The sequence below is a fragment of the Kosakonia sp. YIM B13571 genome (assembly GCF_042788095.1).
Taxonomy (GTDB): Bacteria; Pseudomonadota; Gammaproteobacteria; order Enterobacterales; family Enterobacteriaceae; genus Kosakonia; species Kosakonia quasisacchari.
Genome location: NZ_JBHZPL010000016.1, coordinates 1 through 57,671, shown reverse-complemented (window position 1 = coordinate 57,671; position 57,671 = coordinate 1). Strand labels below are relative to the sequence as shown.

The window sequence follows — 57,671 nt, the reverse complement described above, 5'->3', positions numbered from 1 at the left end:
TAGCTTCGGGATCAGCAAATTGGCGATCACCGCGCCCGCATACACCAGCGCACAAACGCCAAGCGCCGCCAGCACGTGCCAGTCGGCCAGTACACCGCCAGCAACGGAGCCGAGTAAAATGGCGGCAATGGTCGACGACTCCATCAAACCATTCGCTTTCACCAGCTTATCGCCGGTGGTGATTTCACCAAGAATGCCGTACTTCGCCGGGGAATAGGCTGCCGCACCAATGCCGACTAACAGATAACCGACAAACGGATTGATGCCGATGCAAATACTCGCCGCGCCAACCAGTTTCAGGCCGTTGGCGAACATCATCACCCGGCCTTTGGCGAAGCTGTCGGCGATCTGTCCAACAAAGGGTGCGAAAAGAATGTAAGCGCCCACAAACACCATCTGCAAAATCGGCTGGCTCCAGTCGGGATAAAACTCCGCTTTCAGCAACGCCAGCGTGGCGAAGAGCAGCGCGTTATCGCCAAACGCCGAGAGAAACTGCGCGGCAATCACCGCCATCATCCCGCGCGACCACAGCGAGGAGTTAGTGCTTACTGACTCATGCATGTGTCGACTCCGCCTCTTCAATCATGCTTTTCAGGGTCACAAAATCAGGTTTGCCGCTGCCCAGCACGGGCAACTGTTTCAGGAAGCGAATATCGCGCGGCACGGCAAGTTCCGGCACCCCCTGCGACCGCGCCTGCTGTTGCAGCTTATCGCGCGTCAACTCGCTGTCGGTGGTGAACATCACCAGCGCCTCGCCTTTGCTGGCATCGCTCTTGACCACCGTGGCATGCAGTTTCTCCGGCGAAACCGCCAGCGCCAGTTGTTCGACAATCTCCAGCGAGATCATCTCCCCGGCGATTTTGGCAAAACGCTTCGCCCGCCCCTGAATCTGCACAAAGCCTTGCTCATCAAAACGGACAATATCACCGGTGTCATACCAGCCCGCTTCCATTTCGCCGTTGATATTTTCCGCCGTGGGCGCTTCCAGCACGCCGGGATTTTCCACCCGCAGATAACCGGTCATCACGTTGGGCCCTTTCAATTGCAGGCGACCACCGTCTTCAATGCCCGGCACCGCCATTAACCGCGCATCCATGCCAGGTAAAATCCGCCCGACGGTACCCGGTTTTGCTGCCATCGGTACGTTGATAGAAACCACTGGCGCACACTCGGTCACGCCGTAACCTTCAAGGATGCGCAGGCCGAATTTGTCCTGCCACAGCTGGCGGGTGCTGTCCTGCAATTTTTCAGCACCGGCAACCACATAGCGCAAGCGGAAGAAGTCATACGGGTTGGCAAAACGCGCATAATTGCCAAGGAATGTCGAGGTGCCAAACAGCACGGTGCAGTTACGGTCATACACCAGTTCAGGAACAATGCGGTAGTGCAACGGGCTCGGATAAAGGAACACCTCCGCGCCGGTGAATAACGGCGTGAATAACCCCACCGTTAAGCCAAACGAGTGGAATAGCGGCAGCGCCGACATGAAGCGGTCATTGGCGGTGAAATCGGCGATGGTTTTAATCTGCTCAACGTTGGCCAGTAGGCTTTTATGGCTATGCACCACGCCCTTCGGATTGCCCTCTGAACCTGAGGTGAAGAGGATCAGTGCCGGGTCTTCCGGTTTTTGCGGCAGTTGCGCTTTTAATGGCGTCAGCAGATGGCGGAAAATCCACACCTTGTCTTCCCAGGTGACATCGCCTTTTAAATCTTCCAGATAAACCCAGCGTACCTGTGTGAGCTGCTCCGGCAGATGCCACAGCTTGCCTTTATCCATAAAAGTACGGGATGTGAAGATGGTTTTAATCTGCGCTGCGGTAATCGCACTACTCAACCCTTTCACGCCGGCGGTGTAGTTCATCATCGCCGGGATGCGCGCACGCGCAATCGCGCCGAAAATCACCGCCGCGCTGATGCCGGCGTTTGGCAACATCAGGCCGATTTTCTCACCCGGCGCGCTATATTTATCCAGGATACGGGCAACAAACAGCGATTTGGTCAGCAGCTTGCGGTAACTATCCGGCGTGAAATTGATGTCTTCAACACAGTGCTTATTAGAGCCATAGCGATGCTTTGCAGAAAGCAATGCTTCAAACAGGGTTTCGCGTGGGCGCACGGCCATACGCGCTTCCATCATAATTTGATGCAGCATCTCGCCCGCCAGCTTGCGACGGTCACGCGCACGCGGCGCATCCGGCATCGGTAGATGCGTAGGCGGCAGAATATGCAACGTAATACGTGGGAACAGGCGCTGTTTTACCAGCCCTTTGAGGCGGCTGAAGTAAGTTAGCTCCGCACCATCAATACGCAGTGGGATCACCGTCGCGCCTGATTTTGCCGCCACGAAACCTGCACCGTCGTAAATTTTCATTAATGAGCCGGAAACAGAAATACGGCCTTCCGGGAAAATCACCACCGGGCGGCCCTGTTCCACTAACCGCACCAGATGTTTAATCGACATCGGCTTGGTCGGGTCCAACGGCACAAAATCAATAATCGAGCTTATCCAGCGCATGTACCACTGGCTGCTGATGGAGGTGTAGACCGCAAAAACCGGGCGCACTGGCAGAAATAACGCCAGCAAAATGCCATCAATAAAAGAGACATGATTAGGGGTAATAAGCACGCGTTCGCCGTGCAGCGCCTGCATGTTGCCGGTCAGTTGTACGCGAAACAACACACGGAACAGACCGCGGAAAAAACCCAGTAGCATTTCAACTCCTTTTGCCAGTCAATTAAGCACGTTATCAAATTGTGGCAGATTACATGAGAAGTGCGGCGGGTTAAAACGCGGGCGAAAAAAAACCTGCGCGTCCGCGCAGGTTGGTGCAAGAAATGAGTACGAAAAGCGTACCGAATAAATCACCAATCAATACCTCTGGGACCTTGATTGTCGCGTGCGGCACCGCGCCTCACCAGTGGGAAAAAGCAAGAGAGTGAGCCGAAGTGAAACGAGGTGTGTCCATTCGCGATTACTGTTACAGACTAAAGGTAAAAAAAAACCTGCGCATCTGCGCAGGTTGGTGTAATTCGAGTGTGCAACCCTGGGGGTTGCGCTCACCTATCAATACCTCTGGGAGTTCTACTCTGTCACGGGGGGATACACGCCACCAGCGGACAATCGAAACAGCCCTTCGCAAAGTGTAACTAAAGATTGTGCCTGAATTACTTTGCAATTTCCCACGTGTAACGTTTTCACTGATTTCCTTCGCGTCAGCTCACGTTTGCAGATACCTGCCGGGTAGCTTCCTTGATTACACGTCGCTTTTCCGTAACACTATGCAGCGTGTAAACGCTTACCCAAAGGAAGGTGCGTGATGGCGACTATCAAAGATGTCGCGCGGCTGGCAGGAGTTTCGGTCGCAACGGTTTCCCGCGTGATTAACGACTCGCCAAAAGCGAGCGAAACCTCGCGCCAGGCGGTGCAAAGCGCAATGGATGCGCTCAATTACCACCCGAACGCTAATGCCCGCGCGCTGGCGCAACAGTCCACCGAAACAGTGGGTCTGGTGGTGGGCGACGTGTCGGATCCCTTTTTCGGCGCCATGGTGAAGGCTGTTGAACAGGTCGCCTCCGCTACCGGGAATTTCTTGCTGATTGGCAACGGCTACCATAACGAAGAGAAAGAGCGTAAAGCCATTGAGCAACTTATTCGCCACCGCTGCGCGGCGCTGGTCGTTCACGCCAAAACCCTTCCTGACGATGAACTCGCCTCGCTGATGAAACAGATGCCGGGCATGGTGTTAATCAACCGCATTTTGCCGGGTTTTGAACAACGCTGTGTGGCTCTGGATGACCGTTACGGTGCCTGGCTGGCAACGCGCCATCTGATCCAGCAAGGCCATACGCGCATTGGCTATCTTTGCTCCAACCACGCGATTTCTGATGCGGAAGACCGCTTGCAAGGCTATTACGATGCGCTGAAAGAGAATGGTTTGCCCTGTAACGATCGGCTGGTGACGTTTGCCGAGCCGGATGAGAGCGGCGGCGAACAGGCGATGACCGAGTTGCTCGGTCGGGGGCGTAACTTTACCGCCGTCGCTTGTTATAACGATTCCATGGCCGCGGGTGCCATGGGTGTGCTGAATGACAATGGCATTGATGTGCCACGTGAGATTTCACTAATTGGCTTCGATGATGTGTTGGTATCGCGCTATGTTCGCCCGCGCTTAACTACCGTGCGCTACCCGATTGTCACCATGGCAACACAAGCCGCCGAGCTGGCGCTGGCGCTGGCGGAAAACCGCCCGCTGCCGGAAATCACTTACCTTTTCAATCCAACGCTGGTACGCCGTCATTCGGTGATTGCGCTGCAAGAGTAGCGGTACAGGTGCACGGTCTTGTCCGGATACTCAAGACCGTCGCCGATGTAGCGCCAGCCAAAACGCTCGTAAAAATCACGACACGCCGAGTAAAGATGCAGCTCCTGAAAACCCATCGCCTTCGCCTGCTCAATCACATGGCGCTGTAACCGTCCGGCAAGCCCCTGCCCGCGAGTGCTCTCTTTCACATATAACGCCGCCAGCCACGGAAACAGATCCTGGCGGCTTATCAAATCGCAGCGCCACAGCCCGACGGTTCCCAGCAGTTGATCATCGTCAACCAGGACATAAGTCAGCGGCAACTGCCCCGGCCGCTGGCTGTGGGCGATGATACTGGCGAAGAAATCACGCGGCAGCGAATCGCCAAACTCATGCCATAACCAGTCCACCACCTGCTCTTCGAAGTGTGGCGCTTCGTAAAGGGGAATAATCTTCATACGATCTTTCCTTGGAAAATCGGTACCGACTCAAACAGGTAGCCATCAAAGTCTGGCGCATCTTCATCGGAAAGCTCCAACAGGCTCTTTTTGACATTTTCGAGGTGCTGCCACATGGCTTGCCATGCGCCCATCACATCGCGACGGCGCAGCGCTGCCAGCAGAGTCTGCCGGTCGCCCAGCCATTTCAGGCGATACGGGCGGCTGGCAATATGCACGTTGAATTGTTGCCACAGCGGGCTGCTGTCCATGTGGTGCCAGATACTCTCCACCGTCGCCAACAGCATTTGGTTTTGCGATGCGCCAGCCAGCACCAGGTGGAACATTTTGCTGTTGTCCTGCGAGGTGTCATTCATCGCAATGGCGCGCTGCTCTTGCTCAAGAATGCGCCGAAGATTATCGATATCCGCGCGCGTCGCCATTTTGGCGGCAAAAGCGGCGATATTACTCTCCAGCAGTTGTCGCGCCTGTAAGATCTCAAACGGGCCAACATCGCTACTTAAAAAGCGCTCCTCTTCGTTTTCATGCTCCTGCGGAATACGCATCACATAAACACCGGAACCCTGGCGAATATCCACCGTGCCTTGCAACTCCAGCATCAGCAATGCTTCACGCACGATGGTACGGCTAACGCCATATTTTTCGGCGATATTGCGCTCCGGCGGCAGACGGGAACCCACGGGGTAATGCCCCTGGATTATCTGCTCGCGTAAATCTTCGCCAATCTCCTGGTACTGTTTTTTTTCCGGCGGGACGACGGCCTTCTCCACAATATCACCTGCAAGTCTGAGTTATCGCTCAGGCCGGGCGCGCCCCGGCCTGTCGGCGCTATCTTACCAAAGCCAGCGCTTGATCGAGAACTTTCGCGCCGTTTAAGGTGCCGTAAGCCACCGAATCGATCACATCAATCGGAATGCCGTATTCGTCGGTCAGTTTTTTATTTTCCGCTAGCTTAAAGCGCACCTGCGGCCCCAGCAGCACAGCGGTTATCTCGGCGGCGTAGCTTTGCAGTTCGTCGCGCAGGGATTGCTCAGCAATGGCGTAGATCTTCAGCTCAAGGCCGCGCTCCGCCGCCACTTTTTCCATTTTGGTCACCACCAGCGATGTGGACATCCCGGCGGAGCAGCACAACACAATACGTTTCATGGTGGCTCCTTATTTCCATTCGTCATCAATAGTCAGAGTAAGCTGGCGTTCATCGCCCAGCTTACGAAACCAGGCGGCAGACTTTTTCAGCCGGCGGTCGCGGTTGTTTTGCAGGTCGATCTCAATCAGGCCATAGCGGTTTTTAAACGCGTTCATTGGCGAGACGTTATCGGTAAACGCCCACAACATGTAACCCTGGCAGTTCGCGCCCGCTTCTCTGGCGCGCAGCGTTTGGTATAAATGTGCGGCAATAAAATCAATGCGGTAATCGTCCTCAATGGTGCCCGCCGCGTTGCGAAACTGCCCTTCGTTCTCAATACCCATGCCGCTTTCTGCAACAAACCACGGAATGTTGCCGTAGTCGTTTTTGATGCGCATCGCCATGTCATAAATGATCTCCGGCAGGATCTCCCAGCCGCGCGATTTGTTCATTTTTCTGCCCGGCAACTCAAAAGGCTCGTAGTAGTAGGCCGGGTGGAAAGGCGTTTCCGGGTGCCAGGCGCGCGACGGCGCTTTTACACGATGCGGGTAATAGAGGTTAATACCGAGTTCATCAACGGTGTTGTCACGAATGATCGCCAGCTCTTCCTCGCTGTAATCCCACTGCACCTGGTGTTTTTCCAGCAACTGGAACAACTCCGGTGGATAGTGGCCTTTCACCATTGGGTCAAGAAAGATGCGGTTATAGAACAGATCGTAGCGCTCGGCGGCCAGCACATCGTGCGCCGCGCGTGAACGCGGGTAAGTAACTTCCGGGTTGAGAATGCAGCCCACGGTGCCTTGATAACCCTTCTCGCGAAACAGCTTCACCACTTTCGCGGTAGCAAGGTTTTTATGGTGATTCCACTGCATCCAGGTGCCGGTGTTCTGCTCATAAGGCCAGCGCAGCGCATCCAGGTAAACGCGGGTTTGCACCACAATCGGCTCGTTGAAGGTGAACCAGCGGGTAACTTTATGGTGAAAACGCTCAAACACCTTTTCGGCATACAGCAGATACAACTCAACCACTTTTTTTGACGCCCAGCCGCCGTAGGTTTCCAGCAAATAACCCGGCAGTTCATAATGTTCCAGGCAGATCATCGGCACAATGCCGTGGCGCTGCATCTCGTCAAACAGTTCGTCGTAATACGCGGCATAGCGTTCATCGACCACGCCGTTTTCATAATCAGTAAGAAAGCGCGACCAGTTGATTGACGTGCGATAGTGAGTCAGCCCCGCCTGTTTCATCAGTTGCACATCTTCACGAAAACGCTGGTAGAAATTGGTCGCCACTGCCGGGCCGTAACCGTCGTGCCAGACGTGACGATCGTTTTTGTACCAGAGATCGGGCCAGGAATCCTGGCCCTCCCGTTTGTCGACCCAGCCTTCGGTTTGCCAGGCTGAGGCCGCCGCGCCCAGAATAAACGACGGCGGTATGGCAATAGTTTTCTTGCTCATTACATCCTCAGGCGTTGTTAGAGGCTTCGGCTTGTAGTTGCGCTTGTTCGGCGCGGCGAGAGGCAATTTTCACAAACGGCAGATAGATAATGACGGAAGTAATAATGCAGATAAGCTGCGTCACCACCGCACCCATTGAACCGGCGGTCGACAGCCAGGCGTTGATCAATGGCGGCGTCGTCCACGGCACCATCACCACCGCTTTGCCGGCAAAGCCAGTCACCGTGGCGAAATAACCGATCGAGCCGGTTACCAGCGGGGTGATGATAAACGGGATCGCGAGGATCGGGTTAAGCATGATCGGCATGCCGAAAATAACCGGCTCGTTAATATTAAATACTCCTGGCCCGATGGAGAGTTTGGCGATCTCTTTCATCTCTTTACGCTTGGTGGCGATCATCACCGCAATCAGCAAGCCGATGGTTAAACCCGAGCCACCGATACTCATATACACATCCCAGAACGGCATGGTGATGATGTTCGGCACCTCTTTGCCCTGCTCAAAGGCGCTCATATTAACGGTGATCGCACCCAGCAGCAGCGGTTCGCGGATAGGCTTAATCATCTGGTTACCGTGGATACCGATAACCCAGAACAGTTGCGCCACAAACATCAGCAGCAAAATACCGGGCAGGCTTTGCACCACGCGCTCCAGCGGCTGTTGCACCACCTGGTAAACGGCGTCATACAGGTACATGCCGGTCACCTGGTGGAAAACAAAACCGAAGGTGGCAATTACCGTAGTGGTGATGATCGCCGGGATCAGGGCCGAAAACGAAGCAGAAACGTTGGGCGGCACGGTGTCCGGCATTTTGATCTTCAGCCCATCGCGGTTTTCCAGCCAGCAGTAAATTTCCACCGACAAAATAGCGATAAACATGCCGAGGAACAGGCTACGGGTATCGGAGAACTGGCGCAGCAGCACGTCTTTCACCACGTGCATCTGCCCGTCTACCAGCATTTCTACGGTGGTTGGCGTGACGCAGATAAAACAGATCACCGCCAGTAAACCGGGAAACAGCGTCTTAATGCCGTTGATACGCCCGAGTTCAATACCGATTAAGAACACCGCGCCAATGTTGAGAAAGTTCAGCGTGGCGTAGTTAATCGCACTGGTGATCGGCTTTAACGCCGCGAGAAAGGAGAGTGACTGGAAGCTGGCGAGGCCGTTTTTCGGATCCAGCACCATATTGGAGATCAGGACGGAAAATGCGCCGACGATGATCACCGGCATCAGGGTAATAAACGAAGCTTTGATCGCCATGATATAGCGATAGCTGTTGAACTTTGTCGCAAAACTACCCAGAGAATCGATGAGTTTTTCTTGTAGGGCCATGAGTTAACACCTCAGTAAAGGGGCTTTTTTATCGATGCAGGGATACAGCACAGTCCCATTTGGCATACCAAAAATAGCCATACATAGGAGAAAGTTCTGTGACGAGGCTCGCAACCCGCATTCTGGTATTCCAAAACGAGACGAAAGCCAACATTGGCATACCACCTTACCGTTAGCAGGGATTTTCGACACTTAGCGCAAACCGTAACGGCTGGCCTTAACCCGTGAAATGAGTGTGGTAAACTGCGTTTCATTACGCGAAACGAGAACTCGTCATGGTCACAATGCTGGATGTCTCATTGCGCGCGGGCGTTTCAAAAGCAACGGTTTCCCGCGTGCTGAACGGTACGGGTCAGGTAAAAGAGAGCACCCGCATTCAGGTTTTTAAGGCGATGGAAGAGCTGGACTATCGGCCCAACTTTCTTGCCCGCTCGCTGGCAAACCGCACCAGCAACAGCATTGGCCTGGTGGTATCCAGTTTTGACGGTTTTTATTTTGGCCGCTTATTGCAGCAGGCGTCACGCCAGGCGGAATTGCACGGCAAACAGTTAATTGTCACCGACGGTCACGATACGCCAGAGCGGGAAGAGCTGGCGGTGCAGATGCTGGCAGACAGGCGCTGCGACGCCATTATCCTTTACACCCGGTTTATGAGTGAAAAGGCGATCTTAACGCTTATTGATGCCACACCAATGCCGCTGATCGTTATCAACCGCGAGCTATTCCAGGCGCACGACAAATGCGTGTTCTTCGAGCAGCAGGACGCGGCCTTCCAGGCGGTGGATTACCTGATCACACAGCATCACCGGGATATTGCCTGCATCACCGCACCCATCCACACGCCGACCGGTAAAGCGCGGTTGATGGGTTATCGCAAGGCGCTGGAAAAGCACGGCATTCGCTGGGATCCGGCCAAAGTGAAATACGGTGACTCCACCATGACGCGCGGGTATGAGCTGTGCCAGCAGATGTTGCAGGAAGGGGTAACGTTCAGCGCGCTGTTTGCGTGTAACGACGATATGGCGCTGGGCGCCTCAAAGGCTATATGGCAGGCGGGTTTGCGTATTCCACAGGATATTTCGCTGTTCGGCTTTGATGACGCGCCGAGCGCCCGCTGGCTGGAGCCGGGGCTATCGACGGTCTATTTGCCGATCGATAACATGATCACCACCGCGATTGATCAGGCGATCAAACTGGTGAACAACGAACAGATCGCGGCGATCCCACCGTTTACCGGCACGCTGGTATTGCGTGAATCAGTGGCAGCGGGACCGACCAGCAAGGCTTAGAGCAGCTCCAGACCGATCAGTTCTTCGATGGTCTGGCGGCGGCGAATCAACCGCGCGACACCGTTATCAAATAAGACTTCCGGCAGCAGCGGGCGGCTGTTGTAGTTCGATGACATCGAGGCACCATACGCGCCGGTATCATGCAGCACCAGATAATCCCCGGCTTTCACTTCCGGCAGCGCGCGGGTTTCCACTTTCCCGCCCTCTTGCTGAGTAAAGACATCGCCGGATTCACACAGCGGTCCGGCAACCACGGTATCAATCAGTGGCGCATGGCGAAGATCGCGGCCATCGGCGGCCAGCGCGGTAATGTGGTGGTAACTGCCGTACATTGCCGGGCGCATCAGATCGTTAAAACCGGCGTCGATCAGCACAAAGTGACGGCTGCCCATGTTTTTCACACTGCGCACTTGCGAAACCAGCACGCCAGATTCCGCCACCAGGAAGCGCCCTGGTTCGATCTCCAGCTTCACCGCGTGTCCCAGATGTTTGGCGATTTGCTCGCGCGCCGCGTTCCAGAGCCCGTAATAATGCGCGGTGTCCACCGGCTCTTCCCCTTCGTGGTAGGGAATCGACAGACCGCCGCCTGCGGAAATCGCATGCAGATCCTGGCCGAAATCGACCACCTGGCGCACCATCGCACCACACACTTGCTCCAGATGGCCATAATCCACGCCGGAACCGATATGCATATGAATGCCCGCCAGTTTCAGCTGGTAACGCTGCATCACTGCCAGTGCATCTGCCAGATCGCTGTACCAGATACCATGTTTGCTGTTTTCGCCGCCAGTATTGGTTTTTTGGCTGTGGCCGTGACCAAAACCAGGGTTAACGCGTAACCACACGCGATGACCCGGCGAGACCGCGCCAAGCTGCTCCAGCATATCCACCGAACCGGCGTTCACCGCAATTCCCAGTTCACTCACGCGTGCAATAGTCGCGTCGTCCAGCACATCGGCGGTAAAAACGATATCGTCCGGGTGCGTTTGCGGATCGTAACCCGCTGCTAGCGCACGTTCGATCTCCCCCAGCGAAACGGAATCGACTTTCACGCCCTGCTCCCGCATCAGACGCAGAATATGAATATTCGAACAGGCTTTTTGCGCAAAACGCACCACGTCAAACGCGCGCAGTTTGGCGATTTGTGCGCGAATGATTTGCGCGTCATAAACCCATACCGGGCAGCCAAATTCAGCAGGTAAGCGCAGCAGATTTGCGGCGTTAAGGTCGGTTTCAGTCTGGTGTAATGAGCGTGGCATGATGACTCCGGGCAACAAAATTTTTACTGATTACGCCACAGCGCGAAGAGAATAAAAAATATCGTTTTATCGCAACTCTATGCAAAAATGATATGGATAACGTTCTGAAACCGGATCCCGCCCATGCCCGCTGTCAATCTGCGCCATATCGAAATCTTTCACGCCGTGATGACCGCCGGCAATCTGACGGAAGCCGCCGCGCTGCTGCATACCTCGCAACCGACGGTGAGCCGTGAGCTGGCACGCTTTGAAAAAGTGCTGGGGCTGAAACTGTTCGAGCGCACGCGTGGGCGTTTACAACCGACGGTGCAAGGCTTGCGGTTATTTGAAGAGGTGCAGCGTTCCTGGTACGGGCTGGACCGAATTGTCAGCGCCGCCGAAAGCCTGCGAGAGTTCCGCCAGGGGGAGCTTTCCATCGCGTGTCTGCCGGTGTTCTCACAATCATTTTTACCACTGCTGCTGCAGCCGTTTCTGGCGCGCTACCCGGATGTCAGCCTGAATATCGTGCCGCAGGAGTCGCCGTTGCTGGAGGAGTGGCTGTCAGCGCAGCGCCACGATCTGGGCTTAACCGAAACACTCAGCACCCCGGCAGGCACCGAACGCACGCCGCTGCTCACCTGCAATGAAGTCTGCGTCATGCCGCAGGATCATCCGCTGGCACGCAAAGCGGTGTTAACACCGGCAGATTTTCAGGGTGAGAATTACATTAGTTTGTCACGCTCCGACAGCTACCGGCAGTTGCTGGACACGCTGTTTAATGAGCATCAGGTGAAGCGACGCATGGTGCTGGAAACGCACAGCGCCGCCTCGGTGTGCGCGATGGTGCGCGCCGGGGTGGGAATTTCGGTGGTTAACCCGCTCACCGCAATGGATTACGCGGCCAGCGGCGTCGCGGTGCGTCGCTTCAGTATTGATGTGCCGTTTACGGTGAGCCTGATCCGCCCACTGCATCGCCCCGCTTCCGCGCTGGTCGAGGCGTTTACCGCCCATTTACAGGCAGCCATGCCGCTAGTCAGCGGGCCGCTGGCTGCCATGCTGGACGAATCTTAAGAGAGCATAAAATCCACCGCATCGGCGGCATGCAGCGCCGCCGTATCAAACACCTTAATCGGGCAGTGGGTTTCTGGCAGCAGCAGGCCGATTTCGGTACAACCAAAAATGACCCCTTCTGCGCCTTCGCCAGCCAATTTTTTGATTAAATTGACAAAATAGTAGCGAGACTCATCGGTGAACGTCCCCAGACAGAGCTCACTAAAGATGATGTCGTTAATGCGCTCGCGATCTTCCGGACCCGGCACGGAGGTTTCGATGCCAAACTGTTTTTCCAGGCGGCCACGATAAAAATCCTGTTCCATGGTGTAGCGAGTGCCCAGCAACGCGACATTGCGCATGCCTGCGTTTTCAATCGCCCGCCCGGTCGCGTCTGCAATGTGCAGGAACGGAATATGGCAACGCTCTTCAATTTGTCCGGCGACTTTGTGCATGGTGTTGGTACACAGCACAATCGCCTGTGCGCCTGCCTGCTCCAGACCCGCCGCCGCCTGGGCTAAGATCTCGCCGGCTTTGTGCCACTGTGCTGTTGCCTGGCAGGTTTCAATTTCATGGAAATCCAGGCTGTGCAGAAGCAAGCTGGCGGAGTGCAAGCCGCCGAGGCGGGCTTTCACGCCCTCATTAATCAGGCGGTAATAAGGAACGGTTGATTCCCAGCTCATACCGCCCAGCAGTCCTATCGTTTTCATCGCTTGTCTCCGTCTGGTTTAGCGCTCAGTCAATCAAAGTTGTGATCGACTTTCAACTTCTCTGGCCTCGCGTTTATTTTTATAGAACGCTGAGATAAGTTATTTTGAAACAACGTTTCATCATTTACTCTATCTTCATCACTAACGATACCTACTACAGGACACTCCGATGTTTATCTTCCATAAAGACACTCAGCTTGATGATCTGGGCAACGGCGTTAGCCGCCGTATTCTTGCCCATGACGGCAAAATGATGGCGGTCGAAGTCATGTTCGAACAAGGCGCCATCGGCCCAATGCACAACCATCCTCATGAACAACTTACTTACGTCTTATCCGGCGAGTTCGAATTTACCATTGGTGATGAGAAACATATCGTCACCGCAGGCGATACACTTTATAAGGAACCGCACATTATGCACGGATGTGTGTGTCTTAAGGCCGGTACGCTGCTTGATACCTTTACACCAGTACGTGAAGATTTTTTAAAACGTTGATCGCGCCCTAAAATATTTTACGCCTCCCATAATTAGGGGGGCGTTTTTATTTATAGACCCATAAAAATAGTTCGCCGGATAATCGTTTAAGTATCATATGATTTCATTTAGCAATATTTAATGCGTTAGGCTGTTTCGTAAATCGTCTCGCTTATTGGCTATAACCCCGCTGTTTTTCGACAAAAATGACACCCACCTCACTTAATTGAAACATCGTTTCGACTCCGATCACATTTCACGAATTAATCGAATGACGCCAATTTAAAACTCAATAAAATATTTTAAAACGACGTTTCACAAACAGAGAACGCAAGTTCAAAGGATTCTAAAACCCGGAATATCGTGAGTAATTTCCGCGGGTTATAGATTCAAAACGCATTGATTCAATTGATATTGTGATCAAGCGCACGCGCAGAGCCTGTTTTAACCCTCAGACGCCCAGGCGGCGGGGGAAAAAAGTTAATCTCCGAATCCGTATTACACATTGTTCGCCAGGTAGGTATGTATGAATGAAAACAGACTACTGGGATTGGCCTGGATATCACCCTACGTTATTGGGTTGATAGTCTTTACGGCTTTCCCATTCATCTCATCGTTCTTTCTCAGTTTTACTGAGTATGACCTGATGAGCCCGCCGGTATTTAACGGCATTGAGAATTATCGCTACATGTTTACCGAAGACACGCTCTTCTGGAAATCAATGGGCGTCACGTTCGCGTATGTATTTTTGACAATCCCGCTGAAGCTCGCCTTCGCGCTGGGCATTGCCTTTGTGCTCAACTTTAAACTTCGCGGCATCGGTTTTTTCCGTACGGCTTACTACATTCCGTCCATTCTCGGGAGCTCCGTGGCGATCGCCGTACTGTGGCGCGCACTGTTCGCAATCGATGGTCTGCTGAACAGCTTTATCGGCGTGTTTGGTCTGGATCCGATTAACTGGCTCGGCGAACCGTCGCTGGCGCTGATGTCCGTTACCCTGCTGCGCGTCTGGCAGTTCGGTTCCGCGATGGTCATCTTCCTTGCTGCGCTGCAAAACGTGCCGCAATCTCAGTATGAAGCGGCAATGATCGATGGTGCCAGCAAATGGCAGATGTTTATGAAAGTCACCGTGCCGCTGATTACGCCGGTTATTTTCTTCAACTTCATCATGCAGACCACGCAGGCGTTTCAGGAATTTACCGGCCCGTATGTCATTACCGGCGGCGGCCCGACCTATTACACCTATCTGTTCTCGCTCTACATCTACGACACCGCCTTCAAGTACTTCGATATGGGCTACGGTGCGGCGCTGGCCTGGGTTCTGTTCCTGGTCGTAGCAGTGTTTGCCTCCATTGCCTTTAAGTCTTCGAAATACTGGGTGTTCTACTCTGCCGATAAGGGAGGCAAAAATGGCTGATATCCAACATCTCACGCCAGGCATGAAAGAAGCCGAACGTGAAGTGGCGCGCACGCTGCGCCGCGAGAAAATCAGCGCATGGATTCGCTATACAATCCTGCTCTTTGTCGGCCTGTTAATGCTCTACCCGCTGGCGTGGATGTTCTCGGCATCGTTCAAACCGAACCACGAGATCTTCACCACGCTGGGACTGTGGCCAACCCACGCCACCTGGGACGGCTTTATCAACGGCTGGAAAACCGGCACGGAATACACCTTCGGTCACTACATGCTCAACACCTTTAAGTATGTGATCCCGAAAGTGATTCTGACCATTATCTCTTCCACCATTGTGGCTTACGGCTTTGCCCGCTTTGAGATCCCGTGGAAGAACTTCTGGTTCGGTACGCTTATTGCCACCATGCTGCTGCCAAGCACCGTGCTGCTGATCCCGCAATACCTGATGTTCCGTGAAATGGGCATGCTCAATAGCTATATGCCGCTGTATCTGCCAACGGCATTCGCCACCCACGGTTTCTTCGTCTTTATGTTGATTCAGTTCTTACGCGGCGTACCGCGCGACATGGAAGAAGCGGCGCAAATCGATGGCTGTAACTCCTGGCAGGTGCTCTGGTACGTGGTCGTGCCAATCCTGAAACCGGCGATTATCTCCGTGGCGCTGTTCCAGTTCATGTGGTCAATGAACGACTTTATCGGGCCGCTGATTTATGTCTACAGCGTGGATAAATACCCGATCGCACTGGCGCTGAAAATGTCCATCGACGTCACCGAAGGGGCGCCGTGGAACGAAATTCTGGCAATGGCGAGTATCTCCATTCTGCCGTCCATCATTGTCTTCTTCCTGGCACAGCGCTACTTCGTACAGGGCGTGACCAGCAGCGGAATTAAAGGTTAAGAGGGAAGTATCATGGCTGAAGTTATTTTCAACAAACTGGAAAAGGTTTACTCCAACGGCTTCAAAGCGGTACATGGTATCGACCTGAAAATTGCCGATGGCGAGTTTATGGTGATTGTCGGCCCAAGCGGCTGTGCGAAATCCACCACGCTGCGCATGCTGGCCGGCCTTGAAACCATCAGCGGCGGCGAAGTGCGCATCGGCGAGAAGATCGTTAACAATCTCGCGCCAAAATCACGCGGTATCGCGATGGTGTTCCAGAACTACGCGCTTTACCCGCACATGACGGTGCGGGAAAACCTCGCGTTCGGCCTGAAGCTCAGCAAGATGCCGAAAGATGAGATCAACAGACAAGTGGATGAAGCGGCGAAAATCCTGGAACTGGAAGAGTTGATGGACCGCCTGCCGCGCCAGCTTTCCGGTGGCCAGGCGCAGCGCGTGGCGGTTGGCCGCGCGATTGTGAAAAAGCCTGATGTCTTCCTGTTCGACGAACCGCTGTCGAACCTGGACGCCAAACTGCGCGCCTCAATGCGCATCCGTATTTCCGACCTGCATAAGCAGTTAAAGAAATCTGGAAAACCGGCAACCACCGTCTACGTCACGCACGATCAGACCGAAGCGATGACCATGGGCGACCGCATCTGTGTGATGAAGCTCGGCCATATCATGCAAGTGGATACCCCGGACAACCTCTACCATTTCCCGAAAAATATGTTCGTAGCGGGCTTTATTGGCGCGCCGGAAATGAACATCAAACCGGCGAAGATTGTGAAAAAAGCCGACCAACTGCACATCACCGTTGGTCATGAAACGCTGGCGCTGAACGCGCGCCAGCAGGAGAAAGTCGCGGATTACGCCGACAAAGAGGTGTTCTTTGGTGTGCGCCCGGAGTTTGTCTCCGTTTCTGACGAGCCTTATAGCGACGATTGCGGCTCCGGCGATCTGGTCCGCGTCGAGAACATGGGCCACGAGTTCTTTGTTTACCTGAAAGTCAGCAACTACGAACTGACTGCCCGAATTCCTTCTGATGAAGCTAAACCAATGATTGCAAAGGGGCTTCACCGGAAGGTGTACTTTAAGTTTGATATGAATAAATGCCATATTTTTGACGCTAAAACTGAACAGAACATTTCCTTATAACTAAACGAAATCATTCGGGATGCCTCGAGGCGGCAAGTCGGTGCATCCCAGACGCTTACCAACGTCAGCGGCTGGGATGCATCGATGTAGCCACCAAAGGGGCAGTTTGAAGAATGAAATTTAAACAAACGTTGGAGTATAAAAATGAAAAAAGTGCTTACCGGCGCCATCATCTCCGCAACTCTGGGCATGTGCGCTGTACCCGCAACCGCCGCTGATAATGTTGATCTTCGTATGTCCTGGTGGGGGGGCAACGGTCGTCATCAGGTCACATTAAAAGCGCTGGAAGAGTTTCATAAACAGCATCCGGACATTACCGTTAAATCTGAATACACCGGTTGGGACGGTCACCTCTCCCGTCTGACCACGCAAATCGCGGGCGGCACTGAGCCGGACGTGATGCAGACCAACTGGAACTGGCTGCCGATTTTCTCCAAAAATGGCGACGGTTTTTACGACCTGAACCAGGTCAAAGACATTATTGATTTAAGCCAGTTCGATGCCAAAGAGCTGCAATCCACCACCGTTGACGGCAAGCTGAACGGCATTCCGATTTCCGTCACCGCGCGCGTGTTCTACTTCAACGACGAGCAGTGGAAAAAAGCGGGTGTCGCCTTCCCGAAAACATGGGATGAGCTGTTAGCTGCGGGCAAAACCTTTGAAAGCAAACTCGGCAAACAGTACTACCCGGTCGTGCTGGAGCACCAGGATACGCTGGCGCTGCTGAACTCCTACATGGTGCAGAAATACAACATTCCTGCCGTGGATGAAAAAGCGAAGAAATTCAGCTACACCAACGAGCAGTGGGTGGAATTCTTCCAGATGTATAAAAAGCTGGTCGATAGCCACGTGATGCCGGACTCCAAGTATTACGCGTCGTTCGGTAAGAGCAACATGTATGAAATGAAGCCGTGGATCGAAGGTGAATGGGCGGGTACTTACATGTGGAACTCCACCATCACTAAATACTCCGATAACCTGAAGCCGCCAGCCAAACTGGTGCTGGGTGACTACCCGATGCTGCCGGGCGCGAAAGACGCAGGTCTGTTCTTCAAACCCGCACAGATGCTGTCGATCGGTAAATCCACCAAGCATCCGAAAGAGGCTGCCCAGGTAATCAACTTCCTGCTGAACAGTAAAGAAGGTGCTGAAACGCTGGGTCTGGAGCGCGGCGTGCCGCTGAGCAAAGCTGCGGTACAAACGCTGACCGCCAATGGCGCGATCAAAGAGGGCGATCCGGCGGTTGCGGGTCTGCGTCTGGCGCAGTCGCTGCCGACCAAACTCTCGGTATCGCCTTACTTTGACGATCCGCAGATTGTTGCCCAGTTCGGTACCGCAATTCAGTACATCGACTATGGCCAGAAATCCGTTGAAGAAACCGCAGCCGACTTCCAGCGTCAGGCTGAGCGTATTCTGAAACGCGCCATGCGCTAAGGTTTTACCGCAATGACATACCCTGCCCGTTCGCGGCAGGGTATTTTTTTATCTAAGGAGCAGGTAATGGCAAAGGGGAAAAAAGTCTCTCTCACCTTCCGCAGCCAGAAAGACGCAAAAACCGGACATGAGGTAATCCGGCTGACGCCACCACATATTGTTTGTCACCGTAATTACTTCTATCAAAAATGCTTTACCCAGGACGGCGAGAAACTGATTTTCGGCGGCGCATTTGAAGGCCACTGGAATTACTACTTGTTGGATCTCGCTAACCGCGAAGCGACACAGCTCACCGAAGGCGCGGGAGACAATACGTTTGGCGGTTTTTTATCCGCCGACGATAGATCGCTGTGGTACGTGAAAAATACCCGCGAGCTGCGCCGCGTTGATCTGCACTCCCTTGAAGAGCATATCGTTTACGAGGTGGACGATGAGTGGGTTGCGTATGGCACCTGGGTCGCCAACTCCAGCTGCACCAAACTGGTCGGCATCGAAATCAAAAAGAGTGACTGGCAGCCGCTCACCGACTGGCAAAAATTCCGTGACTTCTACTTTACCAACCCCGAATGCCGCTTGATCCGCATTGATCTACAAAGCGGTAAACGCGACACCCTGTTGCAGGAGAAACGCTGGCTTGGTCACCCGATTTACCGCCCCTTTGATGACCAGACCGTGGCCTTTTGCCACGAAGGCCCGCGTGATGTGATTGATGCGCGTATGTGGCTGATTAACGAAGATGGCAGCAACCTGCGCAAGGTGCGCCAGCACAAGCCGGGAGAAAGTTTTACCCATGAATTCTGGGTACCGGACGGTTCCGCGCTCTACTACGTTGCGCACCAGGAAAACGACCCGCGCCGTTATCTCTACAGCGCAAATCCGCACACGCTGGAAAACCAGCAACTGATGGCGATCCCGCCTTGCTCGCACCTGATGAGTAATGAAGATGGCAGCCTGGTGGTCGGTGACGGCGCACCGCATCACACCGGGGATATCCACCTCAACGATCCGTTTATCTGGGTATATGATATTAACAGCGGCGAACAAAAAGCGATTTGCCAGCATAACAGTAGCTGGAAAGTGCTGGATGGCGACCGCCAGGTCACTCACCCACATCCGTCGTTCTCGCCAGATAACCAGTGGGTGCTCTTCACCTCCGATGCCGAAGGCATGCCCGCGCTCTACCTGGCGCGGGTATAATTTTGCCCTCTCCCGCCGGGGAGAGGGGTTCTGTTTACATGCCGATATCACGCAGTTTTTCACCCGCCATCAGACGGCGCTCGATATGCTCCAGCGTGACATTTTTGGTTTCCGGGATCAGCCAGAAAGTGACGCCAACAAATGCCAGATTCAGCGCGGTATAGAGCCAGAAGGTACCTGCAGCGCCAATTGCGTCCAGCAAAGTCAGGAAAGTCGCACCGATGATCATGTTCGACACCCAGTTTGTGGTGGTGGAACAGGTGATGCCAAAATCACGGCATTTCAACGGCTGGATCTCCGAACACAGGATCCACACGACCGGCGCGGCGCTCATCGCATAACCGGCAATACAGATCATCGTCATGCCGACTGAAAGCCAGGATAACCCGCTCGACGCGGTGCCGTTATCAAACTGCATCAGGCAGTAACCGAGGATCAACGTGCCAATTGCCATCACGCTGAAACCAATTTTCAGCGCCGGTTTGCGTCCGGCTTTATCCACGGTAAACACCGCGATAAAGGTGGCAAACATAAAGGTCAGTCCCACCACCAGCGTGGCGATCATCTGCTGTTCAGTGTTGGTAAACCCGGCCATTTTGAAGATACGCGGCGCGTAATACATGATGATGTTCATGCCGGTAAACTGCTGCATCGCCTGCAATAACATGCCGAGGTACACGGCGCGACGCACATTGCGGTTGGCTTTAAACAGCTGAAAACCGCCCTGTTTCAGTTTCAGGCTTTCGCGGATTTCATTAAGTTCTTCGCGGGCTTTTTCCGAGGTATCACGCAGCATCCGCAGCACCTCTTCCGCCTCAATATGCCGCCCTTTTTGCGCCAGCCAGCGCGGGCTATTGGGCAGGAACACCACCAGAACAATCAGCAACAGTGCCGGCAGCGCCAGTACACCGAGCATCGCCCGCCAGTTGCCGCTGTAACTAAAAGCAGTATCAGACAGGAACGCCAGCACAATGCCGAGCGTGACCATCAACTGGTACATGCTGATCATCTTGCCGCGCACATTTTCACTGGCCATTTCCGAGAGATACAGCGGTGCGGTATATGAAGCAATGCCGACCGCAACCCCCAACAGCACGCGGGAAAGTAGCAGCACTTCCACACTGGCGGCAAAAGCGGAACCGAGCGAGCCGGCGACAAACAGCACCGCGCCCACCATTAAGCTGTATTTGCGTCCAAGGCGGAAAGAGAGCCAGCCATTAAACAGCGCCCCCAGCGCTGCACCTAGCATCATGCTGCTCACTACCCATTCCTGCAAACGGCTGGATAACGTGAAATGGTCGGTGATAAACGGCAACGCGCCGGAAATCACCCCAATATCGAGACCAAACAACAGCCCGGCGACCGCTGCCGACACCGAGACAAACAGATTCATACGCCGGGTATCACGCAGCGCGCGCGGTAAAGCTACAGAATCATTACTGATAGAAGCCATTTTTTCCTGCCTGCACAGAATAAGTCGTCTTATGAAAGTAAGTCAGCGGCGCGTCAAAGCGTCAGTGCATAAAACGCGAAGATATGGATAAATACGCTGTGGCATGGTGTTTTGTGATGGAGTTTACAATTTTGAAAATATAGTTTAAGCACTAAACTAATTTTAACTTATTTATTTTTAATGATTTTTTATACATAGCCTGCGAATTAAGACAAAAGGATATGGATTTTTCTATTCATAAGATATGGACAATTAATACGCAGAGATAAAAAAACCTGCCCATGGGCAGGTTTTTTTGTGCGCGCAACGCCAGGCGAATTAACGCGCCAGCCAGCCGCCGTCGACAGCAATGGTGTAGCCGTTGATGTAGTCGGACGCTTTCGATGAGAGGAACACAACCGGCCCCATCAAATCACTTGGCAGCCCCCAGCGGCCCGCCGGGATACGGTCGAGGATCTCGGCGCTACGCTGCTCGTCGGCACGCAGCTGCTGGGTGTTGTTGGTCGCCATATAACCCGGTGCGATAGCGTTAACGTTGATGTTGTGCTTCGCCCACTCGTTCGCCAGCAGACGCGTGACGCCCATTACGCCGCTTTTTGACGCGGTGTAAGACGGAACGCGGATGCCGCCCTGGAAAGAGAGCATAGAGGCAATGTTGATGATCTTGCCGCCGTTACCCTGCGCGATGAAGTGTTTTGCCGCCGCCTGGGACATAAAGAATACGCTCTTGATGTTCAGGTTCATGACGTCGTCCCAGTCTTTCTCGCTGAAGTTGATCGCGTCTTCGCGACGGATCAAACCGGCGTTGTTTACCAGAATGTCGATTCTGCCAAACTCGGCGACCGCACGCTCCAGCAGCGCCGGAATGCCGTCGATCTGACGCAGATCGGCAGTCAGGCTGAGAAAACGACGGCCCAGCGCGGTCACGCGCTCGATAGTTTCTGTTGGTTCAACAATGTTGATACCGACGATGTCGCAGCCCGCTTCCGCCAGACCCACGGCCATACCCTGGCCCAGACCGGTGTCGCAACCGCTTACTACCGCAACCTTACCTTGAAGAGAAAATGCATCCAGAATCATGTTTATTCCTTAATCTATCAGCGCCTGTACCGGACAGGCATGGTTTTATGCTGCCCGCTATTAGCGCAGATCTTTTACAGCGACGTGATCCATGTCATCAAAGACCTGGTTCTCACCCACCATCCCCCAGATGAAGGTGTACGCACGCGTACCCACGCCTGAATGGATTGACCAGCTGGGAGAAATGACCGCCTGCTCGTTATGCATCACAATGTGACGCGTTTCCTGCGGCTGCCCCATCATATGGAATACGCAGGCGTCTTCTTCCATATTGAAATAGAAGTACACTTCCATGCGGCGCTCATGGGTATGGCACGGCATAGTGTTCCACAGGTTGCCCGGCGCAAGCTCGGTCAGCCCCATGCTTAACTGGCAGGTTTCCAGCACGTCCGGCACGAAATATTTATTGATGGTGCGACGGTTGCTGGTCAGCGGATCGCCAAGCGTCACCGGCGCAACATCGGCTGGCGTCACTTTTTTCGTCGGGAAAGTGGTGTGTGCGGGTGCGCAGTTGTAGTAAAACTTGGCCGGTTTCGCGCTATCAATGCTGGCAAAAACCACCTCTTTGGCGCCTTTTCCAACATATAACGCATCGCGATGACCAATTTCATAACACTGGCCGTCAACGGTAATGGTACCCGGGCCGCCGATATTAATGACGCCCAGTTCGCGGCGCTCAAGGAAATAGGTCACGCCCAGCTGTTTACCCACTTCGCCGCCGACAGAAACGGTTTTCTTCACCGGCTTAATACCGCCGACGATGATGCGATCAATATGGCTGTAAACCATGGTGTATTCGTCATCAACGAATACTTTTTCGACTAAAAACTCATTGCGCAGGCCCTGGGTATCCAGCGTTTTCGCATGCGCACTGTGGATGCTTTGTCTGACTTCCACAATAACCTCCGAAGTAAATTTTGACCGAAACGTCACTCCACGAAACGTAGAAACAGTGTTCCGTTTCTTCATTACGCGCATCTTATCCCGGCTAAAACATGTTTTCAATCATGAATAAAACAACGTTTCAATTTTTCTGCCACTTATTATTAAATCTGTAAGTCCGATCACGATTGTTTGGTATTGACAGCGCATCTTCACCGGTTAGGCTGGGGGAATAATTCTAAATAAAGCATAGCAAACAATAATTTAAGACCATCTTTGAGTTTTGACGGCCAATCGGCATTTTTTGTGTTTAAAATCAAAGGTCGCTACCAAAAAAGCTTTTTCAAGGCGCGTTACCCCGGCTCGCAAAGGCGATTTTCTTATAAAGTGCGTCAGCAATCACACATATTGAAACATTGTTTTGATAAATTAATACCCTATTTTTAAACTTGTGGTCATCATTGGGAGCGCAACTTTCCCACCGGACCATCTAAAGGAGTGAATTATGGCGAAAGGCATGCGGGTAAAACTCAATTACGCAATCAGCCGCGATCCGGATACCGGCGCGGAAATCACCCGCTTAACACCACCGGAAGTGACCTGTCATCGGAACTACTTCTATCAGAAGTGTTTTTTCAACGATGGCAGCCACCTGTTATTTGCCGGTGAATTTGATGGCCACTGGAATTATTACCTGCTGGATATTGCTAAAGCCGAAGCCGTGCAATTGACGGAAGGCGCGGGCGATAACACCTTTGGTGGCTTCCTCTCGCCGGATGACAGCGCTTTATATTATGTGAAGAACGATCGCACGCTGCGCGAAGTGAATTTGCAGACGCTGGCCGAGCGCGAAATTTATCGCGTGCCGGACGAGTGGGTCGGCTACGGTACCTGGGTGGCAAACAGCGATTGCAGCAAACTGGTCGGGATTGAGATCGCCGCCAGCGACTGGACACCGCTCAATGACTGGAAACTGTTCCACGACTTCTTCCATAAAGGCCCACACTGCCGCCTGTTACGCGTGGATCTGCAAAGCGGCGAGAGCAGCGTGATCCATGAAGAGAAGAACTGGCTGGGTCACCCGATCTACCGCCCATTCGACGACAATACCGTGGCGTTTTGTCATGAAGGCCCGCACGACCTGGTGGATGCGCGGATGTGGCTGGTGAATGAAGATGGCAGCCACGTGCGTAAAGTGAAAGATCACGCCGAAGGCGAAAGCTGCACCCACGAATTCTGGGTGCCGAACGGCTCCGCGCTGGTGTACGTCTCTTACCTGAAAGGTAAACAGGGACGCATGATTTACAGCTTCAATCCGGATACTGGCGTAAACGAAGCGGTGATGCCGATGCCGGCTTGCTCTCACCTGATGAGCAACTTCGACGGCACATTACTGGTCGGCGATGGTTCTGGCACACCGGTGGATGTAAAAGATACCAGCGGTTACACCATTGATAACGATCCGTATCTGTATGTTTTCGATGTGGCGAAAAAAGCGTACTTCCGCGTGGCGCGCCACGATACGTCCTGGGCAACAGTTGCCAATAGCCGCCAGGTGACGCATCCGCATCCGTCATTCACACCTGACGACAGTGCGATTCTGTTTAGTTCCGATAAAGACGGCAAACCGGCGCTTTATATCGCGAAACTTCCTGAGCAACGCGTGATGTTGCAAGCATAAACTTTGAGTTAGTGTTTCTGTAACTGGCCTTGCCCTCCTCCTGGGGGGCTTTTTTTTTGTCGTCCATGCCCGTCATACTTTGAGCCACAGGTGTGTTGGCGGCCTTACTCGCCCCAGTCATTGACTTCAGTAAGCTCCTGAAGACTCGCTGCGTTGCCGCCTTCCTGTGACTCAAATATTTAGGGCAGGCCTGAGCAAATGCAAAAAACACTGTCCAAAAGTCCAAAGAAGATAAGTAACGAACCTGTGGCTCAAAGTATGACGGGCATAAATATAAAAAACCCCGGCCAACGGCTCCGGGGTTTTCGTGAGGGTAAAACAGGTACTTCAGACAATCAGAAAGAGTAAGCCACACCGAGGCGGAAACGGGTCTGGCGTTCGTCGGTACTTTTCACACCAACGTTGCCCACTTCCACATACGGGGACCAGTTTTTATCCAATTTGTACGCCACTTTGGCGTTATATTCGTTGGAATAGGTTTTGTTGTTTTCACGAATAACATCTTCGGTGCTCTTCGCGTAAACATAGTTCAGCTCAATGCGGTAGTCGCCCATCGCCCAGCCTACCCAGGTATCAAATTTGTTGACCTTGTTATCAACGGTGCTTGAATCCGGGTTACGGGTGTATTCATAACGATAGCGGCCAGCAATATAAACGCCGTTATCAAAGCTGTATTGCACGTGAAGATACGGTTTATAGATGGAGTTGGTATCTTTACTTTCGATGTTAAAGCCTGGTGTTAACGCAAAATTCTTGGTCGCAGCCCAGCGCCAGTTAATGGATTCTTCGTGGCCGTTACCCACGATTTCCGTTAACGGTTTGTCGGCGTCATCGCCGCCAGATTTCCATTTCGCTTCAACACCGAAACCTAAGCCATTATCGAAACGGTGAGAAACCGCTACGCGATCGGCGTTGGAGCCGCTGTCGATGTATTCATGACGTAAATCCACGGTGACGGCTTGTGAAGCAAAGGAAGCGCCAAGGAGTGAAGCAAGAGCCAGAGTTTTCTTAAACATGAGATTACCTCAATAATTAAAATTATGTTCCATTTTTATGGAATTCTATTTTATTTTTTTGGTAACTTTATTTTAGTGATCGGGATCGTAAATATTTGTATGGAACGGAACTATGTATAACGGCGTGATGAATATCAATATATTTTCCCTTCACCCGCAAATTAATATGATAAAGATCACACCAATTTTCTATTAACGGTTAGCTTACAAAGTTCAATACAAATAAAAAACACAATGTAAAACAGAGAGCTACAAAACAGATCAGCAAATAATAAGCAGACTTATTTCTTACATTTCAAATTGTAACGGAGGAAACAATAGTAAATTACGGCGTAGCAGAAGTGTTTTTAAATAACGCAGGATAATTATTAGAGCGACATATTGAGGTTTTAATTTAATTGAAACGGCGGCTGAGACGTTAGTCACAAACAATAAAGCCTTCCAGGTGGAAGGCTTTATTTAACTTAAGGTGAGATTAATCGCGTTCAATCGCCAGCGCGACGCCCTGGCCACCGCCAATGCATAAAGTTGCCAGCCCTTTACGGGCATGACGTTTTTGCATTTCATGCACCAGCGAAACCAGAATGCGGCAGCCGGAAGCGCCAATCGGATGACCCAACGCTATCGCCCCGCCGTTGACATTCACCCGCTTCTCATCCCATTCGAGGATTTTGCCTACCGATAACGCCTGCGCGGCGTAAGCTTCGTTCGCTTCAATCAAATCGACATCATCAAGTTGCCAGCCCGCGCGCTCAAGGCAGCGGCGCATGGCATAAACCGGCGCAATCCCCATTAACGCCGGATCGACACCAACGCTGGCAAACGCGCGGATGCGCGCCAGCACCGGTAAATTGAGTTCCTGCGCTTTTGCTTCGCTCATCACCAGCACCGCCGCTGCACCGTCATTGATCGGCGAGGCGTTACCGGCGGTGACCGAGCCACTTTGTTCAAAAGCGGGCGCGAGTTTCGCCAGCGCTTCCGCGCTGGGATCGGTACGCGGTTGTTCATCGGTATCGATAATCAGCACCTGCCCCTCAGCCCCCATCGCGCTCACCGGCACAATTTCATCGCGAAAACGCCCGGAATCGATAGCAACACGCGCTTTGTGCTGCGAGCTTAACGCCCACTCATCCTGGCGCTCGCGGCTAATGCCATATTCACGCGCCAGGTTTTCCGCCGTTACGCCCATATGATAATCATTGAACGCATCCCACAAACCGTCATGCACCAGGCTATCAATAAGCTGGCTGTTGCCGAGTTGCGCGCCGGTGCGGCTGTCGGTCAGCACATGCGGCGCACGGCTCATATTCTCCTGCCCACCGGCGATCACCACATCGGCTTCGCCGCACTGGATCGCCTGTGCGGCCAGGTGCAACGCTTTCAGCCCGGAGCCACACACATCATTAATGGTGATCGCCGAAACCGTATTCGGCAGGCCGCCTTTGATCGCCGACTGTCGCGCAGGGTTTTGCCCGGCGCCTGCTGTCAGCACCTGGCCCAGAATCACTTCGTCGATATCTTGTGGCTGCACACCGCTACGCTCTATCAGCGCATGCACCACCTGGCTGCCTAACTCGACGGCAGAAAGGCGTGACAACGCGCCCTGAAAACAGCCGATAGGCGTGCGAACCGCGCCGACTATCACGACATCTTTCATCTCTACCCCCGCAGTTGGTCAACCCGGCAATAGTAGTGCATTGTTAATAAGTATTAACTCGATTGTTTAAAATTGGTGAGATTAGTCACAGCGAAAGTCAGAGGCGGGAAAACAGCAGAGAATTGCGCGGCCAGCAAGACCGCGCAGAAGGGGAAAATCAGTTGTTAACCGGGATCACCGCGCCTTTATATTTGGTACGGATCCAGTCCTGAATCTCTTTGGAGTGCAGTACGTTCACCAGTGCCACGATATCTTTTTTCTTCTCGTCACCACGGTGTACGGTAATGATGTTGGCATACGGGTTGTTTTCGCCGCTTTCAACCGCGATCGGATCGTGAACCGGGTCAAGACCCGCATCAATCGCATAGTTCGCGTTGATCACCACCGCATCGCCTTCATCGTTGTTGTACATCTGCGGCAGCAGCGCCGCTTCCACGTTCGGCAGGAACTTCAGTTTTTTCGGGTTATCCACGATGTCATCGATACGCGCCGTCACTTTGTCGATACCCGGTTTCAGCTTGATGACGCCCTCTTTTTCGAAGATAGAGAGAATGCGCCCCTCTTCAGAGACCGCGTCACGCATGATGATTTTGCCGCCCTGCGGCAGATCTTTCAGCGATTTGTATTTTTTGGAGTAAATACCAATCGGCTCAATATGGATGGCACCTGCGCTAACAAAATCATAGGTTTTGTCGCCCGCGTGGTCTTTGATCACGCTGTTCAGGTACGGAATGTGCTGGAAGTAGTTCGCGTCCAGTTCGCGGCTGGCCAGCGCCGTGTTCGGCAGGATGTAGTCCTGGAACGGTTTGATTTCCAGATCAATTCCCTGCTTCGCCAGAATCGGTTTTGCCTGTTCAAGGATTTCGGCATGTGGCACGTTTGACGCGCCTACGGTCAGCGTATCTGCCCAGGAGGAGAAGCTCAGCACGCTGAGGGTAGCTGCGGCAATCAGTGTCAGTGTTTTTTTCATGATGTTGGTTTCCAATAATTATCGTTTATCTAACAGAGAAGTAATCACGTCGCCGCAGAACTGGATAATGAAGACGATGATAAGAATGGTCACCGTCGCCACCAGCGTGACGTCGTTATGGTTCCGCTGGAATCCTTCCAGATAAGCAAGATTGCCCAACCCGCCAGCGCCGATAACCCCGGCCATGGCGCTGTAGCTCACCAGCGCAATCAGCGTCACGGTGATCCCGGACACCAACGCAGGTGATGATTCGGGCAGTAACACCCGAAATACCAGTGTGCTCAACCGCGCGCCCATTGAACGCGTCGCCTCAATCACCCCTTTATCTACCTCGCGCAGCGCAATCTCGACCAGACGCGCATAAAACGGCGCGGCACCGACGATAAGCGCAGGCAGCGCGGCGTTCGCGCCAAGAATGGTGCCAACGAGGGTTTTGGTAAACGGGATTAACAGCACAATCAAAATGATGAACGGAATAGAACGGAAGACGTTCACCACAATCGAAATCACGCTGTACAACGTACGGTTCTGGAACAGGCCGCCGCGCGCGGTGAGAAACAGCGCCAGACCGAGCACAATGCCCAGCACAAAGGTCGCCGCGCCCGACAGCGCTGTCATATACAGCGTCTCTTGCGTCGCCGCCCAGAGTTGCGCCCATTTCAGATGCGGAAAGAGGGAGTCAGCCATGTGTCACGACCTCGCTTTCAATATCCGTTTTGCTCAGGTCCGCAAGGATATTGTTCAGTTGTTCCGGGGTCGCCTTCACGTTCACCCATAATTGTCCAAAGACGCCGTGCGCGGTTTGCGACATCTTGCCGTGCAAAATGTTAAACGGCAGGCCATAGCGCAACGTCAGCTCGCCGACGATCGGTTGGTGCGTGCTGTGGCCGGTAAATGTCAGCTTGATCACCGTGCCATCCAACGCGCTGTTCAGCTCCGGGTTGAACGCCTCTTCTTCTTTATACTGGCTCACCTGGCGCACAAACTGTTTGGTGATCGGCTGTTGCGGATGGGTAAAGACGCTCAGCACATCGCCCTCTTCCACCACTTTGCCATCCTCCATCACCGCCACGCGGTCACAAATCTTGCGCACCACATGCATTTCATGGGTGATCAGCACAATCGTCAGTTTGAAACGGCGGTTAATATCCAGCAGCAAATCGAGGATCTGATCGGTGGTTTGCGGGTCCAGCGCCGAGGTGGCTTCATCGCACAGCAGCACATCCGGGTTATTCGCCAGTGCGCGGGCAATACCCACACGCTGTTTCTGCCCGCCGCTCAATTGCGACGGATAAGCATTTTCCCGCCCTTTCAGCCCCACCAGCTCAATCAGTTCCGCCACGCGGGTGTTAATCTGTGCTTTTGGCGCACCGGCAATTTGCATTGAAAAAGCGATGTTTTCGCTCACCGTGCGCGACCACAATAAATTGAAGTGCTGAAAAACCATGCTGATCTTCAGCCGCGCCTGGCGCAGGGTTTCCCCACGTGCGGCGGCAATGTCCTGGCCATTAATGACGACGCTGCCGGAGGTCGGTTTTTCCAGCCCATTCAGCAAGCGAATCAGCGTACTTTTCCCGGCGCCGCTGTAGCCGATAATGCCGTAAATCTGCCCCTGCTCAACCGTCAGATTGACGCCGTCGACGGCGGTAATCGATGCCTTTCCCTGGTCGAAAATCTTGGAGATATTCCTGAGGACAATCATTCGTGGGTGTTTCCGTTTGGCGGTTTAGCAGTATGGATGTCCAGATGATAATAATCAGCCGCAGTTATAATTCAAATAACCAAATGGACATTACTTATAACCAAAAACGCTAAAAGAGGTGAAGCAGGGGTTGTGACGATAAGACTTTATTTCACATTGTATTGCCGAAAATCGCATAACTGCGGCGAACGTAAAGGGAAAAGTGACTGAAATCAGCGCAAAAACCCGCTTTTCTGGCAATCAATCCATCCGGACGACTGTATGGCTCGCCATCCTGACGGCTAAATAGAGTTTTATATTTCTAAAAACTCTAAACGCCGAATAAAGGTTATTTAAACAGGCAAAATGACAGACCTATCATCCGCACATCACGATTGTTTACGGGTGAATCTACAATGTCAGTCTTCCATTCAGTAACCGAATTGATCGGTCAAACACCGCTGTTGCAGTTACATAAACTGGTGAGCGGGCCATGCGAATTATTTCTCAAACTGGAAAACCAGAACCCCGGCGGATCGATTAAAGACCGGGTCGCGTTGTCGATGATTAATGAAGCTGAGCGTCGTGGTCTGCTCGCGCCCGGCGGGACAATTATTGAAGCCACCGCCGGTAACACCGGACTGGGGCTGGCGTTGATCGCCGCGCAAAAGGGCTATTCGCTGGTGCTGGTCGTGCCGGACAAAATGAGCCGCGAGAAGATTTTCCACCTGCGCGCGCTGGGTGCAAAAGTGGTGCTTACCCGCTCAGACGTTAACAAAGGCCATCCGGCTTACTACCAGGATTATGCGCGCCGCCTGGCGCAAGAGACGTCGGGCGCGTTTTACATCGACCAGTTCAATAACGACGCGAACCCGCTGGCGCACACTTCCACCACCGCCCCGGAAATCTTCGCCCAACTGGATGGCAAAATCGACGCCATCGTCGTTGGCGTCGGCTCCGGCGGCACGCTTGGCGGGCTGCAAGCCTGGTTCGCCAAACACTCGCCGCACACCGAGTTTGTGCTGGCCGATCCGGCCGGTTCGATCCTGGCCGATCAGGTTGAACATGGCCGCTACAGCACGCCAGGTTCCTGGTTGGTTGAAGGCATTGGCGAAGATTTTATTCCACCACTGGCACACATTGACGGCGTGCGCAAAGCCTTCCGCATTACCGATCGCGAAGCCTTCGCCACCGCCAGAGAATTGCTGCAACAGGAAGGAATTTTAGCGGGATCGTCCACCGGGACGCTGCTCAGCGCGGCCCTGCGTTACTGCCAGGCGCAAACCACGCCAAAGCGCGTGGTGACGTTCGCCTGCGATAGCGGCAACAAATACCTGTCGAAGATGTTTAACGATGACTGGATGCGCCAGCAAGGGTTGCTGAGCCGCCCTTCCAACGGCGATCTCACGGATTTTATCGCCCTGCGCCACGACGAAGGAGCAACCGTCACCGCCGCGCCAGAGGATAGCCTTGCCGCCGTGCTGGCGCGTATGCGCCTGTACGATATTTCGCAACTGCCGGTGCTGGAAAACGGCCAGGTAGTGGGCATTGTCGACGAGTGGGATTTGATAAGCCATGTGCGCGGCGACAGCGCGCGTTTCGCGTTGCCGGTGAAAGCGGCGATGACCCGCAACGTGGAAATTCTTGATAAACACGCGCCGGAAAGCGCGCTGTACGCCATTTTCGACCGCGGCCTGGTGGCAGTGATCGCCGACAATGGCCGCTTTGTTGGCCTGATAACCCGCAGCGATGTGCTGACCACCTGGCGCAACCGTCTTGAACAATAAGGGAAATAAAATGAAAACACTGGCAACGCAGAGCGTCCACAGCGGCGCATTCAACGACCAACACGGCGCGGTGATGCCGCCCATTTACGCCACCTCCACGTTCGCGCAGCCTGCACCGGGGCAACACACCGGTTACGAATATTCGCGCAGCGGCAACCCGACGCGCCACGCGCTGGAAACGGCCATTGCCGAGCTGGAAGGCGGCACGCGCGGTTACGCATTTGCTTCCGGCCTTGCCAGCATCTCCACCGTGCTGGAGTTGCTGGATAAAGACAGCCATCTGGTGGCAATTGATGATGTTTACGGCGGCACTTACCGCCTGATTGAAAATGTGCGCCGCCGCAGCGCCGGGTTACAGGTGAGCTGGGTCAAACCGGACGATCTTGCCGGGCTCGAAGCCGCTATTCGCCCCGACACGCGGATGATCTGGGTGGAAACGCCAACCAACCCGTTGCTGAAGCTGGCGGATCTGGCGGCGATTGCCGCCATCGCCAAGCGTCACAATATTCTCAGCGTGGCAGATAACACTTTCGCGTCGCCGGTTATCCATCGCCCGCTGGAATTAGGGTTTGATATCGTGGTGCATTCGGCCACGAAATACCTGAACGGGCACTCTGATGTGGTTGCCGGTTTGGCTGTGGTCGGCGATAACCCGGCGCTGGCTGAAAAAATCGGTTATCTGCAAAACGCCGTCGGCGGGGTGCTCGATCCGTTCAGCAGTTTCCTCACGTTACGCGGCATTCGCACGCTTTCCCTGCGCGTGGAGCGCCACAGCAGCAACGCGTTGGCTCTCGCCCGCTGGCTGGAACAGCAACCGCAGGTCGAGAAAGTCTGGTTCCCGTGGCTGGAATCGCACCCGCATTATCAGCTGGCGCGCAAACAGATGGCGCTGCCGGGCGGCATGATTTCGGTGGTCATCAAAGGCGACGACACGCGGGCGACAGAGATTATCAATAAGCTGAAACTGTTTACGCTGGCGGAAAGCCTGGGCGGTGTAGAGAGCCTGGTCAGCCAGCCGTTTAGCATGACTCACGCATCAATTCCGCTTGAACAGCGCCTGGCAAACGGCATCACACCTCAGCTAATCCGCCTGTCGGTGGGCATTGAAGATGAACACGATCTGATTGCTGACTGGAAACACGCGCTGGCGTAATCACGTAAACCGGGAGCCATCAGGCTCCCTACGACGTTAACGGGTTATCCCACGCCGACACCACCTGGTTGCGGCCCTGTTTTTTCGTGGCATACAGCGCCGTATCGGCTCGGTGAATAAGGCCGCTGGCAATCATATGCGGCGGTTTACCTTCAAAATGCACTTGCCCGGCTTGCAATGTCGCTACACCAATACTGATGGTCAAAAAACCGGTCGGGCTGGCCGCATGCGGTACGCTGAGCGCGTTGATATTGCCACGCACATCTTCGGCAACATTCATCGCCTGCATCAGGTTCGTCCCCGGCAGGATAATCAGAAACTCTTCGCCGCCGTAACGGCTGACGTTATCGCCGCTGCGCAAGCGTGACGAGGTGAGCGTGCGGGCAACCAGGCGCAGGCAATCGTCCCCGGCCTGATGCCCCTGGGTATCGTTGTAGTTTTTGAAGTAGTCGATATCAGCCAGACACACCGACAGCGGAAAATCATCCTGCAAGGCGCGGGAAATCTCGGCTAGCAGACACTCATCCATATAGCGACGGTTAAACAATCCGGTCAGGTGATCGTGTTGCGCGTACTGCTGCAATATTTTATTTGCGCTGGCGAGCTTGTGCTCCGCCTGCCGACGTTCCGTGATATCAACCCACGTGACCGATAACCCCACCACCATATCCATGGCGTCATAGACCGGTACAGCCTGAATATCGTAACAGCGATCGCGCCAACCCAACTCGCGTGACGGCAGCGCCTCGCGCTTATCCGCCAGGGCGAAATCCGTCAGGAAAAAAGGCCAGTAATCGGGCATCAAACGCTGAAAGTGATCCTCCGTTTCCAGCGCGTCGCCCAACAATTTTGCCATCGCCTTGTTGGACATCACCATGCGGCCATGGCGGTCAATCATGCACAGCGCCACCGGCGTGGTTTCGTAAATGGTCTCCAGTTGCAGCACCCGCTCGCCAAGGTTGGAGATGTTGCGATCAATCCCGCGATAACCGCGCAGCTCGCCCTGCTCATCAAACAGCGGGATGCCGCTGGTTTCCAGCACCACAATGCTGCCATCGGCGCGTTGATTGCGGTTGACCAGGCCAGAAAACGCACGTTTCTCCATGACAATCGCGCCAAACGCGTCCGCCACACGTTCCGCTTCGCCCGGCGGCATAAAATCAAAAGGGGTTTTGCCAATGACCTCGTCGGGCGGTACGCCGAGTAATTCCGTTACGACGTCGGAAGACCACGTATAGCGTCCCTGCGCGTCGACTTCCCACACCCAGTCAGAATTGATGTGCAGCAATTCGAAGAGATGTTTTGCATCTTCTTCCTGGTGATCCAGCCGTTTTTTTTCATTATTCATGGTTTCTGTTCCGCATGGCCCGCTATGCGCGCAACAACTTGTCTGGTCAGCGTGGTGAAGGCAAGAAATATTCACCACAAAAATACATCTATCTGTTTTGCTAAATTATTCACTAACCCGTTGAAAGTAAAAAATTAACACTTATTTTTGGAAGATTTTTTACCAGTATTCCTGTCTCAGAGAGACGGTTTTGCACCTGCTTACAATGCCTTCTATTACCAGAGGTAAAATAGCCAAACTTATTGCACCAGGACTTTTCGCACAGCTTATCGCTTATTAAAAACAATGAATATCGACAGCAGAAAAAAATAAAAATATCACCCTACAGGATGACCAACATGATTGTGTCGTCGGTCATCGGTGCGGGCGCATTCCGCTCTGCCATAAGCTGAAACGTTAAAAGAATGATATAAAGCAAAAAGTTAGTTAATAATGAATTATTAACAGCATTGTTCTAAATATCCCTTTTGCCTTTATTTTAAAAATTAAACGCCGCTCTTTTCGAAATGTCGTTGAATATTATTGTGCATACTTCACCTGCACGGTGAAAATCTGTCACATAATCGGTAATAAATGTGAGGTTCAGGATTAACTCAAACGTATCGTCTTTTTCACATCATCACGATATTGATGCCACGACGCACCATTTTTTGTGCCAAATACCACGCTTTTTTTCATCTATTTGAAGGATCGAAATTCTCTGGCGTATGCTCTGATAATGAGACTTTTAACCCTACTGACGCTCATGACAGGAGCCGCACCTGATGGATCCGTTTCAGCAGATATTGAAATCGACACTCGCCCGTACCGATGACGCACCGCAGGCCGTCAAGCCCCAGGCATTGCTGGAAGCGGAGTTAAAACCGAGGATTGCCCACGTTGCAGTGGACGACTTCCTCTCGCTTGCCAAAGCGCGCAGGACCATTTATACCCTCGGCAAAGATTTACCCATTGCCGAAGATAACGTGGTTGAAATTATTAAAGAGGCTATCCGCCAGGCACCGTCGGCATTTAACTCGCAAAGTTCGCGGGCGCTGATCCTGCTTGGTAAAGAGCATGATCGTTTCTGGGAGATGGTGCGCGATCAGCTGCGCAAAGTGATCCCGGCGGAGAGCTTTCATGCCACCTCCGATAAACTCGACGGCTTTGCCGCCGCAGCCGGTTCCGTGCTGTTTTTTGAAGATCAGGAAGTGGTCACTCATCTGCAGCGTCAGTACATCGCTTATGCCGACAATTTCCCCGTCTGGTCAGAACAGAGCAGCGGTATCGCCCAGTACGCGGTGTGGCTGGCGCTGGCGGAAAAGAGCATTGGCGCCAATCTGCAACACTACAACCCGCTAATTGATCTCGATGTTCGCGCCGCGTGGCAAATCCCGGAAAGCTGGAAGCTGCGCGCAGAAATGAATTTTGGTTCGATTGTCGCTGCCGCTGACGAAAAGAGCTATATCGACGACGATAAGCGCTTTATCGTCGCGAAATAAAGATATTGCCCGCTGAACGGGCAATTCTTTCTGGCTACCGTGTATTGCTATTGTGCAAATTTTGGTTGGATGACGTGCAAGAGCCTGCGTATACTACACACATATATACACAGGAGTGAATGCCATGCCTGCTGCTGCAGCTAAACAGAGAAACAAGCAAAACGTCAGTGTGACCGTCGAGCGCGACCTACTGGAACTCGCGCGCAAAGAGGGCATCAACCTTTCAAAAATGCTGGCGACCGCCTTGCAAGGTGAACTTCGCAATCTGGCAGCTGAGCGCTGGAAGCGCGAAAATGCCGCCGCCATTGCCGATTTAAATGAATTCATTGCCGAACGCGGGCACTTCTCGGATGAACACAGGAAGTTTTAATCCATGCAATATTCGGTTTATCGGAACAAAAGTAACAGCCGGGATTTCCCGTTTCTGCTGGATGTACAGAGCGATATTATCGGTAGCATGAACTCGCGGGTGGTGATCCCGCTCTGCCCACTGGCGGATTACAAAGATCGCCGCCGGGTTGAGCGGTTAAATCCGGTACTGGAGATCGAAGGGAAATCGTATTTGTTACTGACCCATGATCTTGCAGGCGTCAGCCTGACGATTTTGGGTGAAGAGGTTTGCAGTATGCGCGCGCAGCGCGACGTTATCCGCAACGCGATGGATTTTATTTTTGACGGGATTTGAAGTGACTGAACATCTTAAATGCTCAGTCACTTTATTGCTGGAAACACGAGCAAATTTTACTCGTCGAAGTACCAGTATCCCTGATTCACCAAATCGGTCAGTTCCTGGGCAAAAGCCGGATTATCCAGCGCGTTGCCCAGCTCTTTGCGGCCGATAACGGTGTAGCGACACAGCGCATCGGCGGCTTGCGCATCGGCCGTGTCCAGGTATTCGCTATTGATAAAGACGCTGCCGTCAACGTTTAGCACACGCAAACCACTCAGACGCGTCAGCACCTGCCCCTCTTTTAGCGCATCGACAATGTCCTCAACGCGGTAATCGTCGGGCTCCGGTGCGACATCCAGTTCGTGGCGCGGCGTGGAGATAAAGCTACCGAACCACTGTTTGAAATGCTCCGGCTGGCTAATCAACTCAATCATCATATTGCGTACGCGCTCCAGCTCGTACGCTTCTACCCGGCCAGCATGTTCGCGGCAGGTTAAATCCGGGTCGCTGTAGTGCTCGTTCCCGAGATCGTTTTCCAGCGCGTAATCAGCAAAGCTGCTGATCAGATCGCGGCCGTTCGGCCCACGAAAACCAATTGAGTAGTTGAACGCTTCCTGGTGAGTAAAGCCGTCATGCGGGAATCCTGGCGGGATATAGAGAATGTCGCCCGGTTCCAAATCTTCATCAATGATCGGCGGGAACGGATCAACATGCAGCAGCGCCGGGTGCGGGCAGAACTGGCGCATCGGCAGTTTATCGCCCACGCGCCAGCGACGGCTGCCCATCCCCTGAATAATAAATACGTCGTACTGGTCGATATGCGGGCCAACGCCGCCGCCTGGCACGGAGTAAGAGATCATCAGGTCGTCAAAACGCCACTCCGGCAGCACGCGAAACGGCTTCACCAGCTCGGCAGACGGCATATGCCAGTGGTTGGCCGCCTGCGCCAGCAGCGACCAGTCTTTTTCGCCTAAATGATCAAACGATTCAAACGGGCCATTCCATGCCTGCCACTGACCATTCACATGGCTGACAATGCGGCTGTCGACTTCCGGTTCCATCGCCAGCCCTGCCAGTTCGTCTGGCGTAATCGGGTCGACAAAATCAGGGAACGCGCGTTTCAGGACAACAGGTTTCTTTTGCCAGTATTTTTCAAGAAATTCCGGCCAGTTGAGGTTGAGTTGGTAAGCCATAAATCACACCAGTGAGAAGGGAAACGGGGCTGATTATAAAGAGAGTCAGCTATCTAACGCCTTGTCATTGGTCAAGTGCTGGTGCAGCAAGCGGCGGAGATATCTCCAGTGCGCCGAGCGCCATCAGTAGCGCATCCACTTTTGGCAATAACTGTTTACGCCGCGGCCACACCAGCGTAAGCGCCAGCCCGTGCGGCTGGCAGTGCGGCATAATCACCTCTAACTCGCCGCGCTGCACGTGCGCGTGCACCAGCCATGTCGGCATCTGCCCAACGCCTAACCCGGCACAAAGCGCCTGAACCTGCGCATCGACATCACCGAGCGCCATGCGATACGGCACGCTGCGCCAGGCCGGGTGCCCGTCGGCGGTGGTAAATAACCACGGTTTGGTGCTGCCATCCACCCGCTCATAAAGAATGGCCCGGTGCTGCATCAGCTCCGCCTCATTTTGTGGTGTCCCGGCGCGTTGCAGGTAATCGGGCGCGGCGCAAAAAACCATCTTTTCACGGCCAATTTGCCGGCACCCCAGCGACGCTGGCAAATCAACGGTTTGCCCGATGCGTACAGCAACGTCGATCCCCTCGTCGAAGAGATCCACAAAACGATCGGAGAAAGTCAGGCTAAGATCAATTTCCGGGTGCTGCTGACAAAACGGGATCAGCAGCGGCATCACGCTCAACCGCCCGTAGGTGTTTGGCACGGCGAGGCGCAACCGCCCGGCAGGGATAGTGCGATGCGCCGCCAGCACCGATTCGGCTTCCGCCAACTCCTCAAGGATGCGAATGCAGGTCTGGTAATACGCGTTCCCGGCATCGGTGACTTCAAGGCGGCGCGTGGTGCGCTCCAGCAAACGCGAACCCAGCCGCGCTTCGAGGCGGGCGACACTTTTACTGACCGCCGAACCGGTCAGATGCAGGCGTTCTGCCGCTGCGGTGAAACTCCCCTCTTCGACGCTGGCGACGAAGGGGACGATATCTTTCAGACGTTGATCGCTCATGGCATTAGTGAATTTAAGTTTCGAATGGTGTGAATTAATACCAGAGATAAGAAATTAATTCTCTATTAGCCTATGCGATAGACGAAACGTAGAGGAACATCTCATGCAGAAAAAAGCATTAATTGTCGGCATCAGCGGCGTGATTGGCCGGGCGCTGGCGGAAAAACTACTGGCAGAAGGCTGGCAAGTATCAGGTCTATCACGCGGGCGCGGCGCGGTTCCGGCAGGATGCACTAGCCTGACGGCGGATTTAACCGACGCGGCGGCAGTCAAAGAGGCGCTGAAAAACGAGAAACCCGATGCGCTGTTCTTTAGCGTCTGGGCGCGCCAGGAAAATGAAAAAGCCAATATTCGCGTCAATGGCGCAATGGTGAAAAACGTCATTGAGGCGCTGGGCGAGCGCCTGGCCGGGGCGCATGTCGCGCTGGTTACCGGCATGAAACATTATCTTGGCCCCTTCGAAGCCTACGGCAAAGGCAATGTACCGGTAACGCCTTTTCGCGAAGAGCAAGGCCGCCAGGACGTGGATAATTTCTACTACGCTCAGGAAGATGAAGTCTTCGCCGGAGCGAAAAAATATGGTTACCGCTGGAGCGTACATCGCCCGCACAGCATTATCGGTTATGCGCTCGGCAACGCCATGAACATGGGGCTGACGCTGGCGGTTTACGCCACGTTGTGCCGCGAAAAAGGGTGGCCGTTTATCTTCCCCGGTTCGCCTGAGCAGTGGAACGGTGTCTCCGATGTGACCGACGCCGGTTTACTGGCAGAGCAACTGAGTTGGGCAGCGGTGAGCGAAGGTGGTGCGAACGAAGATTTTAACGCAGTGAATGGCGATGTGTTCCGCTGGAACTGGTTATGGCCACGGCTGGCGGCGTATTTCGGTATTGAAGCGGCCGCGTTCCCGGCAAGCATGATGCCGCTGGCAGGGCGCATGCAAGAGGCGCAAGCCGCGTGGACGGAGATCGCTGGCAAGTACCAACTGGCGGAATCAGATATCGGTAAACTGGCCTCCTGGTGGCACACGGATGCCGATCTCGGTCGCCCGATGGAAGCCTTCGCCGACATGAGCAAAAGCCGCAAAGCCGGTTTTACCGGTTATCGCAGCACGCTGGATTCCTTCACTGCGCTGTTTGACCGCCTGAAAGCAGAAAACATTATCCCGCGCTAGGACAGAAATTTGCCCGGCGGCGCTGGCATGCCGGGCATTTCCTCCGTTACGTTTCTACGCAGTCTGCAGGCCTGTTCCAGCATTGCACCTTGCTACGCCTCGATATGCACCGTTTTCCCCTGCCCGTTCACATACCGTGCCTGCCGACATATTTGGCAGCGATATGAATATGCTGCAACGAGACATTTTGTACGGTAGATTCCGGCAAACCGCTAAAGATCATCGCGTGATCCGCATTCGTGGCGGTGAGATATGAAATATCGACGCCGTTGATTTTCGGTTGTGAGGCGGTGACTGGCGCATTTTCCATGGGTGAAATCAAGGTGTTGCTCTGCGCCCCGACTGGCCGCTGTAACGGCTGATCGCCAGAATCGGCGTTGCCACGTTGGCCATCGTCAGATGATTTGCCACCAGCGTGGCCCCCGCGATCTCGTGCACTACATAATTGAATGGCGTAGACATGAGAGTTTTGCCATCCGTTTTGCCGGAAAAATCTTTTCGAAGACAACGGGCCTGCGCCATAAAAGAGGTCACCAGCGCCCGTAGAGATTGATTCATAAGCCCTCTACTCATGCGTAAATTTATAACAGTGACTTCTGCGAAAATTTAGCACGGCAAGAAGACTCTTGTGCAAAATCGCTTATTTCACAGCAGCTTATTCATCGTTAAGCCACGGATTAATTGCTTTTGGCCCGGAACCTGGCCACTTTCGCCCGGTTGCCGCACAGCGCCATGCTGCACCAGCGGCGACGATGCGCTTTGGTTTTATCGTAAAACCACAGTGTGCAATCCGGGTGCTCGCACTGGCGAATATAGTCAAACTGCCCGTTTGCCAGTAACGCCGCCGCCAGCTCTGCGACCGGAGCAAGGGCTTGCTGCGGCGTATCAAGGAGATAAACGCGCTGCGTTTGCAGCGAGCCTTGCGCATCCATCTCGAGGCGTACGTGGCTTTGCGCCTGCGCCAGCCAGTCGTTAAGTGCGTCCAGCGGCAGTTCCCGTCCGTGCTTTTTTTCTTCGACCAACAGGCGAATCAATGCCCGCAGCTTACGCGCCTCGGCCAGCAACGCTCCCGGCTTTGCCATTGCGTTAACCTGCAACCCGATATGCTGTAACCACTGGCGCACATCTTCATCGGATTGCCAAAAATCATGTGGCGATTTTTCCGCCATCGCCAGCGTGTTGATGAAATCCAGCGCATGGTCTTCGGCAATAAACCACGGGCCTTCTGCGCCAGGTAACGTGGCTGCTGTCATCGTTGTTCTCCCCTGAGTCTCGTTCACCCGCACATTGTAACCGATAAAATACATTTTACACAGTTACATTGTTTCGCCATACTCAGCGTTGAAGTAACCCTATAAATTAACTTTTAACGGTTTCAAAAGAGGTGACGATATGGCTGCCAATACGCATTTCCCGATTCGCTATCAGTTTGTAGACGCCGATGGCGTCAATGTGTTTTACCGTGAAGCCGGTAACCCGGAAAACCCGGTTTTACTGCTGCTGCACGGCTTTCCCAGCTCATCACATCAGTTTCGCGAGCTCATCCCGCTGCTGGCAGATAAGTTTCACCTTATCGCCCCGGATCTGCCCGGCTTCGGCTTTACCGAAGTCCCCACTGAACGTAATTACACCTATAGCTTTGATGGGCTGGCAAACACGCTGATTGCCTTCGTCGATGCGCTCAATCTGCAACGTTTCGCCATGTATGTTTTCGATTACGGCGCACCGACTGGATTGCGGTTAGCGCTGCATTATCCAGAGCGGGTAAGCGGGTTTATTTCGCAAAATGGCAATGCGTATCTGGAAGGTTTAGGTGATGCATGGGCACCGGTTCAGGCTTACTGGCACACACCAACGGCGGAAAATCGCCAGGTTGTTCACGATGCAATTCTCAATCTGGAAGGGACAAAATGGCAATATCTGCACGGCGTGCGCGATCCGCAAAGCGTCGCACCGGAAGGGTATCAGCTGGATGCGCTCCTGATGGAGCGATCGGGGAATAAAGCGATCCAGTTGGATCTGTTTCTCGATTACGCCAACAACCTGAAGCGCTACCCTGAGTTTCAGGCCTTTTTCCGCATCCACCAGCCGCCCGCGTTGATTATCTGGGGCGAGCACGATCCGTTTTTTATCCCGCCAGGCGCGCACGCTTATAAACGCGATAACCCAAACGCGGTGGTCGAGCTGCTTGATACCGGGCATTTCGCGCTGGAAACCCATGTCGGTTACATTGCCCAGCGCATTCGTGACGTGATCGGTAGCGCGATTGGCTAAGACATCGGTGCGCCCCGCACGGTGGGCGCACGGTTTTGCTTACACGCGCGTCTGGAACATCAGCGTATCGGAAGTAAATGATCCATCGTCGCCAATGAGAAAGTGCGCTTTTACCTCATCCGAGGTTTGGTTTTGCAGGTAGCGGATCGCCGCGCGCAATACCTCCGGCGTATTCATGCGTTCCACCCAGGCGTGATATTCCAGCCCCAGCCGATCAGAAACCATCTTCTCAACCAGCATGCCGCTTTGCTGGGTCATTTGCAGCCACTCGGCTGGAGAGTAGTTGCGCACGTGGGACGGATCGCGCAGCACTTCAATGGTTTGCAGCCAGATATCCAGCACCGGGCGGCCGGGCGAGGCAATATCCATCAGGATAAATTTCCCACCGGGTTTCAGCACGCGTTTCACTTCACGCAGCGCGAGTGCCACATCATGCCAGTGGTGCGCCGAGTAGCGACTGATCACCACGTCAAATGTTTTGTCGGCAAATGGCAGCTTTTCCGCCGCACCATGGGCGGTGGTGATGTTGTGTAACTGACGATCGCTCGCCGCCTGGCGCACCACCGCCAGCATTTTTTCCGACAAATCATACGCCGTCACCTCGCGCACCACGCCTGCGGCGGCAAAACTGGCATGCCCGGCGCCGCAGCCTAAATCCAGCAGCGAGGCATCCGCATCATTATCCAGCCACTCGACCAGACGCACTAAATCCGCGCCTTGCGCATGCACCTGGCTTGTCAGGTATGCCTGGGCCTGGTCGCCAAACTGCTTTTTTGTTAACTCATGATGATTAATCGCCATTCTCTTTTTCCTTTTTTAGCACGACAAAAAGTTGCTCTTTGGCGACTATACGGCCGCATTTATAGGGGTACAATATGTGTACTTATACTGGTATTAACGAGTACCACCCATGGAAAGTACCTTATTTGCCGGGCCGAAAACTCTTGGCGCTTTTTTGCGATCGCAGCGGGAAAACACCGCGCCTGCGGATATTGGTTTGCCAGCTCAAGGGCGACGGCGTACGCGCGGATTGCGGCGGGAAGAAGTGGCGCAGCTAAGCGGCATCAGTACCACCTGGTATACGTGGATTGAGCAAGGGCGGGATATTGTTGTTTCACCGCAAACCCTATCGAATATCGCGAGCGTGTTAAAAATGACCGCCGCAGAGCGCAAGTATTTATTTCATCTGGCATTGCAAAACGATCCTCAGGAAGAGCACGTCATCACGGTTGAACCTTCTGTGCTGGCCACGGTGAATCAGATGGCTTGCCCCTGCTATTTGCTGGATTTGATGTGGAATATGCTGGCGTGGAATAAACCCGCGGAGGCACTGTTCAGCGGCTGGCTGGATAACGAGGCCGAACCGAATATGATGAGTTTTATGTTTCGCCATCCGCTGGCGCAAACGCTGGTTGCCAACTGGGAAACGCGCGCTAGCCGGATTGTCGCCGAGTTACGTGCGGACGCGATGCATTATCCCCACGACAAAGGGCTGAACCAGTTTGTGCAGAGCCTGAATAATGATAGCGAATTGTTTCGTGCGTTCTGGTCGCGCCAGCAAGTGGTGGTGCGTGAGGGTGGTGAGCGCGTTTTTCATCATCCACACCAAGGCGAGCTGCACTACCGGCAGATGACCTGGCAGTTAACCAGCAACCGTTCGATCAAAATGATTATGTTAATGGCCGGGTAATGCGGGTGCGGGTTGTGTACGTCGCAGGAGGATGGGATTGATTGCTAAAATAAAAAAACAGGTCAGAAAACTGACCTGTTTTTTTATTATTTACGGAATTCCAGTGGTGCCTGGCTGGCCTGGACAAATGCGGCGATGTTATCAAATGTGGTCATTGCTGATTTGCAAAAAATACATTTGGCACCGACCGGATTTTTCTCAGTCATATCAAAACTGGAAATTCGGTATTGCGACCCGTGGCAGCACGGGCAGCGAAAATGAATATGGTTAATAATTCTAAATCCTTAGCGCGGAATCACGTTAGCCGCAGCCGGGCCTTTCGGACCGTTTTCAATAGTGAATTCAACTTCTTGATTTTCTTCAAGAGTGCGGAATGCATTGCTCTGGATAGCGGAGAAATGTACGAATACATCTTTGCTGCCATCTTTCGGAGTAATGAAACCGAAGCCTTTCTCAGCGTTGAACCATTTAACGATACCGTTCATTTTAGTAGACATGCTTGTTACCTTCTTTTTATTTCGCCGAATGCGGCAGTAATGGTCTGAGACATTATTTTTTATCAGAGTGTAAAGCGAAGACCCAAAAAGAAGTAGCAAGGAGGCACTTAGAGATGAGAAAGACTTTAGTGAACTGCTGGAGATAATGATTTATCAAACCGACGACGCATTAACGCATGGTTGCTTTGGCAGCGCAAGCACTATTTTAAAAATATTTGTCAATAAAACGTTATCAGCAGATTAACGCGCTGTTCTGTTTGCTTCTAAGAGGTTCAATCCCGACAAAGGGGTTTGTGTGAAGTGGATCGCACAAATGCGCTTACCGCCCGGTTATTATCAATACTAGTATGGCAGTTAAGAAGAAACGTTTAAAGGTGGTAATGAGCATGCAAATGACAATGCGCTGGTTTGGTCCAGTTGAAGACAAAATTCCGCTGGAGCATATCCGGCAAGTTCCCGGCGTCGAAGGTGTCGTTGGCGCGCTTTATGATGTTCCGGTTGGCGACGTGTGGCCAAAAGCGAAAATCCGTGCGCTTGCCGATCAGGTACATCAGGCCGGTTTAAAGATGGAAGTCGTTGAAAGTGTCAACATTCATGATGATATCAAAATTGGCCTGCCCAGCCGCGAGCCGTTAATTGCCAACTATCAGCAGACCATCCGCAACCTGGCGGAAGTCGGCGTGAAGGTGATTTGCTATAACTTTATGCCGGTTTTCGACTGGATGAAAACCGACATGAACTACGTTCTACCAGACGGTTCACTCACGATGGCGTTCGAGAAAAAAGGCATCGATAAAACTCTCGACGAAGTCGTAAAAGAAGTGCTGGAGAATTCCAACGGTTTCGCCCTGCCCGGCTGGGAGCCAGAACGTTTGGCAAAAGTACAAGAGCTGTTTGCCAAATATAAAGATGTCGACGACGCAAAATTGCGCGAAAACCTGGTCTATTTTCTTGAACGTATTATTCCGGTGTGTGAAGAAGTTGGCATAAAAATGGCAATCCACCCGGACGATCCACCGTATTCTATTTTTGGTCTGCCGCGCATTGTAAAAAACCGCGACGATCTCGACTGGATTTGTAATGCAGTAGATTCTGAAGCGAACGGTATTACATTATGCACCGGTTCCATTGCTGAAGATCCGGATAATAACGTCTACCAAATCCTCGCAGAATTTACCCGCCGTAAACGTATCCACTTTGCCCACGTAAGAAATATTAAGCTCATTAAAGATAAAGATTTTTATGAGTCTGCGCATTTATCCCGTTACGGCTCGCTGGATATGTTCCAGGTGATGAAATCTCTCTACGACAATGGTTTTGATGGCTATATCCGCCCCGACCACGGGCGCTTTATCTGGGGGGAAACCGGCCGTCCAGGCTACGGGCTCTACGACCGAGCCCTCGGTGTCACTTACCTGCACGGCTTGTGGGAAGCGCTCGAAAAACAACATTAATAAAATGTCATTCAGGCCGGTGGCTCCACCGGCTTTCATTTAAGGCAAATCCGTAAGGTATTCTCTATGTCTCCGTTACTCGCGCTATTTTGGGTGCTGGTTGGTATTGCACTCCTGGTCGTTATGAACCTTAAATATAAATTCCATAATATTTTCGCCTTACTGATCGCAGGGATATTTGTTGCGATCATGGAAGGCATTCCGCTGGATAAAATTGTCACAGTTATTCAGGACGGTCTGGGAAGTATTCTCGGCCATCTCGCATTGATTATTATTTTTGGCGCGATTATCGGTAAATTTATGACCGAATCCGGTGCCAGCCAACGTATTGCGGATAATGTCATTGAACGCTGCGGTACGCGGTTTCTTTCGGTCGGGCTGATGTTTATCGGCGTTATTTTTGGCATCGCCATGTTTTATGAAGTGGCGTTTCTGATTGCAATGCCGCTGGTGCTAAATATCGCTAAAAAAGCCAACATTCCGTACATGAAATTAGTGGTGCCAACCGTGGTAGGCGCGACCATGGGACACAGCCTGTTCCCGCCGCAGCCGGGTCCGGTAGCGCTCATCAGCGCGTTCAACGCCGATATTGTGCAGGTCTATCTGTACGGCATTTTAGTGATTATCCCGGCGCTGTTTTGCGCGGGCATTCTGCTGCCCAAATACCTGCCGGGTATTAAAGCGATTCCGTTGAATTCCCTGATGAAACCGGTCGAAGAAAAAACCGCGCAGGATCTGCCACCGTTTAGCATCAGCATTCTGATCCCGCTGATCCCGGCGGTGCTGATGATTGTCGCGTCGATTATCAAAGGGTTAATGCCCGCAGGATCGGCGCTGGTGAAAGTCTGCATCTTCTTTGGCAGCGCGGAAATCAGCATGCTGCTGGCCACGCTGGCAGCAATCTGGTTCCTCGGTATCAAGCGTGGAATGTCGGCTGAAGGCGTCACCCACTGCGCCAGTGACGCGATTGCGAAAATTGCCAACGTGCTGTTTGTCATCAGCGCCGGCGGTATTCTGAAACAGGTGATTGTGGTTTCCGGCGTGGGTAACCACATCGTGGACATTATGAGTCACGTTCCGCTGTCGCCGTTCATCGTGGCGTGGATAATCACGGCGATCATCCGCATTCTCACCGGGCAAGGCGCCGTCGCAGCCATCACCTCTGCGGGTATCGTCGCGCCAATGGTCGGCGCGTTTCACCTCAACCCGGCGCTGATGTGCCTGGCCGTAGCCTGCGGCAGCAACACCATTACGCTGATGTACGACGGCGGTTTTCTGCTGTTTAAAGAGACGTTCGGCATTTCGATGAAAGACACCTTCAAAACCTGGGGGCTACTGGAGTTAATTAACTCTGTGGTCGGCCTGGGTATGGTTCTGCTGCTCAGTCTGTTTATCGCTTAGCAGATGAAAACCAGCGGGAACACGGACGTTCCCGTCCGCTTCTCTTTCAGGAAAAGGGATGCTACGTTTATAGGTCTCTGAAATTCATCAGGCTCGCCAATGTAACGACACACTCTCTGTGAACACACTTTTGCACCGTGCGCTGTATGCCGCACGCGGTTTTCTGTTTACTTGAGAATGTCGACAATGAACACATTATTGATGGTTCTGGTGCGCGCGCTGCGCCAGCACCGCTGGCTGTGCTTGTTTGGTAGTGCCTATCTTTTTTCCTCTATCGGCAATGGGTTAACACAAACCCTGATCCTCGGTCAGTTGTTACGCTGGCATGCCTCCCCGGCAACGCTCACGCTGAGCTATATGCTGGCCACACTACCCGGTTTTTTTGGCAGTTTATTGGGGGAATACGGTTGTCGGCGTGTCTCGCCGCTGCACTTATTATTGCTGTGTGAGCTGATTGGCCTCGCCGGGCTGCTTTTGCCGCTCTACGGCTTGCTGGCACACAGCATCCCCGCGCTGCTTGCTGTGCAATCGATCGAAGCATTTGCCGCCGGCTTATCCTGGCCTGCCATGAGTCTGGTTTTTAAACGTGGTTTAAGCGCAAACGAACTGCCTGCAGCGACCAGCATGGAAACCGTGATTTTCGCCTCTCAGGTGCTGCTTGGCGCAGGCGCTGGCGTTGTCCTCTTCGACCGGGTATCGCCGGTGACACTGCTTTCCATCGATGCCATCAGTTTTGTGTTCTCTACGGTGTTGCTATGCGCTACAGCACGCTACCTACCGCCGGTAAGCCATGAGAATCACCACAAAAAGGCCGAGCCCCTGCGCTGGCATCATTTACCGGTCATACAAAAACGCAGCTTGCTGTTGTTACCGGCGCTTGCCGCCGTCGGCGCGCCTGCAATGGCGCTGCTTCCGGCGCTGATACAACAAATGCGTCCCGCGGAAGCCACCGACCTTGCTCTGCCACTTATCTTTGCGCGCAGCCTGGGTCAGCTTTGTGGCCCGCTGCTGCTAAAGGCCGATAACCTCAAACGCTATGCCAGCCGCAACCGTTATCTGGTCGGCTGTTTACTGGCTTTTCTGGCGGCTTACTGTGTGCTGCCGGGTTTAACGTCCTATCCAAAAACCGCGCTGCTCATCATCTTTGCCGCGCATCTGGCGTCTAATATGGTCTTTGCGGTCGGGACATTCGGCCTGTTGCACAATTTCCATGCCGATGCCGTTTCCACTGCCACGGCAAAAGTATGGCGCTGGCAATCGTGCTGCGCCGCCGTAGCGACACTGATTGCCGCCTTACTGGCAGCAAAATGGGGCGCGGCGCAGGCGTTGTATACGGTTTCGTTCAGCACGCTGGCGCTGGTGATGATGGTGCTGCTGCGCTATCGCCGCTAACCACAAAGGGAGGCGGCAAAGGCCTCCCTTTCGCTGTCACCGTTCACGCAGCGCTTCCGCTTTGGCGCGCAATATTGGTTTGAGCAAGTAGTGCAGGATGGTGCGCTGGCCGGTAATAATGTCCACCGACGCCACCATGCCTGGAATGATCAACAGCGGTTTATCATCCGGGCCGAGATGGTTTTTATCCGTGCGCAAACGGATCACGTAAAAGCTGTTGCCGTCTTTGTCGGTCACCGTATCCGGGCTGATTTGCACCAGTTCGCCCGCCAGCCCGCCATAGATGGTGTAGTCATACGCGGAAAACTTCACAATCGCCTGCTGACCGGGGTGTAAAAAGGCAATATCCTGCGGGCGAATTTTCGCTTCTACCAGCAACCGGTCATCCAGCGGCACAATTTCTATCATATCGCTGCCGGGTTGGATCACCCCACCAATGGTGTTCACCATCAGTTGCTGCACAATCCCTCTGACCGGCGAGGTCACCATTGTACGGTTCACCCGATCTGCAATCGCTTTACCGGTCGCTTCCGCTTTACTCAGGTCAGTCCGCGCCTGGTTGAGTTGCGTCAAGGCGTCGCTGCGGTTGCCGTCCAGCGTTTCGTTAATTTTATTGGTGATCTCGTTCACCGCCGCGACAGCGCCAGGAACAGCAACCGTCATTGAATCCAGTTGCCCGCGCGTCTCCACTTCGGTGCGCCGTAAACGCAGCACTTCCACCCGGGAAATCGCCCCTTTGGCGATCAGCGGCTCAGAGAGATTAATCTCCTGCTGCAAAAGCCCAAGGCTCTGTTTGTACTGCGCCGCTTTGGTTTGCAGGTCGATAAGCTCCTGCTTTTTCTGCACCAGTTGCTCATTCAGCCCGGCAATCGTGCTTTGTAGCTTGCTGTTAATGCTCAGGAACAGCGCCATTTCACCTTTGGCAATATCCGGTGCCTGCTGGATTATCTCCGGCGAGAGTTCCAGCGTCGTCGCGCCATTGACCTGCGCCGTTAAGCGTTCAATACGCGCCTGCAGTGCCATACGGTCGGCCTGGGTTTCCCCGGCGTTAGAGCGAAAACGGGTATCGTCGAGCCGAATCAGCGGCGCGCCAGCGTTCACCACTTCGCCTTCGTGAACATACACCTGGGCGACAATTCCCCCTTCCAGATTCTGAATTTTTTGCAGCCGTGAAGAGGGAATAGCCCGGCCTTCGCCCCGCGTCACTTCATCAATGTCGGCAAATGACGCCCAACCAACCATCAGGATAAAAAAGATAAAAATCGCCCACAGCGTAATGCGGATAACGCGCGGCGAGTCATCAAGCAACGCCTGATTCACTTCATTGATGGCCAGCGGCGACGTTTTTTTATCACCGAACAGCCAGCTCATCAGGCGGCTAAGCAGGTCAACGATTTGCATGGATTTGCCCCTTTTTCAGTGCGCTCATGACGCTCTCTTTCGGGCCGTCGGCGATGATTTTGCCGTTATCGAGAATAATCAGACGCTCAACCAGGGAGAGTAACGAAGCACGATGCGTCACCAACAGCAACGTCTTGTCGGCGACGACCGGGATCAGCGCCTTTTTGATCAGCTCCTCGCTGGTGTTATCCATCGAGCTTGTAGGTTCATCCATCAGCAAAATCGGCGGGTCAAGCAATAGCGCCCGCGCGAGCGTAACCGCCTGACGCTGACCGCCGGAGAGGTTCATTCCCCGCTCGCCAATACGCATGTTGTAGCCCGAAGGGTGGCGGCGGGCGAACTCATGCACGCCGGTGATCATCGCCACCCGCAGCATCGCCTCTTCGCCGACATAGCTTGCGCCATACAGCAGGTTTTCCCGCAATGAGCCGCTAAACAGGTGGATATCCTGCGGGGCGTAGCCAATGTTGTGGCGCAAATCGTGGACATCAATCTGCCGGGAATCGATATCATCAATCAGCACGCTACCGGCATCCGGCTGGTAAAATCCCACCAGCAGCTTCGCCAGCGAGCTTTTACCGGAACCGCTGCGGCCGATAATGCCGATTTTTTCGCCCGGTTTAATGGTCAGCGTAACGTTGTTCAACGAGGTGTATTGGTTGTTCGGATAACGAAAAGTCACATCGCGAAACTCCAGCGCCCCGGAGAGTTTCTCACGCCTGAGCGGAACGTCTTCGTCATGAATTTCCTGCTCCAGATCCAGCATGCGATCGACGGTGGCTTTGGTCATTTTTGCCCGCTGGTAACGGGTTATCAGGCTACAGAGTTGGCCCACCGGCATCATGGCGCGCCGGTGCAACAAATAGCAGGCTACCAGCCCGCCCATACTGAGCGAGCCACTGATAATGATGTAAACCCCGGCAACAATGATCGCTACGCCGCTCGCCTGTTGGATCCACGACGTGAAGTTCACCGCCACAAAAGAGAGCGATTTCACTTTCATCTCCAGCTTGCTGAGCTGGCCAATAATCTGCTCCCACTGGTACTGGCGCTCGCTCTGCGCGTTATTCACTTTAATGGCGTCCAGCCCGGTGAGCGTCTCCACCAGCATCGCCTGGCGTTCGCTGGATAAGCGGTAAGTTTTCTGTACCTGCGACATCAACGGGCGCTGGAGCAACCAGTTACCGATGAGCGCAATCGGGTAAGACACCAACGGAATAAACACCAGCGGGCCGCCAATAATGCCAATCACCAGCATAATCAGCAGCGTAAAGGGGAAATCAATCAACCCGGTCAGCGTCAGTGACGAGAGGAAATCCCGCACCGACTGGTACTCCTGAAAGTTCTGCGAAAAGCTGCCCACGCGGTTGGGACGCAGCTTCATTTTCATCCCCAGCAGACGTTCAAATAGCGCGGCGGAGACAATCAAGTCGGTCTTTTTACCGGCCAAATCCAGACACATGCCGCGCAGAGTCTTCAGAATAAAATCAAAGAAGTAGGCAATGGTAATGCCAATCGCCAGCACCCATAGCGTGGCCGTCGCCTGGTTGGGCACCACCCGGTCATACACATTCATCACAAACAGCGGTGCCGCCAGCGCAATAATATTGACCAGCAGACTGGCGATAACCGCATCGGCATAGAGGAACTTCGACAGCCGCAGCGTATCCTGGAACCAGTTTCGCGTGCGCGGGATCGTAGCCGTAGGCTGCGTATCAAATTCATGTTCCCGCTGGAGAAAAATCGTCGTGCCGCTATAACGCTCCGCCAACGCATCGCCCGTCAGCGTGATCTCCCCGCCTTCGGTTTCACTCGGTAATAACCGCGCTTGCTGCCCGTCCCAGCCAATCAGTACCGCAACCTGGTTGTTTTCCAGCAGCACTATCGCCGGCAGCGATATCGCCGAAATCGTCTCAAGCGAGCGCTGGAGCGTTCTGGCTTTCAACCCCGCCCGCTGCGCCGCACGCGGAAAAATGCTCAGCGTCAGTGAATGGTTTTTCAGCGGCAGCCCGGATGTCAGCGAGTAGCGCGTGGTGGCGATATTATGCAATTTGCACACGATCATCAGACAATCCAGCAGCGGATCATCATGCGTCTGCCGGGGATCGCTTCTGGCTACCTCCTCGTTAGAGGAAACCGGAAGCGCCTGAGTGTCATTATTCGTCGACGTCATAATCTGACCTTGCAGGTTCGCGGAATACCGCGATAGCGAAGACCCCAGAGGCGTTTTTCAGCGCTGTCGGCTGAAAGACCCCCTGCCCTGCCTGAACATGTTATTTGAGTTCAGGCAATTCCACTTTCGATGTGGGTGTGTCATCCAGCGGTTGTGCAGAAGAAGGCGGCTGGATATTAAGCGCTTTCAGCAACTCGCCGGTGCGCGCATTAATGCGATACGTCGAAAACATCTCCGTGAACTGCATCTCCACATAGCGCTGCTGCGCGGTGAAGACTTCATTTTCACTGTCCAGCATATCCAGCAACGAGCGGTCGCCCAGGCTGAACTGCTCCTGATAAGCGCTGCGCACCGTCACACTGCGATCGGCATAATCTTTCGCAATAGGCACTTGTTTCTGGGCGTTTTGTAACGCGTTCCAGGCCAGGCGCAGCTCTTCGTTTAACTGGCGTAATGCGTTATTTCTGACATCCTGCGCTTCGCGCATTTTGTAGGCATAAGAGGAGAGCGTGGCGCTGTCACTGCCGCCGTTGTAGAGGTTGTAGCGCATGCGCAACATGGCCTGCCACTCCTGATTGTGGCCGCGCGTACCGTCAATGTTGTTATCCATGGTGCGTCCCACTTCCACATTTACGCTGGGGTAAAACCGCGACTTCGCCGCCTCATATTGCTGGCGCGTCGCTTCGACATCGGCAGCGGCTTGTTTTAATAACGGGCTGTTTTTCAACATCGACTGTCGGGCATCTTCCAGCGAAGCGGGAACCTTAAATTTCGCCGGTAGTGTGAGATCATCGGCTTCTTTCCCGGTCATGCTCTGGTAGTTCGCCAGCGAATCGTCCAGGTTGGTTTGCTCCGTCAGCAGGTTGTTTCGCGCCTGCGCCAGGCGGGCTTCCGCCTGTTCATAATCGGCCTGGCGTCCTACGCCCTGCTCCGTGCGCAGCGTAATCTGATCGAATACCCGCTGGTGGTTTTTCAGGTTCTCTTCCGCCAGGGTAACCAGTTGCCGGCGCATCAGCACATCGAGGTAATACTGAATCGCTTGCAGCGCGGTGGTTTCGCTGGTGTCCAGCACCGTCCAGGCCCGGGAGTTCACCGTCGCGGTCTGGCGGGCAACTTCGTTGCGGGTGGCAAACCCGCTAAACAGATTTTGCGTCACCGTAATGCTCGATTCGCTGCGGTGTAAATTACGCAGATGATCCCCAGCCGCACGCGTGGTGCTGTTATCCGATTGCTCCCAGCCGGTTCCCGCCGTGACATCCAGCGACGGCAAATATCCGCCTTTCGCCGCCCGCAGATCCTCATCCGCCGAATAACGCCGGTTAATAGACGCGCTGACTTCCGGGTGCCAGAGAATCGCCTCTTTCACCGCCTGCTCAAGCGTGGTGGCGTGCGCGCCGGTGATCAGCAGCAGCGGGAGGGAAATCCCCCATAACAGCGGCTTGCGAGATAACATGTTGGCCTCCTGCTGTGGCCTGTAACGCAGACAGACGTCTAAACAAACCGGCTCGGTTAACCACCAGAGTCGGCATCGGGTTTGGCAATTAAGTGATCCATATCGTCGTGCCCACCTTCGCCACCGCCGTGATCCTCTCCACCATCCGGCGGTTCCACCGGTGCGGAGTGATCGTTACCGGCGTCATGATCGGCGTGCCCGGCGTCCGGCGCGTGGCCTTTAACAAGGCTGCTGAGATCCTGGTGAGCATCGTCATCCTGGATGATGTCGCTGAAATTGACCGGCTCGTCATGACTGAGGCTGGGTGCGGATGCATCACTATTGGCATGTTCCGCGTCATGGTGCGAAGCGTCCTGGCGATCCCCTGCTTGATCCCCTCCATCATGGCGATCTGCATCCTGATGCTCCCAACCATAATGATTACCCTCATGATGATCCCCGCCGTGCTGGGCTGCGGAGCCGTGATGGGAAGCGTTACTGCTGTTTTCCTCCGATTCGCTGTCGTTCTCTTCACCCAACAAATTGTTCAGCGAGGCATCGTCCGCAACAACCGTCTGTCCCTGCGACTCGGCGCTTCCGGGTTCGAGATTGCCGAGCTGGAGGCTATCGTCCTCCACCAGCAACAGGGAATTGGCGCTCTCTTCGCCGGTTGAGTCAGTGGTGTGATCATCGGAGAGATCCTCAGCGTGCTGAGTGCTGTCCGCAGTGTGATCGGCACTTTGCGTATCTGCGTGGGAGGTCTCATCAATGGCGAGGCTGGTCGCTTCGATATGCGGCGTATCGGCTGGGCTGTCGGCCGTATGTTCCCCGGCGCTGGTGGTCTCCGTACCGCTCACCACCTGGCCCCCTTCTTCGCCATTCAAGGTAAAGTCCGTATCGTGGAGTTCGTCGGCGGTGGAGTTCACCTCGATAGAGACATCGCCAATTGTCGTTTGCCCCTCCGGCAACATCACCGAAATCTGCCCGTCATAATGGGACGAGTTGTCATCAAAGGTGAGCGTGTAAGTGCCGTGTTCACCGTCATAACTCACACTCATGTGGTCGCCGCTGAATTGTGCCCCTTCGGGCAGGCCGCTCAGCGTCAGTGAAGTCAGATGATCGCTGCTGTCGGAGCTTTCGAGGTTAACATCCAGGTTCAGCGTGACCGATGTGGTCACATGGGTATCGCCGCCCAACGTTGACGACGGGCCATCGCCAAAGACAACACCTTCGATTCCGTTGGCATTACCGAAGGGGTGCGAGCCGTTTTCCGTGTTGGTGACCTGCAAATTATCGATGGAGTTATTCTGATGGTTCGCCGGGTGATCAACGCCCGAAACGGAGTAGTTCGCGCTGTCGCCGGTGACAAAAATGTAATCTTTGCCAGTCTCACCTTCTGGCACGCCCTGATTGCCGGTGATGCCATTCACCGGTCTGAAATCATAGTGATCGTTGGACCAATCCCCTTGCTGGTAGTACCCGCCGGTATGGTCGCCGACGACAAAAATATCCGTACTGCCCGCGGAACTGCCGCTGGCATTGGCATTGCCGTGACTGTCGTAATAGTGAATCTGATTGGGGTTACTGCATTCGGGGACATGATCGCCCTGGATCGCACCGTCCGGGCTGTCTGGCGTAAGCCAAATCTGCACGTTATCGCCAATAGCAACGATGACGCCGTTCTGGATGTCATAACCGTTAGGATCCCCACTGCCGCCATTGATGTGAAGGATATTGTCGTCAGACGTCTCCGGCGTATTAGCCCCCGGCGTTAAGGTCACAGTCAAATGCACATCAGAACTTTTGTTGGCGTCGGCGTCAGAGTCGGCATCGGCGTCTGCATCGGCGTCTGAATCATGAGTATCGACGTCTGTATCTGAATCGGCATCCGCATCTGCGTCTGAATCAGTGTCCGCATCAGTATCCGCATCGGCGTCTGCGTCTGCGTCGGTATCCGCATCTGCATCGGTATCGGCATCCGTATCCGCATCGGCATCCGAATCTGCGTCCGCATCTGCATCGGTATCCGCGTCGGCATCGGCATCGGCATCAGTATCCGCATCTGCGTCGGTATCGGCATCGGCGTCAGAATCAGCATCAGCGTCCGTATCCGCATCCGAATCTGCGTCTGAATCAGTGTCGGCATCGGCATCCGTATCCGCGTCGGCATCAGTATCTGCATCAGCGTCGGCATCAGTATCTGCATCTGCATCTGCATCGGTGTCTGTATCGGCATCCGCATCGGTATCGGCGTCCGTATCTGCATCCGAATCTGTGTCGGCATCAGTATCCGTATCCGCATCGGCATCGGCGTCTGTATCCGAATCTGCATCTGCGTCGGCGTCGGCGTCAGCATCCGAATCTGCGTCTGCATCTGCATCTGCATCTGCATCGGCGTCGGCATCAGAATCCGCATCAGCATCGGCATCCGCGTCCGAATCTGCATCCGCGTCTGCGTCGGTATCCGCATCTGCATCGGTATCCGCATCGGTATCTGCGTCTGCATCGGCATCCGAATCTGCATCGGCGTCCGTATCTGAATCCGTATCCGCGTCGGCGTCCGCGTCAACATCTGAATCCGCGTCTGAGTCCGCATCAGTATCTGAATCGGTATCGGTATCGGTATCGGTATCAGCGTCAGAATCGGCATCCGTATCTGCATCTGCATCTGAGTCTGCATCTGAGTCGGCATCAGTGTCAGCGTCTGCATCTGAGTCGGTATCTGTATCAGCGTCCGAATCAGCATCTGCGTCGGCATCGGCGTCGGCATCAGCATCGGCGTCGGCGTCGGCATCAGCATCGGCGTCGGCGTCGGCGTCCGAATCAGCATCAGCGTCGGCATCCGCATCTGAATCCGTATCAGTGTCGGCGTCTGCATCGGAGTCGGTATCAGTGTCTGCATCCGAATCTGCATCCGTATCCGCGTCGGCATCCGAATCTGCATCGGCGTCCGCATCCGTATCGGCATCCGCGTCCGAATCTGCATCCGTATCGGCATCCGTATCGGCATCCGTATCGGCATCCGTATCGGCATCGGCGTCTGCGTCTGCGTCTGCGTCGGTATCCGCATCTGCATCGGTATCCGCATCGGTATCTGCGTCTGCATCGGCATCCGTATCCGCGTCGGCATCCGAATCTGCATCGGCGTCCGAATCTGCATCCGTATCGGCATCGGCGTCTGCGTCGGTATCCGCATCTGCATCTGCATCTGCGTCTGCGTCTGCATCCGAATCTGCGTCCGCATCTGCATCGGTATCCGCATCGGCGTCTGTATCCGAATCTGCATCTGCGTCTACGTCAGCATCCGAATCTGCATCGGCGTCTGCGTCGGCATCCGTATCTGCGTCGGCATCCGAATCATGAGTATCGGTATCTGCATCTGCGTCGGTATCTGCGTCTGCATCCGTATCCGCGTCGGCATCAGTATCTGCATCTGCATCTGCATCTGCATCGGTATCTGCATCCGAATCTGTGTCGGCATCTGAGTCTGCATCCGCATCTGAGTCTGCATCTGCGTCTGAATCAGTGTCCGCATCGGCATCCGTGTCAGCATCGGTATCGGCGTCGGCATCTGAGTCTGCATCTGCATCTACATCGGCGTCGGTATCGGCATCAGTATCTGCATCGGCATCGGCATCGGCATCGGCGTCTGTATCCGAATCTGCATCTGCGTCTGCGTCAGCATCCGAATCTGCGTCCGCATCTGCATCGGTATCCGCATCTGCATCCGTGTCAGCATCTGCATCTGCATCGGCATCGGCATCTGTGTCAGCATCGGTATCCGCATCTGCATCTGCGTCGGTATCTGCATCCGAATCTGTGTCGGTGTCGGTGTCTGCATCTGCATCCGAATCAGCATCGGCGTCGGCATCTGCATCCGCATCTGCGTCGGTATCGGCATCCGCATCCGAATCTGCGTCCGCGTCGGTGTCTGCATCGGTATCGGCATCCGCGTCGGCATCCGCATCGGCGTCGGTGTCCGCGTCTGCATCAGTGTCTGAATCGGCATCCGTGTCAGTATCTGCATCCACATCTGCATCTGAGTCTGCATCTGCATCTACATCGGCGTCGGCGTCGGTATCGGTATCGGCATCAGTATCTGCATCGGCATCTGCATCGGCGTCAGTATCCGCATCTGCATCTGCGTCGGTATCGGCATCCGCATCCGAATCTGCGTCCGCGTCGGTGTCTGCATCGGTATCGGCATCCGCGTC

General features: G+C 53.9%; 50 protein-coding genes and 1 pseudogene (1 of these 51 running past the window's edge). 21 read left to right on the top strand and 30 right to left on the bottom strand.

What is annotated here, in order from left to right; genetic code table 11:
• Both lplT and aas read right to left on the bottom strand, forming a co-directional pair.
• Window positions 1-561 carry the beginning of a lysophospholipid transporter LplT gene (lplT, locus tag ACFX4O_RS22985; RefSeq protein WP_380211461.1) on the bottom strand. The gene continues 633 nt to the left of window position 1, outside the view, so the window shows 561 of its 1,194 coding nt (coding positions 1-561); its start codon is at window positions 559-561; the stop codon falls past the left edge of the window.
• A complete protein-coding gene (gene aas / locus ACFX4O_RS22980) occupies window positions 554-2,713 on the bottom strand; it encodes a bifunctional acyl-ACP--phospholipid O-acyltransferase/long-chain-fatty-acid--ACP ligase (protein ID WP_380211459.1) in 2,160 nt (719 codons plus the stop codon). Before aas ends, lplT begins: the two co-directional genes overlap by 8 nt.
• Before the next feature lie 604 nt (window positions 2,714-3,317).
• Between aas and galR the strand changes: the two genes are divergently transcribed.
• A complete protein-coding gene (gene galR / locus ACFX4O_RS22975) occupies window positions 3,318-4,322 on the top strand; it encodes an HTH-type transcriptional regulator GalR (protein WP_380211457.1) in 1,005 nt (334 codons plus the stop codon).
• Here galR and ACFX4O_RS22970 read toward each other — a convergent pair.
• Genes ACFX4O_RS22970 through ACFX4O_RS22950 form a run of 5 tightly spaced genes read right to left on the bottom strand, consistent with a single transcriptional unit; the run spans window position 4,295 to window position 8,678 of the window.
• The gene (locus ACFX4O_RS22970; RefSeq protein WP_380211455.1) at window positions 4,295-4,759 is read right to left on the bottom strand and encodes a GNAT family N-acetyltransferase; all 465 of its coding nucleotides are present in this window, start codon (window positions 4,757-4,759) and stop codon (window positions 4,295-4,297) included. The genes galR and ACFX4O_RS22970 overlap by 28 nt on opposite strands.
• Window positions 4,756-5,529, bottom strand: a complete 774-nt coding sequence (locus ACFX4O_RS22965) for a GntR family transcriptional regulator (RefSeq protein WP_065370137.1) — start codon at window positions 5,527-5,529, stop codon at window positions 4,756-4,758. Before ACFX4O_RS22965 ends, ACFX4O_RS22970 begins: the two co-directional genes overlap by 4 nt.
• A gap of 58 nt (window positions 5,530-5,587) precedes the next feature.
• Window positions 5,588-5,905, bottom strand: coding sequence for a PTS sugar transporter subunit IIB (locus ACFX4O_RS22960; RefSeq protein WP_131408373.1), 318 nt, complete (start codon window positions 5,903-5,905; stop codon window positions 5,588-5,590).
• A gap of 9 nt (window positions 5,906-5,914) precedes the next feature.
• Complete coding sequence (locus ACFX4O_RS22955; RefSeq protein WP_380211452.1) at window positions 5,915-7,342, bottom strand: glycoside hydrolase family 1 protein; 1,428 nt, start codon at window positions 7,340-7,342, stop codon at window positions 5,915-5,917.
• 7 nt (window positions 7,343-7,349) lie between these two features.
• The gene (locus ACFX4O_RS22950; RefSeq protein WP_131408377.1) at window positions 7,350-8,678 is read right to left on the bottom strand and encodes a PTS sugar transporter subunit IIC; all 1,329 of its coding nucleotides are present in this window, start codon (window positions 8,676-8,678) and stop codon (window positions 7,350-7,352) included.
• A gap of 275 nt (window positions 8,679-8,953) precedes the next feature.
• Between ACFX4O_RS22950 and ACFX4O_RS22945 the strand changes: the two genes are divergently transcribed.
• Window positions 8,954-9,967, top strand: coding sequence for a LacI family DNA-binding transcriptional regulator (locus ACFX4O_RS22945; RefSeq protein WP_131408379.1), 1,014 nt, complete (start codon window positions 8,954-8,956; stop codon window positions 9,965-9,967).
• Here ACFX4O_RS22945 and lysA read toward each other — a convergent pair.
• Window positions 9,964-11,226 carry a diaminopimelate decarboxylase gene (gene lysA / locus ACFX4O_RS22940; protein WP_313507420.1) on the bottom strand — a complete coding sequence of 421 codons (1,263 nt, stop codon included), beginning with the start codon at window positions 11,224-11,226 and terminating at the stop codon, window positions 9,964-9,966. The genes ACFX4O_RS22945 and lysA overlap by 4 nt on opposite strands.
• Before the next feature lie 123 nt (window positions 11,227-11,349).
• Here lysA and ACFX4O_RS22935 point away from each other — a divergent pair, with 123 nt between their 5' ends.
• Window positions 11,350-12,276 carry a LysR family transcriptional regulator gene (locus ACFX4O_RS22935; RefSeq protein ID WP_380211449.1) on the top strand — a complete coding sequence of 309 codons (927 nt, stop codon included), beginning with the start codon at window positions 11,350-11,352 and terminating at the stop codon, window positions 12,274-12,276.
• Here the strand turns inward: ACFX4O_RS22935 and ACFX4O_RS22930 are convergent.
• Complete coding sequence (locus ACFX4O_RS22930) at window positions 12,273-12,965, bottom strand: aspartate/glutamate racemase (RefSeq protein WP_086873586.1); 693 nt, start codon at window positions 12,963-12,965, stop codon at window positions 12,273-12,275. The genes ACFX4O_RS22935 and ACFX4O_RS22930 overlap by 4 nt on opposite strands.
• Window positions 12,966-13,134: 169 nt before the next feature.
• On the opposite strand from ACFX4O_RS22930, the gene ACFX4O_RS22925 reads away from it, so the two are divergent.
• From ACFX4O_RS22925 to ACFX4O_RS22900, 6 genes are all read left to right on the top strand, one after another.
• Window positions 13,135-13,461, top strand: coding sequence for a cupin domain-containing protein (locus ACFX4O_RS22925; RefSeq protein WP_017457668.1), 327 nt, complete (start codon window positions 13,135-13,137; stop codon window positions 13,459-13,461).
• Between the two features lie 505 nt (window positions 13,462-13,966).
• A complete protein-coding gene (locus tag ACFX4O_RS22920) occupies window positions 13,967-14,857 on the top strand; it encodes a carbohydrate ABC transporter permease (RefSeq protein WP_025263850.1) in 891 nt (296 codons plus the stop codon).
• Window positions 14,850-15,752 carry a carbohydrate ABC transporter permease gene (locus ACFX4O_RS22915; protein WP_017457666.1) on the top strand — a complete coding sequence of 301 codons (903 nt, stop codon included), beginning with the start codon at window positions 14,850-14,852 and terminating at the stop codon, window positions 15,750-15,752. Before ACFX4O_RS22920 ends, ACFX4O_RS22915 begins: the two co-directional genes overlap by 8 nt.
• Window positions 15,753-15,764: 12 nt before the next feature.
• Window positions 15,765-16,892 (top strand): ABC transporter ATP-binding protein, encoded by a 1,128-nt coding sequence (locus ACFX4O_RS22910; RefSeq protein ID WP_380211446.1) that lies wholly within the window; start codon window positions 15,765-15,767, stop codon window positions 16,890-16,892.
• A gap of 144 nt (window positions 16,893-17,036) precedes the next feature.
• Window positions 17,037-18,326 carry an ABC transporter substrate-binding protein gene (locus tag ACFX4O_RS22905; RefSeq protein WP_131408389.1) on the top strand — a complete coding sequence of 430 codons (1,290 nt, stop codon included), beginning with the start codon at window positions 17,037-17,039 and terminating at the stop codon, window positions 18,324-18,326.
• 66 nt (window positions 18,327-18,392) lie between these two features.
• Window positions 18,393-19,523 carry an oligogalacturonate lyase family protein gene (locus ACFX4O_RS22900; RefSeq protein ID WP_380211443.1) on the top strand — a complete coding sequence of 377 codons (1,131 nt, stop codon included), beginning with the start codon at window positions 18,393-18,395 and terminating at the stop codon, window positions 19,521-19,523.
• A 34-nt stretch (window positions 19,524-19,557) separates the two neighbouring features.
• Here the strand turns inward: ACFX4O_RS22900 and ACFX4O_RS22895 are convergent, their stop codons facing one another.
• The 3 genes from ACFX4O_RS22895 to kduI all read right to left on the bottom strand — a co-directional run bounded on the left by ACFX4O_RS22895 (window position 19,558) and on the right by kduI (window position 22,953).
• On the bottom strand, window positions 19,558-20,976 hold the full coding sequence (locus ACFX4O_RS22895) for a sugar porter family MFS transporter (protein ID WP_131408393.1): 1,419 nt from the start codon (window positions 20,974-20,976) through the stop codon (window positions 19,558-19,560).
• A 318-nt stretch (window positions 20,977-21,294) separates the two neighbouring features.
• A complete protein-coding gene (kduD, locus tag ACFX4O_RS22890; RefSeq protein ID WP_380211441.1) occupies window positions 21,295-22,056 on the bottom strand; it encodes a 2-dehydro-3-deoxy-D-gluconate 5-dehydrogenase KduD in 762 nt (253 codons plus the stop codon).
• 60 nt (window positions 22,057-22,116) lie between these two features.
• Window positions 22,117-22,953, bottom strand: a complete 837-nt coding sequence (gene kduI, locus ACFX4O_RS22885) for a 5-dehydro-4-deoxy-D-glucuronate isomerase (protein WP_131408397.1) — start codon at window positions 22,951-22,953, stop codon at window positions 22,117-22,119.
• A gap of 490 nt (window positions 22,954-23,443) precedes the next feature.
• On the opposite strand from kduI, the gene ACFX4O_RS22880 reads away from it, so the two are divergent.
• On the top strand, window positions 23,444-24,619 hold the full coding sequence (locus ACFX4O_RS22880; protein ID WP_131408399.1) for an oligogalacturonate lyase family protein: 1,176 nt from the start codon (window positions 23,444-23,446) through the stop codon (window positions 24,617-24,619).
• 335 nt (window positions 24,620-24,954) lie between these two features.
• Here the strand turns inward: ACFX4O_RS22880 and ACFX4O_RS22875 are convergent, their stop codons facing one another.
• From ACFX4O_RS22875 to ACFX4O_RS22855, 5 genes are all read right to left on the bottom strand, one after another.
• Window positions 24,955-25,635 (bottom strand): porin, encoded by a 681-nt coding sequence (locus tag ACFX4O_RS22875; protein WP_131408401.1) that lies wholly within the window; start codon window positions 25,633-25,635, stop codon window positions 24,955-24,957.
• A gap of 475 nt (window positions 25,636-26,110) precedes the next feature.
• Entirely contained in the window at window positions 26,111-27,292 is a 1,182-nt protein-coding gene (locus ACFX4O_RS22870; protein ID WP_380211438.1) for an acetyl-CoA C-acetyltransferase, read from the bottom strand.
• A gap of 157 nt (window positions 27,293-27,449) precedes the next feature.
• Window positions 27,450-28,262, bottom strand: a complete 813-nt coding sequence (locus ACFX4O_RS22865) for a MetQ/NlpA family ABC transporter substrate-binding protein (RefSeq protein WP_131408405.1) — start codon at window positions 28,260-28,262, stop codon at window positions 27,450-27,452.
• Between the two features lie 18 nt (window positions 28,263-28,280).
• On the bottom strand, window positions 28,281-28,949 hold the full coding sequence (locus ACFX4O_RS22860) for a methionine ABC transporter permease (RefSeq protein WP_131408407.1): 669 nt from the start codon (window positions 28,947-28,949) through the stop codon (window positions 28,281-28,283).
• A complete protein-coding gene (locus ACFX4O_RS22855) occupies window positions 28,942-29,964 on the bottom strand; it encodes a methionine ABC transporter ATP-binding protein (protein ID WP_380211435.1) in 1,023 nt (340 codons plus the stop codon). The genes ACFX4O_RS22860 and ACFX4O_RS22855 overlap by 8 nt, the downstream gene beginning before the upstream one ends.
• Window positions 29,965-30,359: 395 nt before the next feature.
• Between ACFX4O_RS22855 and ACFX4O_RS22850 the strand changes: the two genes are divergently transcribed.
• Together ACFX4O_RS22850 and ACFX4O_RS22845 are read left to right on the top strand one after the other, a co-directional pair.
• Window positions 30,360-31,730, top strand: a complete 1,371-nt coding sequence (locus ACFX4O_RS22850) for a pyridoxal-phosphate dependent enzyme (protein ID WP_380211433.1) — start codon at window positions 30,360-30,362, stop codon at window positions 31,728-31,730.
• Between the two features lie 10 nt (window positions 31,731-31,740).
• Window positions 31,741-32,883, top strand: coding sequence for a trans-sulfuration enzyme family protein (locus ACFX4O_RS22845; protein WP_380211431.1), 1,143 nt, complete (start codon window positions 31,741-31,743; stop codon window positions 32,881-32,883).
• A 28-nt stretch (window positions 32,884-32,911) separates the two neighbouring features.
• On the opposite strand, the gene ACFX4O_RS22840 is transcribed toward ACFX4O_RS22845, so the two are convergent.
• A complete protein-coding gene (locus tag ACFX4O_RS22840; protein ID WP_380211429.1) occupies window positions 32,912-34,231 on the bottom strand; it encodes a diguanylate cyclase in 1,320 nt (439 codons plus the stop codon).
• Between the two features lie 764 nt (window positions 34,232-34,995).
• On the opposite strand from ACFX4O_RS22840, the gene ACFX4O_RS22835 reads away from it, so the two are divergent.
• The 3 genes from ACFX4O_RS22835 (at window position 34,996) to ACFX4O_RS22825 (ending at window position 36,397) form a co-directional block, all read left to right on the top strand.
• Window positions 34,996-35,712, top strand: coding sequence for a nitroreductase family protein (locus tag ACFX4O_RS22835; RefSeq protein ID WP_380211427.1), 717 nt, complete (start codon window positions 34,996-34,998; stop codon window positions 35,710-35,712).
• 124 nt (window positions 35,713-35,836) lie between these two features.
• A complete protein-coding gene (locus ACFX4O_RS22830; protein ID WP_131408420.1) occupies window positions 35,837-36,082 on the top strand; it encodes a type II toxin-antitoxin system CcdA family antitoxin in 246 nt (81 codons plus the stop codon).
• 3 nt (window positions 36,083-36,085) lie between these two features.
• Window positions 36,086-36,397: a CcdB family protein gene (locus ACFX4O_RS22825; RefSeq protein ID WP_380211425.1), complete on the top strand. Its 312-nt coding sequence runs from the start codon at window positions 36,086-36,088 to the stop codon at window positions 36,395-36,397.
• Window positions 36,398-36,453: 56 nt separating this feature from the next.
• Here ACFX4O_RS22825 and ACFX4O_RS22820 read toward each other — a convergent pair whose 3' ends face one another.
• Both ACFX4O_RS22820 and ACFX4O_RS22815 read right to left on the bottom strand, forming a co-directional pair.
• Window positions 36,454-37,575: a JmjC domain-containing protein gene (locus tag ACFX4O_RS22820; protein ID WP_380211423.1), complete on the bottom strand. Its 1,122-nt coding sequence runs from the start codon at window positions 37,573-37,575 to the stop codon at window positions 36,454-36,456.
• Window positions 37,576-37,639: 64 nt separating this feature from the next.
• The gene (locus tag ACFX4O_RS22815) at window positions 37,640-38,572 is read right to left on the bottom strand and encodes a LysR family transcriptional regulator (protein WP_380211421.1); all 933 of its coding nucleotides are present in this window, start codon (window positions 38,570-38,572) and stop codon (window positions 37,640-37,642) included.
• A gap of 103 nt (window positions 38,573-38,675) precedes the next feature.
• On the opposite strand from ACFX4O_RS22815, the gene ACFX4O_RS22810 reads away from it, so the two are divergent.
• Window positions 38,676-39,743 carry an SDR family oxidoreductase gene (locus ACFX4O_RS22810; RefSeq protein ID WP_380211419.1) on the top strand — a complete coding sequence of 356 codons (1,068 nt, stop codon included), beginning with the start codon at window positions 38,676-38,678 and terminating at the stop codon, window positions 39,741-39,743.
• A gap of 127 nt (window positions 39,744-39,870) precedes the next feature.
• On the opposite strand, the gene ACFX4O_RS22805 is transcribed toward ACFX4O_RS22810, so the two are convergent.
• From ACFX4O_RS22805 to ACFX4O_RS22795, 3 genes are all read right to left on the bottom strand, one after another.
• Window positions 39,871-40,053 (bottom strand): hypothetical protein, encoded by a 183-nt coding sequence (locus tag ACFX4O_RS22805; protein ID WP_380211417.1) that lies wholly within the window; start codon window positions 40,051-40,053, stop codon window positions 39,871-39,873.
• Between the two features lie 8 nt (window positions 40,054-40,061).
• On the bottom strand, window positions 40,062-40,301 hold the full coding sequence (locus ACFX4O_RS22800) for a hypothetical protein (protein WP_380211415.1): 240 nt from the start codon (window positions 40,299-40,301) through the stop codon (window positions 40,062-40,064).
• Between the two features lie 119 nt (window positions 40,302-40,420).
• The gene (locus tag ACFX4O_RS22795) at window positions 40,421-40,996 is read right to left on the bottom strand and encodes an ABATE domain-containing protein (RefSeq protein WP_131408435.1); all 576 of its coding nucleotides are present in this window, start codon (window positions 40,994-40,996) and stop codon (window positions 40,421-40,423) included.
• A 139-nt stretch (window positions 40,997-41,135) separates the two neighbouring features.
• Between ACFX4O_RS22795 and ACFX4O_RS22790 the strand changes: the two genes are divergently transcribed.
• Window positions 41,136-42,017 (top strand): alpha/beta fold hydrolase, encoded by an 882-nt coding sequence (locus ACFX4O_RS22790; RefSeq protein WP_380211413.1) that lies wholly within the window; start codon window positions 41,136-41,138, stop codon window positions 42,015-42,017.
• Between the two features lie 39 nt (window positions 42,018-42,056).
• Here the strand turns inward: ACFX4O_RS22790 and ACFX4O_RS22785 are convergent, their stop codons facing one another.
• Window positions 42,057-42,818 carry a class I SAM-dependent methyltransferase gene (locus ACFX4O_RS22785; protein WP_131408438.1) on the bottom strand — a complete coding sequence of 254 codons (762 nt, stop codon included), beginning with the start codon at window positions 42,816-42,818 and terminating at the stop codon, window positions 42,057-42,059.
• Between the two features lie 109 nt (window positions 42,819-42,927).
• On the opposite strand from ACFX4O_RS22785, the gene ACFX4O_RS22780 reads away from it, so the two are divergent.
• Window positions 42,928-43,707 carry a helix-turn-helix transcriptional regulator gene (locus ACFX4O_RS22780; RefSeq protein ID WP_380211411.1) on the top strand — a complete coding sequence of 260 codons (780 nt, stop codon included), beginning with the start codon at window positions 42,928-42,930 and terminating at the stop codon, window positions 43,705-43,707.
• Window positions 43,708-43,793: 86 nt separating this feature from the next.
• Here ACFX4O_RS22780 and ACFX4O_RS22775 read toward each other — a convergent pair whose 3' ends face one another.
• A complete protein-coding gene (locus ACFX4O_RS22775) occupies window positions 43,794-43,982 on the bottom strand; it encodes a cold-shock protein (RefSeq protein ID WP_131408660.1) in 189 nt (62 codons plus the stop codon).
• A 9-nt stretch (window positions 43,983-43,991) separates the two neighbouring features.
• Window positions 43,992-44,204, bottom strand: coding sequence for an RNA chaperone/antiterminator CspA (gene cspA / locus ACFX4O_RS22770; protein ID WP_086873559.1), 213 nt, complete (start codon window positions 44,202-44,204; stop codon window positions 43,992-43,994).
• Window positions 44,205-44,590: 386 nt separating this feature from the next.
• Between cspA and uxuA the strand changes: the two genes are divergently transcribed.
• The 3 genes from uxuA to ACFX4O_RS22755 all read left to right on the top strand — a co-directional run bounded on the left by uxuA (window position 44,591) and on the right by ACFX4O_RS22755 (window position 48,451).
• Window positions 44,591-45,658 carry a mannonate dehydratase gene (gene uxuA, locus ACFX4O_RS22765; RefSeq protein WP_380211409.1) on the top strand — a complete coding sequence of 356 codons (1,068 nt, stop codon included), beginning with the start codon at window positions 44,591-44,593 and terminating at the stop codon, window positions 45,656-45,658.
• A 66-nt stretch (window positions 45,659-45,724) separates the two neighbouring features.
• Window positions 45,725-47,059, top strand: coding sequence for a gluconate:H+ symporter (locus ACFX4O_RS22760; protein WP_380211407.1), 1,335 nt, complete (start codon window positions 45,725-45,727; stop codon window positions 47,057-47,059).
• 186 nt (window positions 47,060-47,245) lie between these two features.
• Window positions 47,246-48,451, top strand: a complete 1,206-nt coding sequence (locus tag ACFX4O_RS22755) for an MFS transporter (protein WP_131408446.1) — start codon at window positions 47,246-47,248, stop codon at window positions 48,449-48,451.
• Window positions 48,452-48,487: 36 nt separating this feature from the next.
• On the opposite strand, the gene ACFX4O_RS22750 is transcribed toward ACFX4O_RS22755, so the two are convergent.
• From ACFX4O_RS22750 to ACFX4O_RS22735, 4 genes and pseudogenes are all read right to left on the bottom strand, one after another.
• On the bottom strand, window positions 48,488-49,852 hold the full coding sequence (locus tag ACFX4O_RS22750; RefSeq protein ID WP_131408448.1) for an HlyD family type I secretion periplasmic adaptor subunit: 1,365 nt from the start codon (window positions 49,850-49,852) through the stop codon (window positions 48,488-48,490).
• Window positions 49,839-52,025: a type I secretion system permease/ATPase gene (locus tag ACFX4O_RS22745; RefSeq protein ID WP_380211404.1), complete on the bottom strand. Its 2,187-nt coding sequence runs from the start codon at window positions 52,023-52,025 to the stop codon at window positions 49,839-49,841. The genes ACFX4O_RS22750 and ACFX4O_RS22745 overlap by 14 nt, the downstream gene beginning before the upstream one ends.
• 100 nt (window positions 52,026-52,125) lie before the next feature.
• Window positions 52,126-53,478, bottom strand: coding sequence for a TolC family outer membrane protein (locus ACFX4O_RS22740; RefSeq protein ID WP_131408452.1), 1,353 nt, complete (start codon window positions 53,476-53,478; stop codon window positions 52,126-52,128).
• A gap of 56 nt (window positions 53,479-53,534) precedes the next feature.
• A pseudogene (locus ACFX4O_RS22735) lies at window positions 53,535-57,671 on the bottom strand (hypothetical protein); the annotation flags it as partial.

Coding starts and splice junctions, on each gene's coding strand:
- ACFX4O_RS22875 (WP_131408401.1), bottom strand. CDS start 25,635: ATGTTTAAGAAAACTCTGGCTCTTGCTTCACTCCTTGGCGCTTCCTTT.
- ACFX4O_RS22815 (WP_380211421.1), bottom strand. CDS start 38,572: ATGAGCGATCAACGTCTGAAAGATATCGTCCCCTTCGTCGCCAGCGTC.
- ACFX4O_RS22790 (WP_380211413.1), top strand. CDS start 41,136: ATGGCTGCCAATACGCATTTCCCGATTCGCTATCAGTTTGTAGACGCC.
- ACFX4O_RS22825 (WP_380211425.1), top strand. CDS start 36,086: ATGCAATATTCGGTTTATCGGAACAAAAGTAACAGCCGGGATTTCCCG.
- ACFX4O_RS22855 (WP_380211435.1), bottom strand. CDS start 29,964: ATGATTGTCCTCAGGAATATCTCCAAGATTTTCGACCAGGGAAAGGCA.
- ACFX4O_RS22945 (WP_131408379.1), top strand. CDS start 8,954: ATGGTCACAATGCTGGATGTCTCATTGCGCGCGGGCGTTTCAAAAGCA.
- ACFX4O_RS22880 (WP_131408399.1), top strand. CDS start 23,444: ATGGCGAAAGGCATGCGGGTAAAACTCAATTACGCAATCAGCCGCGAT.
- ACFX4O_RS22835 (WP_380211427.1), top strand. CDS start 34,996: ATGGATCCGTTTCAGCAGATATTGAAATCGACACTCGCCCGTACCGAT.
- ACFX4O_RS22860 (WP_131408407.1), bottom strand. CDS start 28,949: ATGGCTGACTCCCTCTTTCCGCATCTGAAATGGGCGCAACTCTGGGCG.
- ACFX4O_RS22850 (WP_380211433.1), top strand. CDS start 30,360: ATGTCAGTCTTCCATTCAGTAACCGAATTGATCGGTCAAACACCGCTG.
- ACFX4O_RS22830 (WP_131408420.1), top strand. CDS start 35,837: ATGCCTGCTGCTGCAGCTAAACAGAGAAACAAGCAAAACGTCAGTGTG.
- ACFX4O_RS22955 (WP_380211452.1), bottom strand. CDS start 7,342: ATGAGCAAGAAAACTATTGCCATACCGCCGTCGTTTATTCTGGGCGCG.
- ACFX4O_RS22780 (WP_380211411.1), top strand. CDS start 42,928: ATGGAAAGTACCTTATTTGCCGGGCCGAAAACTCTTGGCGCTTTTTTG.
- ACFX4O_RS22805 (WP_380211417.1), bottom strand. CDS start 40,053: ATGGAAAATGCGCCAGTCACCGCCTCACAACCGAAAATCAACGGCGTC.
- ACFX4O_RS22750 (WP_131408448.1), bottom strand. CDS start 49,852: ATGCAAATCGTTGACCTGCTTAGCCGCCTGATGAGCTGGCTGTTCGGT.
- ACFX4O_RS22960 (WP_131408373.1), bottom strand. CDS start 5,905: ATGAAACGTATTGTGTTGTGCTGCTCCGCCGGGATGTCCACATCGCTG.
- ACFX4O_RS22740 (WP_131408452.1), bottom strand. CDS start 53,478: ATGTTATCTCGCAAGCCGCTGTTATGGGGGATTTCCCTCCCGCTGCTG.
- ACFX4O_RS22970 (WP_380211455.1), bottom strand. CDS start 4,759: ATGAAGATTATTCCCCTTTACGAAGCGCCACACTTCGAAGAGCAGGTG.
- ACFX4O_RS22800 (WP_380211415.1), bottom strand. CDS start 40,301: ATGAATCAATCTCTACGGGCGCTGGTGACCTCTTTTATGGCGCAGGCC.
- ACFX4O_RS22840 (WP_380211429.1), bottom strand. CDS start 34,231: ATGAATAATGAAAAAAAACGGCTGGATCACCAGGAAGAAGATGCAAAA.
- lysA (WP_313507420.1), bottom strand. CDS start 11,226: ATGCCACGCTCATTACACCAGACTGAAACCGACCTTAACGCCGCAAAT.
- ACFX4O_RS22820 (WP_380211423.1), bottom strand. CDS start 37,575: ATGGCTTACCAACTCAACCTCAACTGGCCGGAATTTCTTGAAAAATAC.
- ACFX4O_RS22925 (WP_017457668.1), top strand. CDS start 13,135: ATGTTTATCTTCCATAAAGACACTCAGCTTGATGATCTGGGCAACGGC.
- ACFX4O_RS22895 (WP_131408393.1), bottom strand. CDS start 20,976: ATGGCTTCTATCAGTAATGATTCTGTAGCTTTACCGCGCGCGCTGCGT.
- ACFX4O_RS22745 (WP_380211404.1), bottom strand. CDS start 52,025: ATGACGTCGACGAATAATGACACTCAGGCGCTTCCGGTTTCCTCTAAC.
- ACFX4O_RS22795 (WP_131408435.1), bottom strand. CDS start 40,996: ATGACAGCAGCCACGTTACCTGGCGCAGAAGGCCCGTGGTTTATTGCC.
- ACFX4O_RS22905 (WP_131408389.1), top strand. CDS start 17,037: ATGAAAAAAGTGCTTACCGGCGCCATCATCTCCGCAACTCTGGGCATG.
- ACFX4O_RS22760 (WP_380211407.1), top strand. CDS start 45,725: ATGTCTCCGTTACTCGCGCTATTTTGGGTGCTGGTTGGTATTGCACTC.
- uxuA (WP_380211409.1), top strand. CDS start 44,591: ATGCAAATGACAATGCGCTGGTTTGGTCCAGTTGAAGACAAAATTCCG.
- ACFX4O_RS22935 (WP_380211449.1), top strand. CDS start 11,350: ATGCCCGCTGTCAATCTGCGCCATATCGAAATCTTTCACGCCGTGATG.
- ACFX4O_RS22900 (WP_380211443.1), top strand. CDS start 18,393: ATGGCAAAGGGGAAAAAAGTCTCTCTCACCTTCCGCAGCCAGAAAGAC.
- aas (WP_380211459.1), bottom strand. CDS start 2,713: ATGCTACTGGGTTTTTTCCGCGGTCTGTTCCGTGTGTTGTTTCGCGTA.
- ACFX4O_RS22865 (WP_131408405.1), bottom strand. CDS start 28,262: ATGAAAAAAACACTGACACTGATTGCCGCAGCTACCCTCAGCGTGCTG.
- kduD (WP_380211441.1), bottom strand. CDS start 22,056: ATGATTCTGGATGCATTTTCTCTTCAAGGTAAGGTTGCGGTAGTAAGC.
- ACFX4O_RS22930 (WP_086873586.1), bottom strand. CDS start 12,965: ATGAAAACGATAGGACTGCTGGGCGGTATGAGCTGGGAATCAACCGTT.
- ACFX4O_RS22910 (WP_380211446.1), top strand. CDS start 15,765: ATGGCTGAAGTTATTTTCAACAAACTGGAAAAGGTTTACTCCAACGGC.
- ACFX4O_RS22870 (WP_380211438.1), bottom strand. CDS start 27,292: ATGAAAGATGTCGTGATAGTCGGCGCGGTTCGCACGCCTATCGGCTGT.
- ACFX4O_RS22845 (WP_380211431.1), top strand. CDS start 31,741: ATGAAAACACTGGCAACGCAGAGCGTCCACAGCGGCGCATTCAACGAC.
- ACFX4O_RS22755 (WP_131408446.1), top strand. CDS start 47,246: ATGAACACATTATTGATGGTTCTGGTGCGCGCGCTGCGCCAGCACCGC.
- ACFX4O_RS22915 (WP_017457666.1), top strand. CDS start 14,850: ATGGCTGATATCCAACATCTCACGCCAGGCATGAAAGAAGCCGAACGT.
- ACFX4O_RS22785 (WP_131408438.1), bottom strand. CDS start 42,818: ATGGCGATTAATCATCATGAGTTAACAAAAAAGCAGTTTGGCGACCAG.
- ACFX4O_RS22810 (WP_380211419.1), top strand. CDS start 38,676: ATGCAGAAAAAAGCATTAATTGTCGGCATCAGCGGCGTGATTGGCCGG.
- cspA (WP_086873559.1), bottom strand. CDS start 44,204: ATGTCTACTAAAATGAACGGTATCGTTAAATGGTTCAACGCTGAGAAA.
- ACFX4O_RS22920 (WP_025263850.1), top strand. CDS start 13,967: ATGAATGAAAACAGACTACTGGGATTGGCCTGGATATCACCCTACGTT.
- galR (WP_380211457.1), top strand. CDS start 3,318: ATGGCGACTATCAAAGATGTCGCGCGGCTGGCAGGAGTTTCGGTCGCA.
- ACFX4O_RS22950 (WP_131408377.1), bottom strand. CDS start 8,678: ATGGCCCTACAAGAAAAACTCATCGATTCTCTGGGTAGTTTTGCGACA.